Origin of the sequence: Streptomyces sp. MI02-7b (assembly GCF_033793585.1) — a bacterium.
Classification (GTDB): domain Bacteria; phylum Actinomycetota; class Actinomycetes; order Streptomycetales; family Streptomycetaceae; genus Actinacidiphila.
On the sequence record NZ_JARAWX010000010.1, the window covers coordinates 57,101 to 114,154 of the forward strand.

Genomic DNA, 57,054 nt, shown 5'->3' on the forward strand with positions numbered 1-57,054 from the left:
CTCCGAGCGCGACCCGCGCGCGGCGGGCATCCTCCCGTCGACGAAGGGCGCGCTGTGACCAAGCCGGCCATCCTGTTCATCCTGCTGGGCCTGTTCCTGGCCGGCGGTGTCTACTCGTTCTGGAAGCAGAAGATGCCCAAGGGCGTCATCGTGCTGCTCGGCATCGGCTCGGCCATGTCCCTGGTGTCCGGCCTGCTGCGGCTGTAGGGGGTTCGCGCACATGAGCAAGGCCGCCAGGAAGGTCGTGGTCCTCGACTACGGCTTCGGCAACGTCCGTTCCGCCGAGCGTGCGCTGGCGCGGGTGGGCGCGGACGTCGAGATCACCGCCGACTTCGACAAGGCCCTGAACGCCGACGGGCTGCTCGTGCCCGGCGTCGGGGCGTTCGCCGCGTGCATGGCCGGGCTGAAGTCGGTACGCGGCGAATGGGCCATCGGCCGGCGGCTTGCCGGCGGCCGTCCGGTGATGGGTATCTGCGTCGGCATGCAGATCCTGTTCGCGCGGGGCGTCGAGCACGGCGTGACCACCGAGGGCTGCGACGAATGGCCCGGTACGGTGGAGCCGCTGCGGGCGCCGATCGTGCCGCACATGGGCTGGAACACCGTCAAGGCGCCCGAGGACTCACGGCTGTTCGCGGGACTCGACGCCGACGCGCGCTACTACTTCGTGCACTCCTACGCGGTGCGCTCCTGGGAGCTGGAGTCCGGCAACCCCGGCATCCGGCCCCCCAAGGTCACCTGGGCGACGCACGGCGAGCCCTTCGTCGCCGCGGTGGAGAACGGCCCGCTGTGGGCCACCCAGTTCCACCCCGAGAAGTCCGGCGACGCCGGCGCCCAGCTGCTGGCCAACTGGCTCGACACCTTCAAGGACTAGGACCCCACGCCGTCATGAGCACGACGCACCGCCTCGAACTCCTCCCCGCCGTCGACGTCCGCGACGGCCAGGCAGTCCGCCTGGTCCACGGCGAGTCGGGCTCCGAGACGTCCTACGGCGACCCGATGGCCGCCGCCCTCGCCTGGCAGCGGGCCGGCGCCGAGTGGCTGCACCTGGTCGACCTGGACGCCGCCTTCGGTACCGGCGACAACCGTGCGCGGATCGCCGAGGTCGCGCGCTCCATGGACATCAAGGTCGAGCTCTCCGGCGGCATCCGCGACGACGAGACCCTGGCCGCGGCGCTCGCCACCGGCTGCACCCGGGTCAACCTCGGCACCGCCGCGCTGGAGACCCCGGAGTGGGTCGCCAAGGTCATCGCCGAGCACGGCGACAAGATCGCGGTCGGCCTCGACGTCCGCGGCACCACCCTGCGCGGTCGCGGCTGGACCCGCGACGGCGGCGACCTCTACGAGACGCTGGCCCGCCTCGACTCGGAGGGCTGCGCCCGGTACGTCGTCACCGACATCAACAAGGACGGCACCCTGCAGGGCCCCAACCTGGAGCTGCTGAAGAACGTGTGCGCGGCCACCGACCGGCCGGTCGTCGCCTCCGGCGGCGTCTCCTCCCTGGACGACCTGCGGGCCATCGCCTCACTGGTGCCCCAGGGGGTTGAGGGCGCCATTGTCGGAAAGGCGCTCTATGCGCAGGCGTTCACCCTGGAAGAGGCCTTGGAGGCTGTGTCCCGATGACCGAGACCCCCGGCGTACGGCGAGTGCACAGCGACAGCCCCTGGGAGGAGCAGTTCGGTTTCGCACGCGCCGTGGCGGCGGGGGACCGCGTCCATGTCGCGGGCACGATGCCGTTCGAGGGCACCGTGCTGTACGGCGAGGGCGATCCGTACGAGCAGGCGAAGGTCGCGTTCACCAAGGCCCTCGCCGCACTGGAGGCGTTCGGCCTGGACGCCGACTCCGTCGTCCGCACCCGCATGTACCTCACCCACACCCATGACGTGGAGGAGGTCGGCCGGGCGCACAAGGAGTTCTTCGACCGTGCCCGTCCGGCCGCGACGTTCGTCGTGGTCTCGGGGTTCATGGACCCGCGGGTCCTGGTCGAAGTGGAACTCGAAGCATTCCGAGCATCCTGAGGAGCCTGAGCGCAATGACCCTGGCGGTCCGAGTCATCCCCTGCCTGGACGTGGACGACGGCCGGGTCGTCAAGGGTGTCAACTTCCGTGACCTCCGGGACGCCGGGGACCCCGTCGAGATGGCCAAGCTGTACGACGCCGAGGGCGCCGACGAGCTGACCTTCCTCGACATCACCGCCTCCTCCGGCAACCGGGAGACCACCTACGACGTGGTGCGGCGCACCGCCGAGCAGGTTTTCATCCCGCTCACCGTGGGCGGCGGCGTACGGTCCGCCGAGGACGTCGACAAGCTGCTGCGCGCCGGCGCCGACAAGGTGGGCGTCAACACTGCGGCCATCGCCCGGCCCGAGCTGATCCGCGAGATCGCCGAACGCTTCGGCCGCCAGGTCCTCGTCCTGTCGGTGGACGCCCGCCGCACGGACGCCGGCACCCCCTCCGGCTTCGAGGTCACCACGCACGGCGGCCGCCAGGGCACCGGCATCGACGCCGTGGAGTGGGCGCACCGCGCGGCCGAACTCGGCGCGGGCGAGATCCTGCTCAACTCCATGGACGCCGACGGCACCAAGGACGGCTACGACACGGAGATGATCGCCGCGGTGCGCAAGCTCGTCACCGTCCCCGTCATCGCCTCCGGCGGTGCCGGCGGCCTCGCCCACTTCGCCCCGGCCGTCGCCGCCGGCGCGGACGCCGTCCTGGCCGCCTCCGTCTTCCACTTCGGCGACCTGCGCATCGGCGAGGTCAAGCAGACGCTGCGCGAGGCCGGCCACCCGGTGCGCTGACGGCGCCGCGCGCCGCTCGCCGCTCGCCGTGGCGCGCGGCGCCGCCGCTGAAATCCCCTGTGCTGTGGGCCGGGATGCGCAGGACCAGTTGCGCAAATTCTATTGCGCAACTTTTCTTTCGTATCTAGGCTCCCGGGTATGGCAGAGGACACGCCCCCCGGCGGCGGCACCGCGGACGACCCGCAAAGGATCACCGACCTCGACGCGCTGAAGGTCTTCACGCACCCGCTGCGGATCAAGCTCTACCGGGCGCTGTTCACCGCCCGCACCGCCACCGCCTCCCAACTGGCCGACCAGGTCGACGAGGCGGTCTCGCTGGTCAGTTACCACCTGCGCAAACTCGCCGCGCACGGCTTCATCACCGAGGCCACCGGCCAGAGCAGCGACGCCCGCGAGCGCTGGTGGAAGGTCACCACCGAGCGCGGATTCACCTTCCGCACCTCGGACTTCGCCGACCGTCCCGAGGGCGCGGCCGTGATGAGCGAGGTCACCCGCCAGTTGCTCGCCACCCGCTACGAGCGCTACGCCGCCTACCTCGACCAGCAGCACGCGTGGGACAGGCAGTGGTCGGACGTCTCCTTCAGTTCCGAGTACCTGCCCCGCCTGACCGTCGAGGAGACCCGCCAACTCGGCGCGGAGCTGGGCGAGCTGATGATGCGCTGGGTCGACCGGGCGCGCGCCGCCGAGGAGGCCGGTGACACCGAGGGCCGCGAGCACGTGGCGGTGCACCTGTACGGATTCCCCTACCGGCCGTGAGCGCAAAAGGCACCGAAGGCACCGAAGGCACCGAAGGAACTCGAGGAACCCAAGGCATCGAAGAAGGAGGCGACCGCATGGCGGCCCCCGGAATCTCCGCACCGCCCGTCATCCTGCCCCGCGTCCCCGCCCACCGGGACGGCAACGTCCTGCGCTGGCTGACCGCGTTCACGGCCTCGCTCGTGGGCGACGCCGTATGGTTCCTCGCCCTGTCCTGGGCCGCGACGCGCGCCGGCGACCCCGGGCGGGCCGGGCTGGTGCTCGCGGCCGGTGCGGTGCCGCGCGCCGTGCTGATGCTCGGCGGGGGAGTGATCGCCGACCGCTTCGGCCCGCGCCGCATCGTCATCGGCAGCGACCTGACGCGCTGCGTGGTGATGTTCGCGGCGGCCGCGCTGCTCGCCCTCACCACGCCGGGGCTGTGGGCACTCGCCGTGGTCGCGCTGCTCTTCGGCGCCGTGGACGCCGTCTTCCTTCCGGCCGTAGGCGCCCTGCCACCCCGCATCACCGGCCCCGACCAGCTCGGCCGGCTCAACGGGATGAAGGGCATCGCGATGCGCGTCGGCAACGTCGCCGGCGCCTCGCTCGGCGGCACCGCCGTCGCGACGGGCGGGCCGTCCGCCGCCTTCACCGTCGCGGGAGTCCTGTTCGCGGTCTCGCTCGTGCTGCTGGCCGCGGTCCGCCTGGCGCCGCTGCCGCCCGACGACCACGCCGGGAAGGACGCCTCCACACCCTGGAAGGACCTGGTCGAGGGCCTGCGCTACATACGCGGCCGCCGGGTGCTCGCCGCCCTGATGATCGTCATCGCGGTCGGCGAGCTCGGCTTCGCCGGCCCCCTCAACATCGGCCTCACGCTGCTCGTCGCCGACCGCGGCTGGGGCGCCGCGGGGCTCGGCTGGATCGTCAGCGGATTCGGGGCCGGCGCGGGGGCCGCCTCCCTGCTGCTGACCGTGCGCGGCCGGCTGCCGCGCGCCGGACTCGCCCAGTCGTGCTGCCTCGGCCTCGGAGCGGTCGCGGTCGGCGCGTTCGCCTTCGTGCCGGCACTGCCCGCGGCGGTCGCCGTCGCGGCCGTCGTCGGGCTCGTGGCGGGACTCAGCGGCGCGCTGTGCGGCGCCCTGCTGCAGACCGTGACCGACGGCCCCTACCTGGGCAGGGTCAGCTCCGTCGCCGCGCTGTTCTCCCTCGGCGTCGCGCCGCTCAGCTTCCCGCTCACCGGCGCCGCCATCGGGGCCTGGGGCGTCCGGCCGGTGTTCGTCGCGAGCGCGGCGGTCGCGGCCGCGGGGGCCGTCTGCGGACTCGCCGCGCCCACGCTGCGCCGGGCCGAACTCGCGCGCCGGAGCTCGGCCTAGGCCGGGCCTAGCCCGAGATGCCGAGCCGCGCCTCGTACAGCCGGCCCACGGCGTCCTTGTCGCCCTCGGTCTCCACGTGGGCCGCCTCCTGCCGCCCGAAGGCGAACAGCAGCAGCTCCGCCGGCTCGCCGGTGACCGTCACGACCGGGGTGCCGCGGTGGGCCACCGCGGTCTGTCCGTCCGGCCTGCGCAGTACGACGCCGACCGGGGCCTTGCGGCCCAGCAGCCGGGCGGAGCGCTCCAGACGGGACCAGAGCAGATCGGCGAAGACGGGGTCCAGCTGGCGAGGCGCCCAGTCGTGCTGGGCGCGGCGCACGTCCTCGGAATGGACGTAGAACTCGACGGTGTTGGCGGCTTCGTCGATCTGCTTGAGGGCGAACGGCGACAGCCGCGGCGGCCCCGTGCGGATGAGCTGGACGAGTTCCTCGTACGGCTTCGCCACGAACTCCTTGCGGATCCGCTCCGACCGGGCCGCGAGCTGCGGGATGACCAGGCCGGCCGAGGCGTCACTGCGCCGCTCCCGGACGACGACATGGGCGGCGAGGTCGCGGGTCGTCCAGCCCTTGCAGAGGGTGGGCGCGTCGGAGCCGGCGCTCTCCAGCAGGTCGGCGAGGAGCAGACGTTCACGCTGGGCATGAGTCGACATGCCGTCAGCCTACGTCGGCTCCTCGCCCACCGGCAGCACCTACGAGAGCGGTTTGGTCAGCTTCTCGCCATCGGGCTTGTTGCTGAGCGTCAGGGAGCAGGAGACCGTGTTCTTGCCCTGCACCTGGTACCCGGCCAGCTTCGGGTAGAGCGCGTAGTAGTAGAACGTGCGGTTGTCCGTGATGTGGTCCAGGCGCTTGCCGGCGTCCGCCTCGCAGAGCTGGAGCACCTTCTTCTTCAGCGCGGCCTCGGTCGCGAAGGTGCCGGTGATCTTCTCGTGGGCGATGACCTCGGCGTCGTGCGGGCCGGTGCAGGGGACCGGCGTGACCTCGGTGACGCCGCTGTCCAGACCGGGGTCGTTGAAGCACTGGCCGATGTCGAGCACGACGTACCTGCGGAACGTCTCCGCGGGCGACGGCGAGGCGGTCGTGTCGTCCGTGGGCTCCGACGACGTCGACGCGGAGGCCGTCGGGCTGCTGGAGGACGACGCCGCGTCCTTGTCGTCGTCGCCGCCCAGCGCCACCGCGAGACCGCCGACGATCACCGCGACCAGTACGACCGCGCCGATGACGATCGCCGCGATCTTGGCTCCGCCACCGCTGCGCGGGGGAGGCTGCGGGGGCGGATAGCCGCCGTAACCACCCTGCTGCGGCTGCTGCTGGTAAGGCGCCTGCGGGGGCTGGTACGGCTGCGGCTGGTACGGCTGGGGCTGGTACTGCGGCGGACCGAAACCCCCGGGGGGCGGCCCGAAACCGCCGCCCTGGCCGGAGCGCGGGTCGTCGGGAGGGGGCTGCGGAGGAAAACTCATGGACGAAGCATGCCCCATACGGGTGATCGTCGTGTGTGCGGGAGTCGAAGTACCGCCCCCGCCGGACGCGGCAGAATGGAGGGCATGGAATCCCCGCTCGACCCCGCCCTCGCCGCCCGCCTCAAGCGCACGGCCGACGGGCTCGTGCCCGCCGTCGCCCAGCAGTACGACACGGGCGAGGTCCTCATGCTCGGATGGATGGACGACGAGGCGCTGCACCGCACCCTGACCACCGGCCGCTGCACCTACTGGAGCCGCAGCCGCCAGGAGTACTGGGTCAAGGGCGACACGTCCGGGCACGTCCAGCACGTCAAGTCCGTGGCCCTGGACTGCGACGGCGACACGATCCTCGTGAAGGTCGACCAGATCGGTGCGGCCTGCCACACCGGCGACCGCACGTGCTTCGACGCGGACGTATTGGCCCTTTCCCAGGGGCTCGGTTCGCCTCCAGGTCGCTAGAGCCCCTGTCGGGGGTCCCTCCCGTCCTCGCGACCTGCGCGTGCTCTCTCTTTCGGCTCACTCGCCCATCGGCGGACGCGGGGGTGCGGATGGGCCGGGCCGAGGGGCGGCGGGCACTAGGCTGCGGGTCATGACCACGGGCACCGTCACTCCCGATCTCGGGACGTTCCGCAAATTGGCGCTGGACCGCCGGGTGATTCCGGTCAGCAGGAGGCTGCTGGCCGACGGGGACACGCCGGTCGGCCTGTACCGGAAGCTGGCGGGGGAGCGGCCCGGGACGTTCCTGCTGGAGTCGGCGGAGAACGGGCGCTCGTGGTCGCGGTATTCGTTCGTCGGGGTGCGCAGCGCGGCGACGCTGACCGAGCGGGACGGGCAGGCGCACTGGCTGGGGACACCGCCGGTGGCGGTGCCTCAGGGAGGCGATCCGCTGGAGGCGTTGCGGGCGACGACGGAGGCGCTGCACACGCCCCGGGACCTGCACGACGACGCGGGGCTGCCGCCGTTCACCGGCGGGATGGTCGGGTACCTGGGGTACGACGTCGTACGCCGTCTGGAGCGCGTCGGCGACCACGCGCGGGACGACCTGGGGCTGCCCGAGCTCACGATGCTGCTGACCTCGGACCTCGCGGTGCTCGACCACTGGGACGGCTCGGTGCTGCTGATCGCCAACGCGATCAACCACAACGACCTGGACACCGGCGTGGACGAGGCCTACGCGGACGCCGTGGCGCGGCTCGACGCGATGACCGCGGACCTGGCCCGGCCGGTGGACTCCGCGCCGGTGGAACTGCCGCCGTCACGGCTGCCGGAGGAGATCACGGCGCGCTTCGGGGGCGCCGCGTACCACGGGGCCGTGGAGCGGACGAAGGAGTACATCAGGGCCGGCGACGCGTTCCAGGTGGTGCCGTCGCAGCGCTTCGAGACGCCGTGCCCGGCGAGCGCGCTGGACGTGTACCGGGTGCTGCGGGCCACCAACCCGTCCCCGTACATGTACCTGTTGCGGTTCGAGGGCTTCGACGTGGTGGGGTCGAGCCCCGAGGCACTGGTGAAGGTGGAGGACGGCCGCGCCACGGTGCACCCGATCGCGGGCACGCGGCCGCGCGGTGCGACGCCCCGCGAGGACCAGGCGCTCGCCGACGAGTTGCTGGCCGACCCCAAGGAGCGGGCGGAGCACCTGATGCTGGTGGATCTGGGCCGCAACGACCTGGGCCGGGTGTGCGAGCCGGGCAGCGTGGAGGTCGTCGACTTCATGTCGATCGAGCGCTACAGCCACGTGATGCACATCGTCTCGACCGTCACCGGCACCCTGGGGGCCGGCCGCACCGCGTTCGACGTGCTGACGGCCTGCTTCCCGGCGGGGACGCTGTCGGGGGCGCCGAAGCCCCGGGCGATGCAGATCATCGACGAACTGGAGCCGACCCGGCGCGGGCTGTATGGCGGCTGCGTGGGCTACCTGGACTTCGCGGGCGACTCGGACACCGCCATCGCCATCCGCACCGCGCTGCTCCGCGACGGCACGGCCTACATCCAGGCGGGCGCCGGCATCGTCGCCGACTCCGACCCGGTCTCGGAGGACACCGAGTGCCGGAACAAGGCGGCGGCGGTGCTGCGCGCCGTCGCCACGGCGAACCGGATGAGCGCGGGGGCGTAGCCCCGCGTACGCGGGCCGCGGGGCGAGGGGGGATAGTGGTCGGATGACCAGCGCCGTACCCCAGCCCCGTAGCACCGCCGACGCCGAAGGGACGGCGGTGACCCGCGGGCCGCGCCGCGCGGGCGGCCGTCGCAGCATGGCCGTCGCCCTGTCGGGCGGAGTGCTCGGCGCCGCGCTCGTACTGCTGGCCGCGGGCAAGACCTGGCAGCACGGCTTCGCCGGGACCGCCGGGGCCGGGGTGGCGGTGCACGCCAGCGGGGGTCAGGTGACGGCGGTGCCGGGCGCGCTGGCGCTGGTGGGGCTGGCCGCCCTGGTGGCGGTCTTCGCCGTGCGCGGCGCGGCCCGCAGGGTCGTCAGCGGCCTGCTCGCGCTGTGCGGGGCGGGCGCCCTGCTCGCGGCGCTGTTCGCCGTCGGGGACGCTTCCTCCCTGGACGCCGCCGCGGCCGCCGCCAGCGGGCTGACCCGGGCCACGGCGACCGGCACCGCCACCACGGCCTGGCCGGCCGTGTCCGCGGCGGGCGGTGCGCTGCTGCTCCTCGCCGGGGCGACGGCCGTCCTGCGCGCCGGGTCCTGGCCCGGGATGTCGAGCCGGTACGAGCGGGACACCGCCGGGACGGCCCGTCGCCCCACCGCCCGTCCCGCCCGCGCCGCGGACGGCGAGGAACGCCCCGAGGACATGTGGAAGGCACTGGACCGCGGCGAGGACCCCACCGACGCGCCCTGACGCGCCGGGCCACCCCCCGCGCGCGGAGCGTGAGCGGAACAGGGGAGAATGGGCCGCGACGCGTGCCATCGCGCGGCGAACGACCAAACGAACCTTCTGTAGAACGACTTGGGAGCACTCATGGCGGGCAACAGCCACGGACACACCCCTGCCGCCTGGACCGGCGTGATCATCGCCTTCATCGGCTTCTGCGTCGCGGGTGCTTTCGTCGTCCTGGCGGAGCCGATCGGCATGTTCGCGGGCCTGGCCGTGGCCGCGGTGGGCGGTCTCGTCGGCCTCGGCATGCGCGCGGCCGGTCTGGGCAAGCCGGTGGCGCACAAGGCCGCGCGCGGCTGACCCGCCGCACCACGGCACCGGAGCCGCCCGCTGGCAGCGCGCCGCGGGCGGCTCCGCCGTATCCGCCGCGACCCCGGGTGTCGCCCGGCGGCCCGGCGCGGGACAATCGGCGGGTGACCGAGACCGTCAGCACGCCGAAGGCGAGTGCCCTCGCCGCCCCGCTGGGCCTGCTGGGCGGCGTCGTCGCCGCCTTCGCCTACGTCGGTACCGTCGACCCCAACCAGCCCGGGCACTACCCCGTCTGCCCGCTGCTGCACTACACGGGCGTGTACTGCCCCGGCTGCGGCGGGCTGCGCAGCGCGTACGCGGTGGCGCACGGCGACCTCGGGGCGGCGTTCGGCCTCAACGCCCTCGCCGTCGCGATGTACCTGCTCTTCGCCGCCGCGATGGTGGTCTGGCTCTTGCGGGCGCTGCGCGGGCGGCCGTTCTCGGTGAGCCTGCGACCGGCGCACTGGTGGGCGGTGGGGGCGGTCGTGGTGGTCTTCACCGTTGTCCGGAACCTGCCGTTCGGGGCCGCGCTGGCCCCCTGACGGCGCCTGCCGGAAGGTGTCCGATCTGTCCGACTGGTGGTCGTCGGTTCCGCCGGATGCGGGTCCGAAGGCCCCCGGCGGTTACCATCGCAGTGCTGGTGGAACATCTCACTGGCTTGATCGTTTCGCTTTCGGAAGGGGTCCTCTCGCGTGAGTGTGCTCGACGAGATCATCGACGGCGTCCGCGAAGACCTCGCCGAGCGGCAGGCCCGGGTCTCGCTCGACGAGCTCAAGCAGCGCGCCGCGAAGGCGCGCGACGCGAAGGACGGCGTGGCCGCCCTGCGCGGCGAAGGCGTCACCGTCATCTGCGAGGTCAAGCGGTCCAGCCCCTCCAAGGGCGCCCTCGCCGCCATCGCCGACCCGGCCGGCCTCGCCGCGGACTACGAGGCGGGCGGCGCGGCCGTCATCTCGGTGCTGACCGAGCAGCGCCGCTTCGGCGGCTCGCTGGCCGACCTGGAGGCCGTCCGGGCCAAGGTCGACATCCCCGTGCTGCGCAAGGACTTCATCGTCACCGCGTACCAGCTCTGGGAGGCCCGTGCCTACGGCGCCGACCTCGCGCTGCTGATCGTGGCCGCGCTGGAGCAGGACGCGCTGGTCTCCCTGATCGAGCGGGCCGAGTCCATCGGGCTCACCCCGCTGGTCGAGGTGCACGACGAGGACGAGGTCGCCCGCGCCGTCGACGCCGGCGCCCGGATCATCGGCGTCAACGCGCGCAACCTGAAGACGCTCGAGGTCGACCGGGGCACCTTCGCCCGGGTCGCGCCGGAGATCCCGGACCACATCGTCAAGGTCGCCGAGTCCGGCGTCCGCGGCCCGCACGACCTCATCGCCTACGCCAACGACGGCGCCGACGCCGTGCTGGTGGGCGAGTCCCTGGTCACCGGCCGCGACCCGCGGACCGCGGTCGCCGACCTCGTCGCCGCCGGGGCCCACCCCGCGCTGCGCCACGGACGGGGCTGACCCCCGCCATGCACACCTACGCGCGACTGGCCCGGGGCTGCCGTCCCCGTGGCTGCCGCGCGCCCGCGCGGCGCATTCTCGGGCGCCGCGTGCGGTACCACATCGGCTGCGAGCCGGGGCAGATCAACGGTCGCCGATGGCGCCGGCCGCCGTGCGCGCCGCCCGGACGGGGTCCCGTCCCGGCCTGTGACGCGCGCGGCCGCGAACGCTGACGGCGCCGAGGGCGTCGTAGCGTGACCATCGGTACGCCCTGAGACCCTGGGGGCGCGAGCGCGCCCCCCAAGGAGCCGAGAACGCCATGTCCGTTGACTTCTTCATTCCCGACCCCGAGGGCCGGGTGCCCAGCGCCGAGGGCTACTTCGGCCGGTTCGGCGGCAAGTTCATCCCGGAGGCGCTGGTCGCCGCCGTGGACGAGGTCGCCGTCGAGTACGACAAGGCCAAGGCCGACCCTGCCTTCGCCGCGGAACTGAACGACCTGCTGGTGCACTACACCGGCCGCCCGAGCCCGCTCACCGAGGTGGCGCGGTTCGCCGAGCACGCCGGTGGTGCTCGGATCTTCCTCAAGCGCGAGGACCTCAACCACACCGGCTCACACAAGATCAACAACGTGCTGGGCCAGGCGCTGCTCACCAGGCGCATGGGCAAGACCCGGGTGATCGCGGAGACCGGCGCCGGCCAGCACGGCGTGGCCACGGCGACGGCGTGCGCGCTGTTCGGCCTGGAGTGCGTGATCTACATGGGTGAGATCGACACCGAGCGCCAGGCGCTGAACGTCGCCCGCATGCGCATGCTGGGCGCCGAGGTCGTCTCCGTGAAGTCCGGCAGCCGCACGCTGAAGGACGCGATCAACGAGGCGTTCCGCGACTGGGTCGCCAACGTGGACCGCACGCACTACCTGTTCGGCACCGTCGCCGGCCCGCACCCCTTCCCGGCCATGGTGCGCGACTTCCACCGCGTCATCGGCGTGGAGGCGCGCCGCCAGATCCTGGAGCGGACCGGCCGGCTGCCCGACGCGGTCGCCGCCTGCGTGGGCGGGGGTTCCAACGCCATCGGTCTGTTCCACGCCTTCATCCCCGACGAGTCCGTGCGCCTGGTGGGCCTGGAGGCGGCCGGCCACGGCGTGGACTCCGGCGAGCACGCCGCGACGCTCACCGTGGGCGAGCCCGGCATCCTGCACGGCTCGCGCTCCTACGTCCTCCAGGACGACGAGGGCCAGATCACCGAGCCCTACTCGATCTCGGCGGGCCTGGACTACCCCGGCATCGGCCCCGAGCACGCCTACCTGAAGGAGACCGGGCGCGCGGAGTACCGCCCGGTCACCGACGACGAGGCGATGCAGGCGCTGCGCCTGCTGTCGCAGACCGAGGGCATCATCCCGGCCATCGAGAGCGCCCACGCCCTGGCCGGAGTGCTGCAGCTCGGCCAGGAGGTCGGCGAGGACGGGCTGCTCCTGGTGAACCTCTCCGGGCGCGGCGACAAGGACATGGACACCGCGGCCCGCTACTTCGGGCTGTACGACGGGGCAGAGAACGAGGGGGCCGCGAAGTGAGCGGGCAGATCGAACTGCTGGACCGGGCCCTGGCCGCCGCCAAGGCCGAGGGGCGGGCCGCCCTGGTCGCCTACCTCCCGGCGGGCTTCCCGACCGTCGACGGCGGCATCGAGGCCGTCAAGGCGGCCCTGGAGGGCGGTGCCGACATCGTCGAGGTCGGCCTGCCGCACAGCGACCCGGTGCTGGACGGACCGGTCATCCAGACTGCCGACGACATCGCGCTGCGCGGCGGCGTGCGGATCAAGGACGTGCTGCGCACGGTGCGCGAGGCGCACGCGGCGACCGGCAAGCCGGTCCTGGTCATGACGTACTGGAACCCGGTCGACCGCTACGGCGCCGAGCGCTTCGCCGCGGAGCTCGCCGAGGCGGGCGGCGCCGGCTGCATCCTGCCCGACCTGCCGGTGGAGGAGTCCGAGGGCTGGCGCAAGGCCGCCGAGCAGCACGGGCTGGCCACCGTCTTCGTGGTGGCGCCGAGCAGCCGGGACGAGCGGCTGGCGAAGATCACGGCGGCGGGCACCGGCTTCGTCTACGCGGCCTCGCTGATGGGCGTCACCGGAACCCGTGCGAGCGTCGGCGCCGAGGCGGCCGAACTGGTGCGGCGCACCCGTGCGCAGACCGGGCTGCCGGTCTGCGTCGGCCTCGGCGTCTCCGACGCGGAGCAGGCGGCCGAGGTCGCCGGGTTCGCCGACGGTGTGATCGTCGGCTCGGCCTTCGTGAAGAGGCTGCTGGACGCGCCGGACCTGGAGCAGGGCCTCGCGGCGGTGCGCGAGCTGGCCGCGGACCTGGCCAAGGGCGTCCGCCGCTGAGCGGTGGTGTCGCCCGAACGGGCGAATTACGGCCGGGGGCGCGCGCAGGTGCGCCCCCGGTTCGTTGTCCCGGGGTGTGAGCGAGAAGAACCGTGAAGGAAAGCGCAGCGCCCGCGAGCGGCTGCAGGAGCAGCGGGTGCAGGACCAACGCCGCCAGAAGCGCAAGAGGACGGCGATCGTCGCCGGGTCCGTCGTCGGGGTCCTGGTGATCGGCGCCGTCATCGGCATCCTGGTGGCCAACAGCGGCGGTGATTCCGAGGGGGCCGCCGCGGTCTCCCCCGCAGGCGCGACGGGCGAGAACAAGCTCGTGATCCCCACCGGCGCGAGCGACGCCCCGTCCACGCTGACCGTGTACGAGGACTTCCGCTGCCCGGCCTGCGGCGCCTTCGAGCAGGGCTACCGGGACACCATCCACGCGCTGGAGGACAAGGGCCAGCTGAAGGTGGACTACCACCTGGTCCGGATCATCGACGGCAACCTGGGCGGCACCGGCTCGCTCAACGCGGCCAACGCCGCGGCCTGCGCGCAGGACCAGAACAAGTTCCGCGACTACCACGACGTGCTGTACCGGAACCAGCCGCCGGAGCAGGACGACAAGTTCGCGAGCAAGCCCTACCTGCTGCAGCTCGCCGGCCAGGTGCCGGGGCTGACGACCCCGGCGTTCACCGCCTGTGTGAACAAGGGCACGTACGACGACTGGGTGAACAAGAACAACAGCGCCTTCAACTCCTCGGGCTACAACTCCACCCCCACCGTGCTGCTCAACGGGAAGAACATCTACGGCGCCCAGGCCGCGCCGCTGACCCCCCAGAAGCTGCAGCAGATGGTCACCGACGCCAACAAGGGCAAGAAGGCGGGCACCGCGACCCCGAGCGTGACCCCGCCCAGCGCTCCGGCGAGCGGCTCCGCGGCCGCTTCCGCGTCCGCGTCGGCCTCCGCCCCGGCCTCCTCCGCCCCGGCGAGCGCGCCCGCGAGCCCGCCGGCGACCCCCTCGGCGAGCGGCTGACGCGCCCGCGGGAGAGCGGCCCGTTATTCAGCCGTTGCCGGGCGGGTGCCCGCCGCACCCGCCCGGCACGGTAGCGTCGGCACTGCCATGGAATTCATCGCCTTCATTCCCAGCCCGTCGCGCGGGGTGCTCCACCTCGGACCCGTGCCGCTGCGCGGCTATGCCTTCTGCATCATCATCGGTGTCTTCGTAGCCGTCTGGCTCGGTGGCAGGCGATGGGCCGCCCGCGGCGGACAGAAGACCACGATCGCGGACATCGCCGTCTGGGCGGTGCCGTTCGGTCTGGTCGGTGGCCGTCTCTACCACGTGATCACCAGTTACGAGCTCTACTTCGGTGAGGGCAAGCACTGGGTGAACGCGTTCAAGATCTGGGAGGGCGGCCTCGGTATCTGGGGCGCTATCGCCCTCGGCGCCCTCGGCGCGTGGATCGGATGCCGGCGCCGTGGCATCTCGCTGCCCGCGTACGCCGACGCCGTCGCCCCGGGCATCGCCTTGGCCCAGGCCATCGGCCGCTGGGGCAACTGGTTCAACCAGGAGCTCTACGGCCGGCCGACCGATCTGCCCTGGGCGCTGAAGATCGACGCCGCCCACCGGCCGGCGAACACCCTGGACGCCGCCACGTACCACCCGACGTTCCTGTACGAGTCCCTGTGGTGCATCGGCGTGGCCCTGCTGGTGATCTGGGCCGACCGCCGCTTCAAGCTCGGTCACGGCCGCGCCTTCGCGCTGTACGTCGCGACGTACACCGTCGGCCGCTTCTGGATCGAGTACCTGCGCGTCGACGACGCCCACCACATCCTGGGCCTGCGCCTCAACGACTGGACGTCGATCATCGTCTTCGCCGGGGCGGTCGCCTACATGATCGTCTCCGCCCGGCTGCGTCCGGGGCGCGAGGAGAGCGTCGAGCCGGTGCCCGTCGCCGCGGCGGAGGGTGACGCCGGCACGGCGAAGCCGGCGAAGTCCGCGGAGAAGGACGAAGCGGCCGGCAAGGCGGACACGGCTGACAAGACTGACAAGACTGATGAGGCCGCCGCGGCTGAAGCGGCCGGCAAGCCGGGCAAGCCCGGCAAGGCCGCCGAGGACGAAGCGGCCGCCGAGGGGGAAGAGGCGGAAGAGGAGGCCGGGGCCACGGCCCGGGCCGAATCCGCCAAGAAGGGCTGATCCCGGCACATTCCGACGCCGGGCCGCGGCGCCGCCAGGGGCATGACCCCGGGCGGCGCCGCACTCGTTTCCGCAGGTAGGGGAGGCTTTCCTTGCTGGAAACGCAGGGAATCCGGGCGTACGGTCGAGGCGTTCCCAGGGGAGGACGCGGGCGGTCGCCACCCGCGGGAAGGAGTACCCGGACCATGTCGGCAGCCGTGGAGCGCAGCGAACTGGAGCAAGACGCCCCGTACCACGTCCCGCACCACACGCACCGGGACGTGAGCGGAGGCTGGCTGCGGCCCGCGGTGTTCGGCGCGATGGACGGCCTGGTCTCCAACCTCGCGCTCATGACCGGCGTCGCCGGAGGCAATGTCGCGCCGTCCACCATCGTGATCACCGGGCTGGCCGGTCTGACCGCCGGCGCGTTCTCGATGGCGGCGGGCGAGTACACCTCCGTGGCCTCCCAGCGCGAGCTGGTCGAGGCGGAGCTGGACATAGAGCGCAGGGAGCTGCGCCGTCACCCGAAGGACGAGCTGCGGGAGCTCGCCGAGCTGTACATCGCGCGTGGCGTGGAGCCGGAGCTGGCCCACGAGGTGGCGCGCCAGATGTCCCGGGACCCGGAGCAGGCGCTGGAGATCCACGCCCGCGAGGAGCTGGGCGTCGACCCGTCCGACCTCCCGTCGCCCCTGCTGGCGGCGGGTTCGTCCTTCCTGTCCTTCGGTCTCGGCGCGCTGCTCCCGGTGCTGCCCTACCTGCTGGGTGCCACCGTGGTGTGGCCCGCGGCGGTCGTCGCCCTGATCGGACTGTTCCTCTGCGGTGCGGCTGTGGCGCGTGTGACGGCGCGCAGCTGGTGGTTCGGCGGTTTGCGGCAACTTGTCTTGGGCGGAGCGGCTGCCGGGGTTACCTTCGTTCTGGGCGCGCTTTTCGGTACCGCCGTCGGTTGAGCCGGGTACAGGCCACGAGCCACTTGTTACCCGCTCGTTTCAGCGCGGCCAACACAGGGCATCAGTCTGTGGCGCCGCGGGCAGTGTCGCCTGCGTCTCACGTGAGCGATGCTGGCCCCGAACTGCCTGCTCGTAGCGCTGTTAAGTCCACATGATGGAATCCGCTATCCACTTTTCGGTCATCAAGCCATCATGTAACCTGCTCGAAATCGCAGAGGGCCAACGTCGTCCCTAGCGCGCATGCATATGCCAGATGACGACGACGGGAGAGCCGACCAGATGCGTCCTGTTCTGCACCGGCCTACAGACCCCCGCCCCGCCGGCTCCGGTTCCGGCCGGGCCCACATGGACGGGCGTCCCGCCCCCCAGGGGATGTACGACCCCCGTAACGAGCACGACGCATGCGGCGTCGGTTTCGTGGCGACCCTCACCGGTGAGGCGGACCACGCGCTCGTCGAGCAGGCCCTGACCGTGTTGCGCAATCTGGAGCACCGCGGGGCCACCGGCTCCGAGCCGGACTCCGGTGACGGCGCGGGCATCCTGATGCAGATCCCGGACGCGTTCCTGAGGGCTGTCGCCGGTTTCGAGCTCCCCGCCGCCGGACAGTACGCCGTCGGCGTGGCCTTCCTGCCCGTCGAGGACGAGGACCGCCGCAAGGCCGTCGAGTCCATCGAGCGGATCGCCGCCGAGGAGGGCCTCACCGTCCTCGGCTGGCGCGAGGTGCCGACCGACGCCGCGAGCCTGGGCGCCACCGCCCGCTCGACGATGCCGTACTTCTCGCAGCTCTTCGTGACCGACGTGCAGGGCGAGCACGGGCAGCGGAGGGCCGGGATCGACCTGGACCGCCCCGCCTTCGTGCTGCGCAAGCGCGCCGAGCGCGAGGCGGACGTCTACTTCCCGTCGCTGTCCGCCCGCACGATCGTCTACAAGGGCATGCTGACCACCGGCCAGCTGGAGCCCTTCTTCCCCGACCTGTCCGACCCGCGCCTCGCCACCGCGATCGCCCTGGTCCACTCGCGCTTCTCCACCAACACCTTCCCGAGCTGGCCGCTGGCGCACCCGTACCGCTTCGTCGCCCACAACGGTGAGATCAACACCGTCAAGGGCAACCGCAACTGGATGCGCGCCCGCGAGTCGCAGCTGGCCTCGGAGCTGTTCAGCGGGGACCTGGAGCGGATCTTCCCGGTCTGCACCCCGGACGCCTCCGACACCGCGACCTTCGACGAGGTGCTGGAGCTGCTGCACCTCGGCGGCCGCTCGCTGCCGCACAGCGTGCTGATGATGATCCCCGAGGCGTGGGAGAACCACGACTCGATGGACCCGGCCCGCCGTGCCTTCTACCGCTACCACTCCACCTTGATGGAGCCCTGGGACGGCCCGGCCTGCGTGACCTTCACCGACGGCTCCGTCGTCGGCGCGGTCCTGGACCGCAACGGCCTGCGCCCCGGCCGCTACTGGGTCACCGACGACGGCCTGGTCGTGCTCGCCTCGGAGTCCGGCGTCCTGGACGACATCGCCCCGGAGCGGATCGTCCGCAAGGGCCGGCTGCAGCCCGGCCGGATGTTCCTGGTCGACACCGTCGAGCACCGGATCATCGAGGACGACGAGATCAAGTCGCAGCTCGCCGCCGAGCACCCCTACGGGGAGTGGCTGGACGCCGGGCTGATCCACCTCGACGACCTGCCCGAGCGCGAGCACATCGTGCACACGCACGCCTCGGTCACCCGCCGCCAGCAGACCTTCGGCTACACCGAGGAGGAGCTGCGCATCATCCTGGCGCCGATGGCCAAGACCGGCGGCGAGCCGCTGGGCTCCATGGGCACCGACTCGCCGATCGCGGCGCTGTCGGAGCGGCCCCGGCTGCTCTTCGACTACTTCACCCAGCTCTTCGCGCAGGTCACCAACCCGCCGCTGGACGCCATCCGCGAGGAACTGGTCACCTCGCTGATCAGCGTCGTCGGCCCGTCCGGCAACCTGCTGGAGCCGTCGCCGGCCTCCTGTCGCAACATCACCATGCCGTTCCCGGTGATCGACAACGACGAGCTGGCCAAGCTCATCCACATCAACGCCGACGGCGACCTGCCGGGCCTGAAGGCCGCGACCCTGTCGGGCCTGTACCGGGTCTCCGGCGGCGGCGACGCGCTGGCCGCCCGGCTCACCGAGATCTGCGCCGAGGCCGACGCCGCCATAGAGGCCGGCGCCCGCTTCATCGTGCTGTCCGACCGGCACTCCGACGCCGAGCACGCGCCGATCCCGTCGCTTCTGCTCACCTCGGCCGTCCACCACCACCTCATCCGCACCAAGCAGCGCACCCAGGTGGGCCTGCTGGTCGAGGCCGGCGACGTCCGCGAGGTCCACCACGTCGCGCTGCTGATCGGCTACGGCGCCGCCGCGGTCAACCCGTACCTGGCGATGGAGTCGGTTGAGGACCTGCTGCGCGCGGGCACCTTCATCTCCGGCCTGGAGCCCGAGACGGCCATCAAGAACCTGATCAAGGCGCTGGGCAAGGGCGTGCTGAAGGTGATGTCCAAGATGGGCATCTCCACCGTCGCCTCCTACCGCGGCGCGCAGGTCTTCGAGGCGATCGGCCTGGACGGCGAGTTCACCGACACCTACTTCCACGGCACCACCAGCAAGATCGGCGGCGCCGGGATCGACGTGATCGCCCAGGAGGTCGCGGCCCGCCACGCCAAGGCGTACCCCGCCTCCGGCATCGCGTCGGCGCACCGCCGGCTGGAGATCGGCGGCGAGTACCAGTGGCGCCGCGAGGGCGAGCCGCACCTGTTCGACCCCGAGACGGTCTTCCGGCTGCAGCACGCCACCCGCTCGCGCCGCTACGACATCTTCCAGCAGTACACGAACCGGGTGAACGAGCAGTCCGAGCGGCTGATGACGCTGCGCGGTCTGTTCCGCTTCAAGGACGAGGAGCGGCAGCCCGTCCCGGTCGACGAGGTCGAGCCGGTCTCCGAGATCGTCAAGCGCTTCTCCACCGGCGCGATGTCGTACGGCTCCATCTCGCGCGAGGCGCACGAGACGCTCGCCATCGCCATGAACCAGCTGGGCGGCAAGTCCAACACCGGTGAGGGCGGGGAGGACCCGGACCGCCTGTACGACCCGGAGCGCCGCTCGGCGATCAAGCAGGTTGCCTCCGGCCGCTTCGGCGTGACCTCGGAGTACCTGGTCAACGCCGACGACATCCAGATCAAGATGGCCCAGGGCGCCAAGCCCGGCGAGGGCGGCCAGCTGCCCGGCCACAAGGTCTACCCGTGGATCGGCAGGACCCGGCACAGCACTCCCGGTGTCGGCCTGATCTCGCCGCCGCCGCACCACGACATCTACTCCATCGAGGACCTGGCGCAGCTGATCCACGACCTCAAGAACGCCAACCCGGCCGCGCGCATCCACGTGAAGCTGGTGTCCGAGGTCGGAGTCGGCACGGTCGCGGCGGGCGTCTCCAAGGCCCACGCCGACGTCGTGCTGATCTCCGGCCACGACGGCGGCACCGGCGCCTCCCCGCTGACCTCCCTGAAGCACGCGGGCGGCCCGTGGGAGCTGGGCCTGGCCGAGACGCAGCAGACGCTGCTGCTCAACGGCCTGCGCGACCGGATCGTCGTGCAGACCGACGGCCAGCTCAAGACCGGCCGCGACGTGGTCATCGCCGCCCTGCTGGGCGCCGAGGAGTTCGGCTTCGCGACCGCGCCCCTGGTGGTCTCCGGCTGCGTGATGATGCGCGTCTGCCACCTGGACACCTGCCCGGTCGGCATCGCGACCCAGAACCCGGTGCTGCGCGACCGCTTCTCCGGCAAGGCCGAGTACGTGGTGAACTTCTTCGAGTTCATCGCGCAGGAGGTCCGCGAGCTCCTGGCGGAACTGGGCTTCCGCTCGATCGAGGAGGCCGTCGGCCACGCCGAGCTGATCGACACCACCGCGGCCGTCGACCACTGGAAGGCACAGGGCATGGACCTGGCCCCGCTCTTCCACGTGCCCGAGCTGCCCGAGGGTGCCGCGCTGCACCGCACCACCGAGCAGGACCACGGCCTGGACAAGGCGCTGGACCAGGAGCTCATCGAGCTGGCCGGCGACGCGCTGCACACCGGTGACCCGGTGCGCGCCCAGGTCAAGATCCGCAACGTCAACCGCACGGTCGGCACCATGCTCGGCCACGAGGTGACGAAGAAGTACGGTGGCGCGGGCCTGCCCGACGACACCATCGACGTCACCCTGACCGGCTCGGCCGGCCAGTCGTTCGGCGCCTTCCTCCCCAAGGGGATCACCCTGCGCCTGGAGGGCGACGCCAACGACTACGTCGGCAAGGGCCTGTCCGGCGGCCGGATCGTCGTCCGCCCGGACCGGGGCGCCGACCACCTGGCCGAGTACTCGACGATCGCGGGCAACACCATCGCGTACGGCGCCACCGGCGGTGAGCTGTTCCTGCGCGGCACCACCGGCGAGCGCTTCTGCGTCCGCAACTCCGGTGCCACCGTGGTGTCCGAGGGTGTGGGCGACCACGGCTGCGAGTACATGACCGGCGGCCGGGCGGTCGTGCTCGGCCCGACGGGCCGCAACTTCGCGGCCGGCATGTCCGGCGGCATCGCGTACGTCCTCGACCTCGACCCCGGATGCGTCAACACCGGCATGGTGAACGTCGAGGACCTGGACGCGGACGACATCAAGTGGCTGCACGACGTGGTGCGCCGCCACCACGAGGAGACCGGCTCGACGGTGGCCGAGAAGCTCCTCGCCGACTGGGGGAACACCCTGACCCGCTTCGGCAAGGTCATGCCGAGGGACTACAAGGCAGTGCTCGCCGCCAAGAACGCCGCCGAGCAGGCCGGACTCTCCGAGTCCGAGACCACCGCGAAGATGATGGAGGCGGCAAATGGCTGACCCGAAGGGCTTCCTCACCACGCCCCGCGAGACCGCTCCGACCCGGCCGGTCGAGGAGCGCAAGCGGGACTGGAACGAGGTCTACGTTCCCGGCGGGCTGCTGCCGATCATCACCCAGCAGGCCGGACGCTGCATGGACTGCGGCATCCCCTTCTGCCACAACGGGTGTCCGCTGGGGAACCTGATCCCGGAGTGGAACGACTACGCCTTCCGCGAGGACTGGAAGGCCGCCAGCGAGCGCCTGCACGCGACCAACAACTTCCCGGAGTTCACCGGCCGCCTCTGCCCGGCGCCCTGTGAGTCCGCCTGCGTGCTGGGCATCAACCAGCCCGCGGTGACCATCAAGAACGTCGAGGTCACCATCATCGACAAGGCCTGGGACAGCGGCGACGTCACGCCGCAGCCCCCGGACCGGCTGTCGGGCAAGACCGTCGCCGTCATCGGCTCGGGCCCGGCGGGCCTGGCCGCCGCCCAGCAGCTCACCCGGGCCGGCCACACGGTCGCGGTGTACGAGCGCGCCGACCGTATCGGCGGCCTGCTGCGCTACGGCATCCCCGAGTTCAAGATGGAGAAGCGGCACATCAACCGCCGCATCGAGCAGATGCGCGCGGAGGGCACCAAGTTCCGCACCGGTGTGGAGATCGGCCGCGACCTCGACGGCGCCAAGCTGCGCAAGCGGTACGACGCGGTCGTCATCGCCGCCGGCGCCACCCAGTGGCGCGACCTGCCGGCCGAGGGGCGCGACCTGCGCGGCATCTACCAGGCCATGGAGTACCTGCCGCTGTCGAACAAGGTGCAGGAGGGCGACTTCGTCACTCCGCCGATCACCGCGGCGGGCAAGCACGTGGTCGTCATCGGCGGCGGCGACACCGGCGCGGACTGCGTCGGCACCGCCCACCGCCAGGGCGCGCTGTCGGTCACCCAGCTGGAGATCATGCCGCGGCCGTCCGACGACCGTCCGGCGCACCAGCCCTGGCCGACCATGCCGATGACGTACAAGGTCACCTCGGCGCACGAGGAGGGCGGCGAGCGGGTCTACGCCGTCAACACCGTGAAGTTCGAGGGCGATGAGGACGGCAACGTCAAGGCGCTGCACCTGGTCGAGGTCGTCTTCCAGGACGGGAAGTTCGTCCCGCAGCCGGGCACCGAGAAGGTCATCCCGGCCGACCTGGTGACCCTGGCCATGGGCTTCACCGGCACCGACCAGAAGAACGGCCTGGTCGAGCAGTTGGGCCTGGAGATGGACGCCCGCGGCAACGTGGCCCGCGACAAGGACTTCGCCACCAACGTCGAGGGCGTCTTCGTCGCCGGTGACGCCGGCCGCGGACAGTCGCTGATCGTGTGGGCCATCGCCGAGGGCCGCTCCGCGGCCAGCGCGGTGGACCGCTTCCTGACCGGCGCCAGCACGCTGCCCGCCCCGATCCGCCCGACCGACCGGCCGCTGACGGTCTGAGCCCGCGAGGAAGAAGAGAGCTGTCCCGTACAACGGCGTACGGAACGGAAGGCGGCGCCTGCCCTCACCACCCGGCCGAGGGCAGGCGCCGCACTTGCATACCGGCGAAGCCGGCCTGCGCGTCCTCGGTGTACGCGCCCACGCTGCCGCTCGTGTAGGGCCGTTCGGCGTCGGTGAACGAGGTCAGGAAGCGCCCGGCCACCGTGACGGTGAGCGTGGCACCGCGCTGCTCCACCCCGACCTCGTACCACGGGCCCGGGGGGAACGGCGCCGGGCCGGTCGCCAGGAAGCGCTGGCCGCCGGGGTAGGCGGGGTCGCGCTTGCCCAGTTCCCAGCCGTTGGGCTTGAGGGTGACGTAGTAGAAGTGCTCGGGGTCGCTGTACCCCCACACCAGCCAGGGCACCTCCCACGGGTTGGGCGCGGGGGAGCGCAGCCGGCGCAGCGCCCGCATGTGCGCCGACCAGGTCATGTCGGTGTACCGCTCGGTGCTGACCACCAGCCCGGCGTGCGTCTCGTCGGGGCGGGTCGAGGGGGCGGGGGAGAGCGTCAGCGAGGTGTCGTCGCCGCGGTTGTCGCCGTACCCGTCGTACACCGACAGCCAGCGGCCGTGCACCGAGCCGTCCTCCCAGCCGGGGGCCGCCGCGCCGGGCCCGGTGCAGGCGTACACGACGCCGCCCACCACCAGCAGCAGCACCAGCGCGAGCCCGGCAGGCCGGCGGCCCCTCCGCCGCGGGAGGGGAAGGGGCCTGGACGCGAGGGACCGGGGCGCGGTGGTCATGCCCTGGAGTACGGCTCCGCGGCCCGGGGCGGCGCAGCCGCCGCGGCGAGTTCGCCGCGCAGGGCTCCACCGCGTACGTCCGTGCCGAACTCCCCGAAGTCCTCGGCCAGTTGGGCGAGGATGCGATCGGCCGCGAGCCCGTCGCCGAAGGGATTGCCGGCGGTCGCCATGCGGTGGTACTCCGCCGGGTCGTCCAGCAGCCGGGTCGCCGCGCCGAGGATCGCCTCGGGGTCGGTGCCGATGAGCCGGGCGGCGCCCGCCTCGACGGCCTCGGGCCGCTCGGTGGTGGTGCGCAGCACCAGGGCGGGCTTGCCGAGACCGGGTGCCTCCTCCTGAATGCCGCCGGAGTCGGTGAGCACCAGCTCGCAGTCGGCGAGGGTGGCCGCGAAGTCCGGGTAGCCCAGCGGCTCGACGACGTGGACCGCGTGGTGGCCGGTCAGTTCGGGGAGCAGGGCCTCGCGGACGGCCGGGCTCTTGTGCAGCGGCAGCAGGATCTCCACGTCACCGCGCTCGCCCAGGCGGCGCAGCGCCCTGCCCATCGCGCGCATGCGCTCGCCCTGGTTCTCCCTGCGGTGCAGCGTCAGCAGCACCCGGCGGCGGCCGGTGCCGGGGAAGGCGCTGCGGCCCACGCCCTCGCCGATCACCCACAGCAGGTTGTCGATGACGGTGTTGCCGGTGACGAACACCTGGGTGTCCGGGGTCCCTTCGGCGCGCAGGTGGCCGGCGGCCCGCGCGGTGGGCGCGAAGTGCCAGCGGGCGATGCGCCCGATGAGGCGCCGGTTGAGCTCCTCGGGGAAGGGGTTGTCGAGGACGCCGGTGCGCAGGCCCGCCTCGACGTGGGCGACGGGCACCCGCTCGTAGAAGGCGGCCAGTGCCCCGGCCAGCGCGGTGGTGGTGTCGCCCTGGACGACGACCAGATCCGGGCGGTCGCCCCGGATGACCTCGCCCAGGCCCTCCACCAGACGGGCGGTCAGTTCGGACAGCTGCTGGCGCTCACGCATCACGTCCAGGCCGGTCCTGGCCGGGACCCGGAGCAGGTCCAGCATCTGGTGGAGCATCTCGCGATGCTGCCCGGTGGTGACCACCAGCGGTTCGAAGAGGTCGGAGGCGGCCATCGCGCGGGCCACCGGGGCCAGCTTGATCACCTCCGGCCTGGTGCCGAGGACGAGCATCGCGCGGATGGTGCCCGGAACGTCGGGCGCATCGGCGGAGCGTGCGGACATGGATCCCCCTGGGACGGTGTGCGGTGTGCGGTGGGTCGGTGAGCGACGGGAACGAGCGGTGCGTGTCAGGTGCGGGCGGTCTTCAGCCAGGTGCGCTTCCCGGTGACCATCCGCCACAGGCCCCACCATCCGGCGGCGAACCAGACGTAGCCGTAGAGGATGAACACGTGCGCGACCAGGACCGAGCGCACCAGCCCGAGGGTGCGCTCGCGCTTGGCGTAGACGAACCCGTACACATAGGCCGCGGTGAAGGACAGCACGTACGGGCCGAGCAGCCACATCGGCGACACGAGCGCGTGGCCGGACCGCACGGACGCGGCGACGGTGCCGGCGAGGGCGATCAGGAAGGACAGCGGCAGCAGCGAGGTGAGCAGGATCAGCACCGGGCTGGACAGGTGGTACAGCAGGTCGAGGGCCGGGCGGGTGGCGACCTCGCGCAGGATCAGCGGAACGAGGTTCGCCGACTGCAGGTGGCCCTGGAACCAGCGGGAGCGCTGCCGCACCAGCCGGCGCACGTCGAGCACGGCCTGCTGGGAGACCGCGGCGGTGGTGCAGTACTGGTTGCGCCAGCCGCGGGCGATGAGCCGGACGCCCAGGTCGAGGTCCTCGGTGAGGCTGTCGCTCCACGGGCCGGCGCCGCCCAGCGAGTCCAGCGCGGACAGCCGCATGAACTGCCCGTTGCCGCCCATGCCCACGCTGCCGATGAAGCGCCGGGCACTCTGGAAGACGTCGCCGTAGACGACGAACTCCATGTCCTGGAGCCGGGCGAGCAGGCCCAGGTGGCGGTTGTACATCCGCACGCCGATCTGGACGGCGCCGGTGGCCGGGTCGTCGAAGTACGGGTCCACGGACTGCAGGGTGTGCGGGTCCAGCCGGCCGTCGGCGTCGACCACGCAGATGATCACGTCGTGCGGGTCGCGGTCGCCGAGCAGTCCCGAGGACCGCAGATGGCGTACGCCGGCGTTGAGCGCCGCGCCCTTGCCGCGCCGGGCGTCGGGCAGTTGGCGCCGGTAGAGACGGACCCGCTCGCTGCTCGTGGCGGCGGTGCGGACGACATCGGCCGTGCGGTCCTCGGAGGCGTCGTCGATGACCAGGGCCATGAAGCTGTCGGCGGGCAGTGAGGTGATGCGCGCCAGACTCTCGCCGATGACCTTCTCCTCGTTGAGGCAGGCCAGCAGGAAGACGTAGAAGCGGGGTGTGCCGGGGCGGCGAGACCTGCGGATCCGCCGTCTGGAGAGCAGGAAGAGCACGGTGTTGTAGGCACCGGCCATCACGATCAGCGCGGTCGCGGCCCAGAGCGGGATCCGGGAGATCATCCGCCGCCCCCGGGGAGCTGCGGGGCCGAGGGCCGGCCGGCGGGCCGTCCGAGCGGCCGGTGCAGCCACAGTCGTGCGGCGATCAGACCGAACGCGATCAGGCAGTACAGCAGGAAGCCCATTCCTGCTGCTATTTGTAAAACCCTGGCGAACGGAATGCCAGGAACGGTTCTCGTCGCCTCTGCCATACCGGCAAGAGGCAGCATTGTGCCCAGTGCGGGCCTTCCGTACATGAGTGAGTTCCCCCCAATGTGCTCCGGCTCCGAAGTCGAGCCGAAACTCCCTCAGGGAAGTTAGCAGATACTTTTAGAGGATCATCGTCCGCGGCGTCACCCGTGAGAGAGCCGGTCCGGAACGCCTTGCGTTTTCCCGGGTGAGGAGGGTGAAGCTGGAAGGTCATTCACCCTTCCGAGTGGGATTGGCCGCGGTAATGGAATGAACAATCGAACGAACTGTACATCCGATGATCCGGTTGACAGCGGGCATTGACGGTCTGAACAATCAGCGGCCTGTTCATTCGGTGCAATGGGGGGAAACATGCAATCCCGCATCGGGAGACCACGGAAGTCCCGGGTCTCCGTCGTCGTCATGCTCGTCGCGTCGCTCATGGGCGCCGCATTCCTGACCGTCCCGGCCGATGCCGCGGGCCGCGTCCCGGCAGCCGATCCCGGCGGCCGCCACCACCGGCACGGCGAGAGCCTCGGCGGCCGCTCGGGCGTCGGCAGTATCGACCTCGCCGCGTGGGCGAAGTCCCAGCTCGCCGCCGACCGCGACCGCCGCGCCGAGGGCCCGGCCCGGGAGGCCGCCGCGGAGCGGCCGGCCACCCGCGCCGCCCTGCTCGCGAAGCCGGCCGCCGTGGCCGCCGGCACCTCGGCACTCGTGCTCTACGACACCGCGGGGCCCTACGGACAGCTCGGTGAGCTGTACGCCATGGCCACCGCCAACCTCGCCGGCCACTTCGGCACGGTGACCGCCAAGCCGGTCCAGCAGTACACCGCCGGCATGGTGAACCAGTACACGGCGACCGTCTACCTCGGCTCCACGTACTACAGCGGCAGCGTCCCCGACGCCGTCCCGGCCGCGTTCTACCAGGACGTCGTCACCACCACCCACCCGGTGACCTGGGTCGGCGACAACATCTGGTCACTGGCGAACGCCACCGGGGTCACCCAGTTCCAGAACACCTACGGCTGGGACCCCAGCACGTCGTACTTCGACCCCGCCTCCGTCACGCAGGTGACGTACCGGAACCAGACCCTGACCCGGAAGGTCCCGGCCGGCCAGGACGGCGGCGTGCTGCGCCCCGCCATCCTGACCGGGCCCGGCTACCCGGCGGTGACCCCGCTGGCCCAGGCGGTCGACACGGCCACCGGCGCGTCCTTCCCGTGGGCGGTGCGCTCAGGCAACCTCACCTACGTCGGCGAGATCCCGTTCGCCTACGTCTCCGAGAGCGACCGCGTCATCGCCTTCGAGGACCTGCTCTTCGACGCCCTCGCGCCGAACACCCCCGAGCGGCACCGGGCACTGCTGCGGCTGGAGGACATCAGCCCCGACTCCGACCCGGCCGAACTGCGGGCGACGGCCGACTACCTCTACGCGCAGAGGATCCCGTACGGCATCAACGTCATCCCCGTCCACACCGACCCGCACGGCACCTACAACAACGGCCGTGCCGAGACCGTCACCCTGGTCCAGCGCCCGCAGGTGGTCTCCGCGCTGAAGTACATGCTGGCGCGCGGCGCCGTCCTGATGAACCACGGCTACACCCACCAGTACGGCACCGTCGCCAACCCCTACGACGGCGTCTCCGGTGACGACTTCGAGTTCTACCGGGCCCACGTCGACAGCGCCGACAACGTGGTCTACGACGGCCCGGTCGCCGAGGACTCCGCGCTGTGGGCGCAGACCCGGGTCACCCTGAGCCTGGCCCAGTTCCTCCTCGCCGGGCTGCCGACGCCGAAGTTGTGGACCACCCCGCACTACGCCGCCTCCGCCACCGACTACAAGGTCTTCGCGCAGAACTACACGGCCCGCCTGGAGCGTTCCCTGTACTTCTCCGGGACGCTGAGCGGTACCGCGGGGGATCCCAACCGCTTCATCGGCCAGTTCTTCCCCTACGTGGTGAAGGACGTGTACGGCACCACCGTGCTGCCCGAGAACATCGGCAACTACGAACCCCAGGCGTACAACAACCACCCGGCCCGGCTGCCCGCCGACCTGATCGCCTCGGCCAAGGCGAACCTCGCCGTGCGCGACGGCTTCGCCAGCTTCTTCTACCACCCCTACAACCCGGTCCAGCCGCTCCAGGAGACGGTCGACGGCATCCGCGCCCTCGGCTACACCTTCGTCAGCCCCGCGGCGCTCACGTGACCCTGATCCGGAGGACCGCCGCCGCCATCCTGGCGGCGGCGGTCCTCGCCGTCACCGCCGGATGCACCACCGTCCCCTCCTCGCCCGCGCCCGCGCCGGCCGGCGCGGGGGCCTCCCGGCTGCGGGGGATCGCCCTGCCGTCCTGGGCCGCCGAGGACTACGACAGCCCCGCCGCCGGCCGCTACCTGCGCGACATCGCGGCCACCGGGGCGGGCTGGGTGTCACTCACCCCCACCTGGTACCAGTCGGCACCGGGCGACGCGTCGATGCACACCACAGGGGAGACCGCGAGCGACGCCTCGCTGCGCCGGATCGTCCGCGAGGCCCATGCCGCCGGGCTCAAGGTGCTGCTCAAACCGCACGTCGACCTCCCCGGCGACCAGGACCGCGCGCGGATCCGGCCCGCCGACCGCGCCGCCTGGTTCGCCGCGTACACCCGCTTCATCACCCACTACGCGCGGCTGGCCGAGGACCTCGGGGTCGAGCAGGTCTGCGTCGGCACCGAACTGGCCGGCACCTCGCGGGACGGCGCCCCCTGGCGGGCGGTCATCCGCGCCGTCCGGCGGGACTACCGAGGACCGCTGGTCTACGCCGCCAACTACGACGAGTACGCGCACGTCTCCTTCTGGGACGACCTCGACCTGATCGGCGTCGACGCGTACTGGCCGCTCGCCGGTCACGCCACCACCGACGTCGGCCGGCTGCGTGCCGCCTGGCGGCCGATCGCCCGGGAGCTCGCCGCCTTCTCCGCCCGCCGGCACCGCCGCGTGCTGTTCACCGAGGCCGGCTACGTCAGCCAGCGCGGCACGACCACGGCCCCCTGGTCCTGGACGGTCAGCGCGCGCCCGGCCGACGACGAACAGGCCGCCGCCTACCAGGCGCTGCTCGGCGCCCTGGAGGGGGAGCGCTGGTGGGCCGGGGTGTGCTGGTGGATGTGGGACGACTGGCCGGACAGCGGCGAGACACCGCGGCGGCTGGCGTACACCCCGCACGGCAAACCCGCCGAGGAGGTGCTGCGCCGCTGGTGGCGCAGATGAACGAGACAAAAGGTGCGAATCGCTGGGATTGTGTTCCCATGACCGCTCTCGCGCCCCCCGACCACGAGGACACCACGGACTTCGCCGACGCCGACCGCGGCTTCCTCGGCGCCCTGACGCCCGGCCGCGTCACCGCCGACGACGGCCGGGTGGTCTGGGACAACGACGCCTACTCCTTCCTGCAGGGCCCCTGCCCCGACACCGCCCACCCGGGCCTGTGGCGGCAGAGCCGGCTCGCGGCGAAACAGGGTCTGTTCGAGGTCGTCGAGGGCGTCTACCAGGTCCGCGGCCTGGACCTGTCCAACATGACACTCGTGGAGGGCGACCGCGGGGTCGTGGTCATCGACCCGCTGCACTCCACCGAGGCCGCGGCCGCCGCCCTGGCGCTCTACCGCGAGCACCGGGGCGACCGCCCGGTCACCGCGCTCATCTACACCCACTGCCACGTCGACCACTTCGGCGGCGCCCGCGGCGTCCTCCCCTACGGCCACGACCCGGTCCCGGTCCTCGCCCCGGCCGGCTTCCTGGAGCACGCCGCCAGCGAGAACGTCTACGCCGGCACCGCGATGAACCGCCGCGCCGTCTACATGTACGGCTCGGAACTGCCCAAGGGCCCCGCGGGCCAGATCGGCTGCGGGCTCGGGCAGACCGTGTCCACCGGCGCCATCGCCCTGATCCGGCCGACCGTCTCCGTCACCCGCACCGGGCAGGACGAGACCCTCGACGGCGTCCGCATCGTCTTCCAGCTCACTCCCGGCACCGAGGCGCCCGCCGAGATGAACTTCGTGCTGCCGGGCAAGCGCGTGCTGTGCATGGCGGAGAACGCCACCCACACCATGCACAACATCCTGACCCTGCGCGGCGCCCAGGTCCGCGACGCCCGCCAGTGGGCCCAGTACCTCAACGAGTCGCTGGTGCTGTTCGGCAACTCCGTCGACGTCGTCATCGCCTCCCACCACTGGCCCACCTGGGGGCGGGAGAACATCCACCGGCTGCTGGCCCACCAGCGCGACCTGTACGCCTACCTCCACGACCAGACGCTGCGGCTGCTCAATCAGGGCATGACCGGCAGCGAGATCGCCGAGGAGCTGCGGCTGCCGCCCGCCCTGGAGCGCCTCCACGCCAACCGCGGCTACTACGGCTCCCTCTGCCACAACGTGAAGGCGGTCTACCAGCGCTACATGGGCTGGTTCGACGGCAACCCCGCCCACCTGTGGGAGCACCCGCCGGCCGAGGAGGCGCGCCGGTACGTCGACTGCCTCGGCGGGGTCGACGCCACCGTCGCCAAGGCGGGGGAGTACGCCGACGCGGGCGACCTGCGCTTCGCCGCGACCCTGCTCAACCACGCCGTCTTCGCCGACCCCGGGCACACCACGGCGCGCGGTGAACTGGCCGCCGTCTACGTCCGGCTGGGCCACGGCTGCGAGAACGGTCCCTGGCGGAACTTCTACCTGATGGGCGCCAAGGAACTGCGCGACGGCATCAGCCCCACTCCGACCGCGACCCCCGGCCCCGATCTCACCGCGGCCCTGACGGTCGATCAGTTGATCGACTCGCTCGCCATCCGCGTCAACGGCCCCCGGGCCTGGGACACCCACCTCACCATCGACTGGCGGCTCACCGACGAGCACCGCACCTGGCACCTCACCCTCTCCAACGGGGCGCTCACCCACTACTCCACCCAGGACGGCCGCCCCAACCGGCACGCCGACCTCACCCTCACCCTGACCCGGCCCGAACTGCAACGACTCCTGGCGGGCGGACGTTTCGACGGGATCGAGCACGAGGGCGACCTGAAGGTGGTGACCACCCTCGTCGGCCTGCTGGACGGCCCCGACCGGGACTTCGCCATCGTCACCCCCTGACCCGGGGACCCGCGGGCCGGCCCGCCGAGTGGCCAATTCCGGCGGCGCGGCCGGGGCACCGTGGGCATAGCCTGAACGTCATGGTCGAACACCGCTTTGCCGAAGTGAACGGTATCCGGCTCCACATCGCGGAGGAGGGCGAGGGACCCCTCGTCGTGCTGCTGCACGGCTTCCCCGAGTGCTGGTACTCCTGGCGCCACCAGTTCGGACCGCTCGCCGCCGCGGGCTACCGGGTGGTCGCGCCCGACCAGCGGGGCATCGGGCGCAGCGACCGCCCCGAGGCCGTCGACGCGTACACCGTGCTGGACCTGGTCGGCGACGTGATCGGGCTGATCCACGCCCTCGGAGAGGACACGGCCGTCGTCGTCGGCCACGACTGGGGCGCCCCCGTCGCCTGGCACACCGCGATGCTGCGCCCCGACGTCGTACGGGCCGTGGCCGGGCTGAGCGTCCCACCGACCCCGCGCAGCGGGGACACGCCCCCGCTGGTCGCCATGCAGGAGCGCTACGACGGGCGCTTCTACTGGAACTACTTCGCGCAACCCGGAGTCGCCGACGCCGAGTTCGCCGCCGACCCGGACTCCACCTTCCGCCGCTTCCTGTACGGCGCCTCCGGCGACAACCCGGCCAACGACCCGGTCCCCGCCGAGCCGCTGGTCCCGCCGGGAGGCGGGTTCCTCGACCTCGTCGGAGATCCGGAGAAACTGCCGGCCTGGCTCACCGAGGAGGACGTCGCCACCTTCGCCGCCGAGTACGGGCCCCAGGGCTTCACCGGCGGACTCAACTGGTACCGCAACCTCGACCGCAACTGGCGGCTGACCGCGCCCTGGAGCGGTGCGACCCTCCAGGTCCCGGGCCTCTACGTCACCGGCGACCGCGATGTCGTCCACGCCCTCCCCGGCGCCTCCGACCTCCTCGCGGTGCTGCCGCAGCTCTACCCGACGCTGCGCGAGCCCGTCGTGCTCCCCGGTTGCGGCCACTGGACGCAGCAGGAGCGCCCGGCCGAGGTCAACACGGCGCTGCTGGACTTCCTGCGCGAGACGGCACCGGCCCGCGCCTGACCGGCACGCCGCACCCCGCCGGGGCACCGGCTCAGGTGTCGCACTCCAGCACGGTGCGGCACAGCCCGCACCGTGCCTTCACCCGGCCGCGCACCGGGACCCGGATGCGCTGGTGGCAGGTGGGGCAGGGGAAGGACACCCGCATCGGCGCCTCGCCCTCGAAGGCGTAACCGGCCACCGGGTGCGCGGCTCCGCGGCGGCGGTCGTGGGCGTAGCGCCGGCGGTTCGCCCAGCCGCAGCCCAGCAGCGGCGCGTTCCGCAGGTCGTCGCGGGCCAGCCCGAGGCCGTCCCGGTAGGCGTCGCGGGCCCGCGGGCCGGTCAGCCAGGGCTCGATGTCGTCGCCGAAGGCCAGTGCGCGCTTGGCCAGGACGTACCCGAACTCCTCCGGGGTGAGGTAGCCCAGCTTCGACGCCGCCATCGTCACCCGGTCGCCGAACAGCGCCGGCTCCTCCCTGTAGGAGTCCAGCAGCAGCCAGCCCGCGCCGAGGTAGGCGGTCGCGGTGTCCGTGAGGATCTCGTTGTCCCGCGTCCCGGGGAACTCCAGGCCGAGCCGGTGCAGGTACACGTGCATGACCTCGTGCGCCAGCGCCGCGCCCACGTCGCGCCGGTCCTCGCGGAAGCGGTCGTGCAGCTCCACGAAGTACTCCGGGCCGGAGGCCAGTTCCACGTTGCCCGCGTGCGTCATGTCGCGGAAGCTCACCACCATGCGGGCCTCGGGCAGCCGGAAGTGCCGCACGATGACCCCGGCCACCCGCTGCGCGCCCAGGTGCAGGTCCTCGTCCGGCGGGAACTCCACGGCCTCGGGCCGGACGCTCGCCGCGAACCGGCTCACGGTGTCGTACGACAGCCTGCGGTAGAGCGCGGTCAGGGCGGACCGCACCTTCTCCAGGTGCGGAAAGCCGTGCTCGATCGGGCTGGACGACGGCTCGCCCACGGCGCCTCCCCCAAGCGGTGCGACGCTACGAGCCTACGCGTCCAGCCACGCCGTTGTCGCCGTGCGATCCGGTCCCGTACCGGACGCCGAACCGGCCACCGGCATCCCCAGCGCCGCCAGCCGCTCCGCCGCGCCCGGCGCCTCTCCGCCGGCCGGCTGGTAGGCGCTCACCAGCAGCCGCCCGCCCGGCTCCACCAGCTCGGCGAGCAGCCGGCGCAGCAGTCCGCCGAGCCTCGCCGGCGGCACGCAGTCCACGAGGACGTGCACGAAGGTGAAGCGTCGGCCGCCGGCCGGCCGCCAGTCCAGCGCGTTGCCCACGGCTATCCGGTCCGCCCACTGCGGCAGCCGCCGCCGTGCCAGCTCCGCCAGCCCCGGCGCGATGTCCAGCCCGTACGGCTCGATCGCCCGGCCGCGTTCGGCGGCCCACGTCCGCACCGACTCCATCAGCAGCCCGTTGGCGCAGCCGATGTCGAGGAAGGCGCCGTCCCGGTGCAGCGCGTCCACCACCATCGACCGGCGCGCCCGCCACTCCTGCGGGCCGCCGCCGAAGCCGGAGCCGCCCTCGGCGGTCGCCGCCCGCAGATAGGCGGGCTGGATCAGCCGCAGGTTGTCCGCGAACCACGAGGCGTCGTCCTGCTCCCGGAAGGAGCGCGCGGCGTCCAGCACCGCCCGCCGCTCGGTGCGGTCCGCCAGCCGCGCGGCGACCTCCTGCGGGGTCCCGGTGAACAGCTCCACCCGGGTGTGCGGCCGCCGGCCGCGGTAACGGTCGCCGTCCAGCCAGGCGTACAGCCGCAGCTCCGCGCCGTCGTAGGCGAAGGGGTGCACGCGCTGCCGCAGGAAGCCGGCGGTCATCAGCGGCACCCGCTCGGAGGTGTCGAGCACCCAGTCCTCGCCCGGCAGCACCCGCCCCGACGGCAGCCGCAGGCCCGCGCCGCCGTGGCCCTGCGCGGGGACCGCGCAGCGCCCGTCCGGCAGGAAGAGCACATACGTCACCCGGCGCACCGCCTCCGGATCCTGCGGATCGTGCTCCACCGGCTCGTACGCGTGCGCCCCCGCCACCATGCCGTCCGTCCCCCTCGGCCGAATCCGTTCGCCCCCGGCCGATCCCCCCGGACGCGTCGACGTACGGACACCGTACAAGTGACCGCCGACATCCGGCTGATGCGGGTGCCCGCGGGGCGGGCCGGAACCGTCCGGAACCCCGGTATGTCGCGGTGGCGCGGCCCCGCCGGGCGGTCGGCAACGCCCGCGGTGCGCATCGCGGCAGCGCGGCCGTCGCTGTGAGGCCTCGGGCCCGCGGGCGGCGCGGGCCGAGCGCTGCGATCACCACCCCGGATCGGCCTGACGTGGTGAACTGCCGAGCCTGGCACGCGGGGGAGGGGACCATCCGCGGGCCGTCCGCCTCCGCCTCCGCGTGGCGTGGGCCGAGCGCTGCGCTCGCCCCCCGGCGTGCGGACCGGCGTAGCCGCGGGGGCGGCTTGGGGTGCCCGCGCGCGCTCGGCCTCCGGCGCCCGCGAGGTGCTGCGGGGGTGACTCCCGGCGACGCGGATGCGGTACGGGCCGGGCGTGGGCCCGGACCGTGTCCGTGTGACCGCCTGCGTGGGCCGAGCGCTGCGCTCGCGCCCGGTGTGCGGGCAGGCCAAGGCGCGGGGAGGCTCCTTCGGGCGCCCGCGCGCCCGGCCTCCGGCGCCCGCGAGGTGCTGCGGGGGTGACTCCCGGGGACGCGGGTCACCCGCATGCGGCAGGGCCCGGCGCGGGGGTCTTCGGGTGCCCGCGCGCTCGGCCTCCGGCAGCCGCGAGGGCGCTGCGGGGGCGGCGGCCGGTCAGAGCGCTGCGGGGGCCGGGGGCGGGGGGAGTTGGCCGTAGCAGAGGCAGAAGGGGTGGCCTGCCGGGTCGGCGAAGACGCGGAAACCGCTGTGTTCGCCGCCGCTGTCGTGGAGGAAGGTCGCGCCCAGGGCGACGACCTCTCCCTGGGCCCGTTCGACGTCCGCGCGGGTGGGCACCTCGAAGTCGAGGTGGAACTGCTGCGGGTGCTCCGGGTCCGGCCACTGCGGCGGGCGGTGGAAGAGCACCTCCTGGAACGCGAAGCGCGTGCCGCCCGGTGCCGTCAGGGTCACCCAGGAAGGGTCGGAGCCGTCCAGGGCTCCGCCGAGGATGCCCTGGTAGAAGGCGCCCAGCGCCCGCGCGTCGGGACAGTCGATCACGGTGAGCTGCAAGGTGGCGATCATCCGGCGAGCCTGCCCGCTGTCATACCTGAGGTGCAAGGCCCGCGGCCGGGACCATACTTTCGGTGGATACCGACAGGGACGGCCGGGGGAGGCGCGGCACGCACCCGGCTCCGTACCCTGGGGACCGTCGACGTAGCCGCCAGCCGCGAAGGACCCGCCGCGATGCATGCCCTGCCCGTGCCCCTGATGCCCGCCGCCCTCGCCGCCGGGGTCGCCCTCCTCGTGTGCTGCGCGGCCGTCGTGTGCGGCCCGCTCACGGCGGTGTTCGCGGGACTGCTGGCGCTGGGCGTGTGGGGCGTGCGCTACGCGGTCCACCCTCGGTGAGCCCGTGGGCGGCCCCGTGACGACGGCCCACCGGCGGGTCAACGTGCTCGCCCTCGCCCTGCTCGTCGCGGCCGCCGCGGGGACCGCCTGGGCCGTCTGGCGCACCGGCTCGGGACGCGCCGACGCCGTCGTGCACGGCAGCACCTCCGCGCGCGCCGCCGACCCGGCGGGCCACACCCCCGTACGCCTCGACATAGCCCGCGCCCGGGTCCACGCCCGCGTCCTGGACCTCGGGCTCAACGACGACGGCAGCCTGCAGACGCCGGGCGCCGAGGAGGGCCGCCGCTGGGCCGGCTGGTACGACCGCAGCGCCGCGCCCGGCGACCCCGGCACCGCCGTGATGGTCGGCCACCACGACACCGGGAGCGGCCGCGGGGTCTTCCACGACCTCGGCGACCTGCGTCCCGCGGACACGGTCGTGGTCACCCGCCGCGACGGGAGCCGCGCCCGCTTCACGGTCACCCGGGTCGTCCGGGTCCCGGGCCGCTCCCGGCCCGCCGAGGCCTGGTCCACCGGCGCCGGAGGCCCTTCCCTGCGCCTGATCACCTGCACCCGCGGCCAGGGCGACAGCCTGATCGTCGACGCCGCCGCGGTCCGCTCCTCCTGACGCCCGGCACGGCCGCCGGACCGGGCGGGGGAACTCCCGTGCGGGTCGCACGGCCCATGAGGCAGCATGGCGGCATGCCTGCTCTCACCCGTGCCGAGGCCGAGACCCGCGCCCGGCTCCTCGACGTCCACACCTACGTCGTCGACCTGGACCTGACCCGCGGCGCCGACGTGTTCGGCTCCACCACCGTCATCGGGTTCACCGCCCTCGCCGACGGCGACACCTTCGTCGAGCTCAAGCCCGCCGCCCTGCACCGCGCCGTGCTCGACGGCCACGCCCTCGACCCCGCCGCCCTGGAGGACAACCGGCTGCCGCTCACCGGGCTCACGGAAGGCCCGCACGAGCTGCGGATCGAGGCCGACATGCGCTACTCGCGCACCGGGGAGGGCATGCACCGCTTCACCGACCCGGCGGACGGCGAGACCTACCTGTACACCCAGCTCTTCCTGGACGACGTGCAGCGCGTGGTCGCCGCCTTCGACCAGCCCGACCTCAAGGCCGTCTTCGAGGTCACCGTCACCGCGCCGCCCGCGTGGACCGTCCTCGGCAACGGAGTCGCCGAGCGCACCGGCGAGGCCGAGGGCCACTGGCGGATCGCGCCGACCCCGCGCATCAGCACCTACCTGCTCGCGGTCGCCGCGGGCCCCTGGCACTCGGTGCGCACCGAGCACGCCGGCCTGCCCTTCGGACTGCACTGCCGACGCTCGCTGGCGCCCCACCTCGACGCCGATGTCGAGGAGCTCTTCGACATCACCCGGCGCTGCTTCGACCGCTACCACGAACTGTTCGCGGAGCCCTATCCGTTCGACTCCTACGACCAGGCCTTCGTCCCGGAGTTCAACGCGGGCGCGATGGAGAACCCCGGCCTGGTCACCTTCCGCGACGAGATGGTCTTCCGGTCCGCCGTCACCGACGCCGAGCGGCAGACCCGCGGCATGGTCGTCGCCCACGAGATGGCCCACATGTGGTTCGGCGACCTCGTCACGCTGCGCTGGTGGGACGACATCTGGCTGAACGAGTCCTTCGCCGAGTACATGGGCTACCAGGTGCTCTCCGAGGCCACCCGCTTCACCGACACCTGGACCGACTTCGCGGTCGCCCGCAAGGGCTGGGGCTACGACGCCGACCAGCGCCCCTCCACCCATCCCGTCGCCCCGGACCCCGAGGCCGTCCCCGACACCGCGTCGGCGCTGCTCAACTTCGACGGCATCTCGTACGCCAAGGGCGCCTCCGCCCTGCGCCAGCTCGTGACGTGGCTCGGCCGCAAGGACTTCCTGGCCGGCATCAACGAGCACTTCTCCCGGCACCGGTTCGGCAACGCCGCCCTCGCCGACTTCATCGACTCCCTCGCCTCCGCCACCGACCGGGACGTGCACGCCTGGGCCGACCGCTGGCTGCGCACCACCGGCGTCGACACCCTCACCCCCGTCCCGGCCGAGGCCGACGGAGGCTGGCGGCCCGAGGTGGTCCGTGTGGGCGAGCGCCCGCACCGCATCGCGGTCGCCGCGTACGACCGCGACCCCGCGGACCCGGCGCGGCTCGTGCTGCGCGAACGCTTCGAGACCGATGTCCCCGCGGGCGCCGAGGCCGCCGCGACACGGCCCGGGCCGCGCCCGGACCTGGTGCTGCTCAACGACCGGGACCTGACGTACGCCAAGATCCGCTTCGACGCCCGGTCCTGGGACACCCTCGTCCAGGGCCTGAGCGGCCTGCCCGACCCGCTCGCGCGGGCCCTGGTGTGGAACGCCGCCCGTGACATGGTGCGCGACGGCGAACTGCCTCCGGCCGCCTACCTGGACGTGGCCCGCGCCCACCTGCCGCACGAGACCGACCTCGCCGTGGTGCAGGGCGTGCTCGGTTTCGCCCGCGTCCAGCTCGCCGACCGGTACCTGCCCGCCGGGCAGCGGCCCGGGGCCCTCGCCGTACTGGAGGCCCTCACCCGCGAGCTGCTCCGCCACGAGGACCCCGGCATGCGGCTCGCCGCCGCCCGCGAACTCATCACCGCCGTCACCGACCCGGCCGAGCTGCGCGGCTGGCTCACCGCCGGGACCCTGCCGGACGGGCCGCCGCTCGACCCCGAACTGCGCTGGCAGATCCTCACCCGGCTCAGCGTCCTGGGCGCCGCCGACCGCGCCGACATCGACGCGGAACTCGAGCGCGACCCCAGCGCCACCGGCCGGGAGGGCGCCGCCCGCTGCCGGGCCGCGCTGCCCGACGCGGAGGCCAAGCGGGAGGCCTGGACCTCGATGTTCGAGGACGACACGCTCTCCAACTACCTGTTCACCGCGACCGCCCAGGGCTTCTGGCAGCCCGAGCAGCTCGCCCTCCTCGGCGACTACGTGCCCCGCTACTACCCGGCCGCCGTCGCCCTCGCCGCCCGCCGGGGGCCCGCGCTGGCCGACGCCGCCGGCCGCTGGGCCTTCCCCCTCCCGGTCGTGGACGCCTCCGTCCTCGACCTCGGGGAGGCCTGCGTCCGCTCCGCCGGCCCCGCTCCCACCCCCGCCCTGCGGCGCAGGCTCGTCGACCAGCTCGACGACCTGGCCCGCGCCCTGCGCGTGCGGGGCGCGTGACCGCTCACTCCCGGGGCGAGGGCGCGCCTGACGTGCCCTCGCCCCCGCGCCCGCGTGCGCGCAAACTGCGGGTCCGATGAGGGGTACTTCGAGGTCGGGGCAGCATCCCCGCGCGGGCGGCGTCGTTACGCAGTCCGGACCGCGCGGACGGGTCGCGCGGCGGTGATCGCTGTGTTCTCGGAGGGTGCCAGGCCGTGTCACCTCAGCTCGCCGGCGGCAGGGGAGGGCCGGGCCGGCTGCGACCGTTGCTCGGGGTGGTGCTGGACGCGCTCGCGGAGGGTGCCGCGCGGCGCGCGGGACCCCTGCCCGCGGGCGGGCCGGAGGCGGTCGCCGCGCGGGTCGCGCAGACCCTGGGAGAGGCGCTGCCCGAGCACGGGACCGGGGTGCAGGAGGCGCTGCGGACGCTGGTGCGGCTGACCGCGGAAGGCGCGGCGGACCCGGCGGAACCGTTCTGCGCCGCACATCTGCACTGCCCGCCGCTGGCCGTGGCCGCGGCCGCCGACCTGGCCGCGAGCGCGCTGAACCCCTCGATGGACTCCTGGGACCAGGCCCCCGCGGCGACCGCCCTGGAGGCGGCGGTGACGGCGGCGCTGGCCCGCCTCGTCCACCCCGGGGCGGCGGCGCCCGACGCGCTGATCACCACCGGCGGTACCGAGTCCAACCAGCTCGCCCTGCTGCTCGCCCGCGAACGCGCCCCCGGTGTGCGGATCGTGACCGGGGCCAACGTCCACCACAGTGTGCCGCGCGCCGCGTGGCTGCTCGGGATGCCGGAGCCGGTGGTCCTCGACACCCCCTCAGGGGTGCTCGACCCCGCGCGGGCACGCACCGCGCTCGCCGCGGTCCCGGGCCCGGCCCTGCTCGTCGCCACGGCCGGGACCACCGATACCGGGGTCGTCGACCCGCTAGCCGAACTCGCCCGCGCCGCAAGGGAGTACGGCGCCGCCCTGCACGTGGACGCGGCCTACGGCGGCCCCCTGCTGTTCAGCGACCGTGAGGCGCCGCGGCTCGCCGGGCTGGCCGAGGCCGACAGCGTCACCCTGGACCTGCACAAGCTCGGCTGGCAGCCGGTCGCCGCGGGTGTGCTCGCTGTGCGCGAGGGGGAGTCGCTGCGTCCGCTCGGGCACCAGGCGGACTACCTCAACGCCGCCGACGACACCGAGGCCGGCTTCCCCGATCTGCTCGGCCGCTCGCTGCGCACCACACGCCGCCCGGACGTGCTGAAGATCGCCGTGACGCTGCGCGCCCTCGGCAGGCAAGGCCTGGGCCGGCTCGTGGACACCGTCTGCGACCGGGCCCGCGAGCTGGCCGACCTGGTCGAGCGGCACCCGGACCTGACCCTGTACGCCCGCCCCGCGATCAGCACCGTGCTGCTGCGCCCCGCCGGGGCCGGCGACGACGCGGTCGCCGCGATCCGGCGACGGCTGATGCTCGACGGCCGGGCGGTCCTCGGCCGGGCCCGCGCCGGCGGACGGCTGTGGCTCAAGGCGACCCTCCTCAACCCGGCGCAGGCCGCCGGCGACCTCGAGGCACTCCTCGCGCTCGTGTGCGCGACCCATCAGGAAGGCAGCACGCCCGATGACCGTGGCTGACAACACCGAGTACGCCGAAGACACCACGTACACCGCGTACGCCGAAGCGGCCGCCTCGCACGCCGAGCAGTCCTACGACCTGCTCGGCATCGGCATCGGGCCGTTCAACCTCTCCCTGGCCGCGCTCGCCGACGGCGTCCCGTCCCTCAGCGCCGCCTTCTACGACCAGGAGCAAGCCTTCCGCTGGCACCCCGGGCTGCTGATCGAGGGCGCCACCCTCCAAGTGCCGTTCCTGGCCGACCTGGTGAGCCTCGCCGACCCCTCCAGCCGCTGGAGCTTCCTGAACTGGCTGAAAGCCCGTGAGCGGCTGTTCCCGTTCTACTTCGCCGAGCGCTTCCATGTGCACCGCGCCGAGTACGACGCCTACTGCCGCTGGGTCGCCGAGTCCCTGACCAGCACCCACTTCGGCCGCCGGGTCGACAGCGTCCGCTGGAACCCGGGCCGCGGCCTGTTCGAGGTCGGCCACACCCGGCTCGATTCCGAGGGGCAGGCCGTGGGGCGCGGCGTCCGCCACGCCCGCAACCTGGTCCTCGGCATCGGCTCGGAACCGTACGTCCCCGAGGCGCTGCGCCCGCTGATCGAGGCCCCGGCGGTGCAGGTCGTGCACTCCGCGGACTACCTGGCGCACCGCGACCGGCTGCTGGCCGCCGGCCACGTCACCGTCGTCGGCGCCGGCCAGTCCGGCGCCGAGGTCTTCCTCGACCTGCTGCGCGGCCGCCCCGCCGGGAGCGAGCGGATCACGTGGATCGCGCGCAGCCCCGCCTTCGCGCCGATGGAGTACAGCAAGCTCGGCCTGGAGCAGTTCACCCCCGACTACGCGCGCTTCTTCCACGGCCTCGCCGAGCCGGTGCGCGACGGTCTGCTGCCCCGGCAGTGGCAACTGCACCGGGCCGTCGACCACGGCACCCTCGCCGCCGTCCACGACGAGCTGTACCGCCGCTCCCTCGGCGGCGGCTGGCCGGACGCGGTCCTCACCCCCGGTGTCACCGTGCGCACCGCCGGGCGGCTGGGCATGGGCGCGGTCGAACTCCACCTGGAGCACCAGGAGCAGGGCACCCGCACCCGGATGGTCACCAACGCCGTGGTGCTCGCCACCGGCTACCGCGAGCGGCCCACCGGCAGGCTGCTGGCGGCCCTGGACCCGTACATCCGCCACGACGGGGCGGGCCGGCCCCGGATCGACGAGCAGCACCGGATCGTGCTGGACCCGGCGGTGGGCGGATCGGTGTACGTGCAGAACGCCGACCGCCACTCGCACGGCGTCGGCGCCCCCGACCTGGGCCTGGCCGCATGGCGCTCGGCGGTCATCCTCAACTCCGTGACGGGCGAGGAGCCCTATCCGCTCCCCGCCCGCACGGCCTTCACGACCTACGGCCTGACCTCGGCCACGGCCCCGGTCAGCGAGATCCCTTCCGCACGGCCCGCAGGTATTCGCGGTTCATAGCGGCGATCGACGGCAGCGGGATGCCCTTGGGGCAGGCCGTGGCGCACTCACCGGTGTTGGTGCAGCCGCCGAAGCCCTGGTCGTCCATGGCGGCGACCATGTTGAGCACCCGGGTCTCCCGCTCCGGACCACCTTGCGGCAGCACATTGAGGTGGTTGACCTTGGCGGAGGTGAACAGCATCGCCGAGCCGTTGGGGCAGGCCGCCACGCACGCCCCGCAGCCGATGCACTCCGCGTGCTCGAAGGCGAGGTCGGCGGCCTCCTTGGGGACGGCCGTCGCGTGCGCCTCGGGCGCGCTGCCGGTCGGCACCGAGATGTACCCGCCGGCCTGGATCACCCGGTCGAAGGCCGAGCGGTCCACGACCAGGTCCTTGACCACCGGGAAGGCCGCGGCCCGCCACGGCTCGACGTCGACGGTGTCGCCGTCCTGGAAGTGCCGCATGTGCAGCTGGCAGGTGGTGGTCCGCTCCGGGCCGTGCGCCTGTCCGTTGATGACCATGCCGCAGGCACCGCAGATGCCCTCGCGGCAGTCGTGGTCGAAGGCGACGGGCTCGTCGCCCGCGAGGATGAGCTCCTCGTTGAGGACGTCGAGCATCTCCAGGAACGACATGTCGGGACTGATGTCCTCGACGCGGTAGGTGACCATGGCGCCGTCGTCCTGCGAGGACCGCTGGCGCCAGATGCGCAGGGTGAGGTTCACGCGTAGCTCCGCTGGGTGGGGTGTACGTAGTCGAAGGTCAGCGCCTCCTTGTGGAGCACCGGCGTGCCGCCGTCGCCGGGGTGCTCCCATGCGGCGGCGTACAAGAAGTTCTCGTCGTCGCGCAGCGCCTCGCCGTCGGGGGTCTGGCTCTCCTCGCGGAAGTGGCCGCCGCAGGACTCGGCGCGGTGCAGCGCGTCCAGGCACATCAGCTCGGCCAGCTCCAGGAAGTCCGCGACGCGGTTGGCCTTCTCCAGGGACTGGTTGAACTCCTCGCCGCTGCCGGGCACCTTGATGCGGCGCCAGAACTCCTCGCGCAGCGCGGGGATGCGCTCCAGCGCCTTGCGCAGGCCGCTCTCGGTGCGGGCCATGCCGCACTCGTCCCACATCAGCTCGCCGAGCTCGCGGTGGAAGGAGTCCGGGGTGCGGTCGCCGTCCACGGCCAGCAGCAGGTTCAGCCGGTCCTCGACCTCCGCGACGACCTCGGTGACCGCCGGGTGGTCGGGGCCGACCGCCTCGTGGGGGCCGCGTGCCAGGTAGTCGTTGATCGTGGCCGGCAGCACGAAGTAGCCGTCGGCCAGGCCCTGCATCAGGGCGCTGGCTCCGAGCCGGTTGGCGCCGTGGTCGGAGAAGTTGGCCTCGCCGATCGCGAACAGGCCGGGGATCGTGGTCTGCAGGTCGTAGTCCACCCACAGACCGCCCATCGTGTAGTGCACGGCGGGGTAGATCCGCATCGGCCGGGTGTACGGGTCCTCGGCGGTGATCCGCTCGTACATCTCGAAGAGGTTGCCGTACTTCTCCTCCACCCGGGCGCGCCCCATGCGGGCGATCGCGTCGGCGAAGTCCAGGTAGACGCCCTGGCCGCCGGGGCCGACGCCGCGGCCCTCGTCGCAGACGTTCTTTGCGGCGCGGGAGGCGATGTCGCGGGGCACCAGGTTGCCGAAGGAGGGGTAGATCCGTTCCAGGTAGTAGTCCCGCTCGTCCTCGGGGATCTCGTGGGGCGGGCGGTCGTCGCCCTTGGCCTTCGGCACCCAGATGCGGCCGTCGTTGCGCAGCGACTCGCTCATCAGCGTCAGCTTCGACTGGTGGTCGCCCGAGCGCGGGATGCAGGTCGGGTGGATCTGCGTGAAGCAGGGGTTGGCGAAGTACGCGCCCCGGCGGTGCGCCCGCCAGATGGCGGTGGCGTTGGAGCCCTTGGCGTTGGTCGACAGGTAGAAGACGTTGCCGTAGCCGCCGCTGGCCAGCACCACGGCGTCGCCCAGGTGCACCGAGATCTCGCCGCTGACCAGGTCGCGGGCGACGATGCCGCGGGCCCGGCCGTCCACCACGATCAGGTCCAGCATCTCGGTGCGGGCGTGCAGTTCCACCGTGCCCGCGTCGATCTGCCGGGACAGCGCCTGGTAGGCGCCGAGGAGGAGCTGCTGGCCCGTCTGGCCGCGGGCGTAGAAGGTGCGGGAGACCTGGACGCCGCCGAAGGAGCGGGTGTCCAGCAGGCCGCCGTACTCGCGGGCGAAGGGCACTCCCTGGGCCACGCACTGGTCGATGATCTGCAGCGACACCTCGGCGAGGCGGTGCACGTTGGACTCGCGGGCCCGGAAGTCGCCGCCCTTGACGGTGTCGTAGAACAGCCGGTGCACGCTGTCGCCGTCGTTGCGGTAGTTCTTCGCCGCGTTGATGCCGCCCTGGGCGGCGATCGAGTGCGCCCGGCGCGGGGAGTCCTGGTAGCAGAACTGCACGACGTGATAGCCCTGTTCGGCCAGCGTCGCCCCCGCGGATCCGCCCGCCAGGCCGGTGCCGACGACGATGACCTTGTGCTTGCGGCGGTTGGCCGGGTTGACGAGCTTCGCCTCGAACTTGCGGCGGCCCCAGCGCTCCTCGATGGGAGCGGCGGGCGCCTTGGTGTCGGCGATCGGCTCGCCCTCGCGGTACTGCATGGTCAGTCCACCAATCCGGTCATCACGGCGACGGGTACGACGATGAATCCCGCGGTCAGCACCAGCGCCAGCACGTTCGCGGTGGCCTTCAGGGCCCGGTCGCTGCGCTTGGTGACCGCGCCGAGGGTCTGCGCCGCGCTCCAGAAGCCGTGCCTGATGTGCAGGCCGAGGGCGAGCATCGCCACGATGTAGACGACGTTCACCCACCACAGCCGGAAGTCGGCCACCACGTTCTCGTAGGGGTGCTCCGCCTGGCCGCGGGGGTTCACCGTCAGCGTCGTCAGGTCGAGGATGTGCCACACGATGAACAGGGCGAGGATCACCCCGCCCCAGCGCATCGTCCGGGTCGCGTAGCCGGCGCGCGGCCGTGAGTGCGCGTACTTCGCCGGGCGCGCCTTGATGTCACGCCGGCTGAGCTGGTAGGCGGCCACGCCGTGCAGGACGACGGCGACCACCAGGCCCGTCCGCTGGATGTACAGGTACCAGCCGTTGTGCAGCGCGGGCTCGCCGATGGTGCGCAGCCACGCCGCGTACGCGTTGAAGTCCGTGGGGCCGAAGAAGATCTTCAGATTGCCCGCCATGTGCGCGACCAGGAACAGCAGCATGATCACGCCGGTGGCGGCCATGACCGCCTTCTTGCCCACGGTCGAGCCCCACAGCGCCCGCACCGCGGACGGTCGCACCGCTCTCGTCGCCAAAGCCATGCGGCTGACGCTAGGTCTCACCGTATTGAAAGGTCCAAGACACGTTCGGGCTCGTTTCGATAGGCCGGCCCTATCGTCGACTACCGTGGGCAGCGTGCAGCTCCAGCAACTCGTGTACTTCCTGGCCGTCGCCGACACCCGGCACTTCACCCGGGCCGCCGAACGCGTCCACGTGGCCCAGCCCTCGCTGTCCCAGCAGATCAAGGCCCTGGAGCGGGAACTCGGCGCGGAGCTGTTCAGCCGGGCCCGGGGCAACATCGCGCTCACCGACGCCGGGGAGGCGCTGCTGCCGATCGCCCGCCGCATCGTCGCGGACACCGAGGCCGCCACGCAGGAGGTGCAGGAACTGGTGCAGCTGCGCCGCGGGCGGGTCCGCCTCGGCGCCACGCCGAGCCTGTGCACCGGCCTGCTCCCCGACGTGCTGCGCGACTTCCACACCCGGTACCCGGGCATCCGGCTGGTCGTGGAGGAGGGCGGCTCCCGCGACCTGGTGCGGGAGCTGGCCTCCGGCAGCCTGGACCTGGCGCTGATCGTGCTGCCCCTGCAGAGCCACGACCCGGCGCTGGACGCCACCCCGCTGCTCCACGAGGACCTGGTCGTGGTCACCGCGGCCGACACGCCGCCGCCCTGGCCCGGCCCCGACGTCGAGGTGGCCGATCTGCGCGATCAGCCGCTGGTGATGTTCCGCCGCGGCTACGACCTGCGGGAACTGACCGTCGGCGCGTGCCGGGCCGCCGGCTTCGAGCCCCGCCTGGCGATCGAGGGCGGCGAGATGGACGCCGTCCTCGGCTTCGTCGAGGCGGGGCTCGGCCACGCCGTCGTGCCCAGCATGGTCGCCGGGCGCCGCCCGCGGCTGCGGACGACGCCCTTCGCGGCACCGGGCCTGCAGCGCACCGTCGCCCTCGCCCACCGCAAGGACGCCGAACCGCCGCGCGCCGCGCGCGAACTGCGCCGGGTGCTGCTGGAGCACGTACGGGACAGGGACCGCACATCCCGCCGCGCGCACCCGCCGGCCTGACGGATCAGAACACCGGCACGCCGTCGCGGGTCAGCTTCCAGTCCCCGTCGCCGAACCGTGCCGGGTCGATGGTGCCGGTCTCCTCGACGTAGGTGATGATCGTGTTCCGGATCTCCTCGGAGTTCGCCCACACCTGCGGCGCGGTCGCGACACCGGGGAAGTTGCCGCCGCCGTTGGCGCGGTAGTTGTTCACGGCGAACACGAAACGCGCGGACTCGTCGATCGGCGCGCCCTGGAAGGTCACCTTCGTCACGCGCGAGCCGGCCGGCCTGGCGATGTCGATCTCGTAGCTGACGCCGCTGACCACGTCGTAGTTGTAGTCCGGGGTGTTGCCGGCGTTGGTCAGCTTCGACACGTCGACCGGCGCGCCGGCCGGGGTCTGCACGAAGTAGTTCGCGGAGAACTCCAGGTACGCCTTGATCTGCGCACCGGTCAGGATGCGGGCCTCCAGCGTGTTCTCGAACACGTACAGGCCGGCCACGTCGCGCAGGGTGACCCGGCCCGCCGGGATGGCGGCCGTGCGGGAGAAGCACGCGGCCTGTGAAAGGACCGGCAGCGCGGCGTACTCGGTGCCCGCCAGCGCGGCCTTGACCGTCTCGGCCTGCACATGGTTGATGAAGTCGATGATCGGGGTGTCCTTGTACGGGGACTCGGTGGCCGACATGGCCACCGCGGAGTCGCCGATCACCTGGTTCACGTACTCCACGACCTTCGCGTGCTCGTCGCGCAGCAGCCCGACGATCTCCGGGTCCTCCTCGACCGTGTTGGAGTTGAGCACGGACGCACCGACCGTGACGACCTCCCAGGCGCCGTTGACCCTCTCCATCTCGAAGTCGAAGACGGTCAGCCGCTGGCCCCACTTCGCCGGCTCGGACAGCACCACGCCCTGGCCGGTCTGCTTGTTGGCCACCACGTACTCGGGGATCTCGTTGTGCGCGTGGCCCACGAGGATCGCGTCGATGCCCGGCACCTGCTCGGCCACCAGCGCCGCCGCGTTCTCCACGTACGGCAGCTGGTCACCCCAGGAGGAGGTGCCCGAAGTGCCGCTGTGCGCCGAGACGATGACCACGTCGGCGCCCATCGCGCGCAGCCGAGGCACGTACTTGGCCGCCTGCTCCTCCAGACCCGGGAAGGTCATCTTCCCCTGGACGTTGCCCTTGTCCCAGATCGCGATACCCGGGTTGGTCAGGCCCAGGACGGCCACCGTCACGTCCGGCGCGCCCTGCACCCGCATCCGGTGGAGGGAGTACGGCGCGAAGGCGGGCTGCCCGGTCCTGGCGTCCAGGGCGTTGGCGCCCAGCAGCGGGAACTTGCACTGGTCCTCGAACTCGCGCAGCAGCGGGATGCCGTAGTTGAACTCGTGGTTGCCGAGCGCCGCCGCGTCGTAGTCCATGGCGTTCATGGCCTGGGCCATGGGGTGCTTGGGGCCGTGCTTGGCGGTGATCGGGTCGACCCGGGCGTAGTAGTACGACAGCTGCGTGCCCTGGATGGTGTCGCCCGCGTCGATCAGCAGGACGTTGCGGCGGCCCTTGGCGGCGCGCTGCTGCTTGACCAGCGTGGAGATCTTCGCCAGGCCGACGTCGTTGTGCGGCTTGTCGTCGAACTCGGCGTCCGTGAAGTAGTCCCAGTTGAAGACGTTGCCGTGCAGGTCCGTGGTGCCGAGGACACTGAACGAGTAGCGCTCGGGCTCTTCCGGCTTGTGGCTCTTGGCCTGTGCGGGAGCCGCCGTGGCCAGCACGCCGGCCGCGCCGGTCAGCGCGATGCCCGCCCCCGTGGCGGCGGAGCGGTTGAGGAAGTCCCTGCGGTTGAGCGGCATACGTCGGCTCCCGTTGATTGACGAAACGATGGGCGGTTCTTTGCGGTAACGCGCGTAGATTCTGGCCCAGTCCCTCCACCTCGCAACACCCCCGCCACGTTGCGATCAGATGACTCGTCATCGACGTCCCGCCCTGGGACAGTGGGACGCATGACGAACGAAGCGCCCAGGACGTACCCGACCCCCGAGGTCCCGCACGTGGGCGTCCGGGGCGAGGCGACCCTCGAGGTCGAGCCCGAACTCGCCCGGATCGCCGTCACCGTCAGCGCCCGCGGCACGGACCGCCGCGGCACCCTGGACGACCTCGGCGGACGCAACGCCCAAGTGCTGGAACTGGTCAAGGGCTACGGCGAGGCGGTCGACAAGCTGGAGACCGGCGCCTTCGTGATCACCCCGGAGCTGCGCGAGCGCCGCCGGGGGGAGCGGATCCGGGCCTACCACGGCAGCGTTCGCATCGGCGCCACCCTCACCGACTTCACCGCCCTGGGCGAACTCACCACCCGCCTGGCCGACCTCGACCTCACCCGGGTCGACGGCCCCTGGTGGTCGCTGCGCCCGGACTCCCCGGCCTACCGGGCCGCCCGGCAGCTGGCCGTGCGCGACGCCGTGCAGCGCGCCCGCGAGTACGCCGAGGCGCTCGGCGCGCGGCTGCTCGCCCTGGTCGAACTGGCCGACGAGGGCATGCAGCAGACGCTGCCGTACCAGGGACGCCCGGCGATGCGGGCCGTCGCCTTCGCCGGTGCGCCGGGCGCCGCGGAGGACATGGCTCAGGCCCTTGACATGGAACCGGAGCAACAGAGCGTGTACGCCCAGGTCACCGCGCACTTCACCATGACGGCCCCGGACCTGTCGGCCTGACCTCGACAGGGGGCCGCGGGCTGCCGGACGACCGACGGCCGGGGCCATCGGCGGTTTTCACGGTGTTCACCGTATTCATGACGTTCATGGCATGCGCGCCGGTATCGCCCCGAATGCCGTGCACGTCTGTTCATCGGTTGTCGGCAAGCGTTAATCACGGCGACGTTGGACAGTCGCTTCCCGCGAGGTCTCTACTGTGAAGTAGGTCATAGGCTCGCCCCATGCGCCGAGCAAAAATCGTCTGCACCCTCGGGCCCGCCACCGACGGCTACGACCAGATCAAGGCTCTGGTCGAGGCCGGGATGGACGTCGCCCGCTTGAACATGAGCCATGGCTGCCTTGCCGATCACGAAGAGCGGTACCAGCGCGTGCGCAAGGCCTCCGACGAGAACGGCCGCAGCGTGGGAATCCTCGCGGACCTTCAAGGCCCGAAGATCCGGCTGGGACGTTTCGCCGAAGGACCCGTACTCCTTGAACGTGGTGACGAGTTCACGATCACCACCGAGGAGCTCCAGGGAGACCGGCTGATCTGCGGCACGACGTACGCGGGTCTCGCCGCCGACGTCACGCGCGGTGAGCGGATCCTCGTCGACGACGGCCGGGTCACCCTGGAGGTCACCGAGGTCGACGGCCCCCGCGTCCGCACCATGTGCATCGAGGGCGGGCTGATCTCCGACCACAAGGGACTGAACCTTCCCGGCGTCGCCGTGTCCGTGCCGGCCCTGTCCGAGAAGGACGTGACCGACCTGCGCTGGGCGCTGCGCACCGGCGTCGACGTCATCGCGCTCTCCTTCGTGCGCAGCGGCCGGGACGCCGAGGAAGTACTGCGGATCATGCGCGAGGAGGACCGGCGGGTCCCCGTCATCGCCAAGATCGAGAAGCCGCAGGCGGTGGAGAACCTGGAGGAGATCGTCGCCGCCTTCGACGGGATCATGGTTGCCCGCGGCGACCTCGGCGTCGAGATGCCGCTGGAGGCCGTCCCCCTGGTCCAGAAGCGCGCGGTCACCCTCGCCCGGCGCAATGCCAAGCCGGTGATCGTCGCGACCCAGATGCTGGAGTCGATGATCGAGTCCTCCCGGCCCACCCGCGCCGAGGCCTCCGACGTCGCCAACGCGGTCATGGACGGCGCGGACGCGGTGATGCTGTCCGGCGAGACCAGCGTTGGCAAGCACGCCGTCGAGACCGTGAAGACCATGAGCCGGATCGTCGCCTCGGCCGAGGAGGACATGCTCGCGGGCGGCCTTCCGCCGCTGACCGAGCAGAACAAGCCCCGCACCCAGGGCGGTGCCGTCGCCCGTGCCGCGGCCGAGATCGGCGACTTCCTGGACGCCAAGTACCTGGTGGCGTTCACCCAGTCCGGCGACACCGCCCGGCGGCTGTCCCGCTACCGCTCGCCGATCCCCGTGCTGGCGTTCACCCCCGAGCCGGCGACCCGCTCGCAGCTCAGCCTCACCTGGGGCGTGGAGACCTTCATCGGGCCCGTGGTGCAGACGACCGACCAGATGGTCGAGCAGGTCGACGAGCAGCTGCTGCGGATCGGCCGCTGCCAGAAGGGCGACACCGTGGTCATCACGGCCGGCTCGCCGCCCGGCGTGCCGGGCTCCACCAACCTCGTGCGCGTGCACCACATCGGGGAGGACGACTTCCCTTCGGCCCGCTGACGGCGGGCGGAAGGCCGCGTCCAGCCATCGGGCGTACAGCGCGCGTCAGGGGCGGAACCAGCAAGCTGGTTCCGCCCCTGACGCGCGCTGTACGCCCGATCCGACGGGCCGGACCGGTCAGGCGGCCTTGCCGGAGGCGGTGGCGCCCTCGGTCGCCGAGTCGGAGGGTGAGGACGTGTCCGTGGCCGTGGGCGACGGGGAGTCGGTCGGGCAGGCCGGCGACGAGGTGTCCGTGGGCGTGGGAGTCGCGGTGCCGGTGGGCGACGGGGAGTCGGTCGGGCAGGTGGGCGACGTGGGGTCCGTGGGCGTGTCCGTCGGGCCCGTGGTGGGACCACCAGTGGTCGGGTCGTCGGTCGGCGAGGTCGGCGACGTGGGCCCGGTCGGCGAGGTGCCACCCGTCGGCGTCGGGGTGCCGATCGTGCCGCTGGACGAGGCGGTGGGCCGCGGCGACTTGGTGGGCCGGGGCGAGCCGGAGTCGGACGCGTTCGGCGAGGCCGACGGAGACGGGGACCACGAGGGGAAGTGCGACGGCGACGGGGACGACGGCAGGGTCTCCGGAGTGTCGCTGCCCGCGCCGCCGATGTCCGGCAGGGAGACGATCCCGCCCTTGCGGAAGTGGGCGTACCACGCCAGCACGGTGTTCAGATACGCCTCGGAGTGGTTGTACCCGAGGATGGCCTGGTGGAGGTCGCTCTCCACCGACATGTCGCGGTTGCCCGCGCACAGGTAGCGGCCGGCGGCCAGTGCCGCGTCGAATATGTTGTTCGGGTTGCTGACCCCGTCACCGTTGCCGTCGGCGCCCCAGGTCTGCCAGGTCTGCGGGATGAACTGCATCGGGCCGACCGCGCGGTCGTGGACACTGTCCCCGTCCCACGTGCCGTGGTCGGTGTCCGTGATGTTCGCGAAGCCGTCGCCGTTCAGGACCGGGCCGAGGATCGGGGAGATGGTGGTGCCGTCGGCGTCCACGTTGCCGCCGCGCGCCTGGTTGGACTCCACCTGGCCGATCGCGGCCAGCAGCTCCCAGCGCATGTTGCAGCCCGGGTCGCTGGCGGCGAGCGCCACCTCCGCCCGGCGGTACGCCTCCAGCACCGTCGCCGGCAGCCCCGAGCCGTCGGTGGTCACGGCGCCCGTGCCGCCGGCGGTACCGGTGCTGGGCGTGGTGGTGCCGGGCGCGGGCGTGTTGAGCGGCGGGAGCGCGGTGAAGTAGTCCGGCGAGCCGCCGTCGATGGGATCGCCCGGCGGAGGCGTGACAGGGGCCCCCGAGCTCGCGTTGACGATCTGCGGGAACACCGCCGCGGACTGGGAGCCCGTCAGCGCCGCCATCGCCGCGGCGGCCACCGCGGTGCCCGCGACTCCCCTGCGGATTCGCCGTCCGTACCGCGCTCGCATATGAGCTGCCCCTCCCGAAACCGAGTTGTGCGTCTCCCTGCGCGACAACCCTGGTGACCCTACGGCAACTTCCTGAACGGATCTACCGTCGAAAGCGTCGCATACTGATCTGACAGACATGTTCGGGAAGAGGTCGCATGCCGTTCACGCTCAGCCATGCCTTGGCGGTCGTTCCCGGTCTGCGGCGGGACCGCCACGGCACGCCGCGCGGGCGCGGCCCGCTGGTCGCCGCGGCCCTGGTCGCCGGCTCCTTCGCCCCCGACGTCCCCTACTTCGCCGAGTCGCTGGTCTCCGGGGTGTACGGCTACGGCACCTTCACCCACGCGCCGCTGGGCCTGGTCACCGGGGACCCGCTCATCGCGGCCGCGCTGGCCGGCGGCTGGGTACTGCTGCGAGAACCGCTGGTGGCACTGCTGCCCGAGCGGTCCCGGGACCGGGTCGCGGCGATCACCGGATGCGGGGACCGGCGCCGGCCGACGCTCCGTTCCGCCGCCGCCTTCTGGGCCTCGGCCGCGGCCGGGGCCGCCACCCACGTGGTCTGGGACGCGTTCACCCATCACGACCGCTGGGGCGTCCGCCTGCTGCCGGTACTCGACCGGCAGCTGCACGGCACACCGCTGCACAAGTATGCCCAGTACGGCAGCTCGGCCGTGGCCCTGGCGGTACTGGCCGGCTACGCGGTCCGCGCGCTGCGCGCCGTGCCGGAACCGGATGCGGATTGGGATTCGGCCGAAAACCGAGGCCGTCCGCTGTCCCGGGTGCCGCGGCTCTCGCCGCGGGCCCGCGCCGTCGCCCTGACCGCCATCGGGGCCACGACGGTCGCCGCGGCCGCCGTGCGCGCCGGGCAGTGGTACCGGGCCACCGGCGACGCCGCCGGGATCATCCCGTCCGGGCTCTTCGGCGCCGGAGCCGGCCTGGCCCTGGCCGCCACGGCCTGCGCCGGTGCGGTACGCCTCGCGTACCGCACCGGGGAAGGCACGGCTCAGTGCGCCGCGGACTCCCAGTCCGTGCCGACGCCCACCGAGACGTCCAGCGGGGCCCGCAGGGGGTAAGCGGCGGCCATCTCACGGCGCACCAGCTCCTCCACGGCGGCCCGCTCGCCAGGGGCCACCTCCAGCACGATTTCGTCGTGCACCTGGAGCAGCATCCGGGACCGCAGCCCCTCCGCGGTCAGCGCCGCGGCCACCTTGAGCATCGCGATCTTGACGATGTCGGCGGCCGAGCCCTGGATCGGCGCGTTCAGCGCCATCCGCTCGGCCATCTCGCGGCGCTGCCGGTTGTCGCTGTTCAGGTCCGGCAGATAGCGGCGGCGGCCCATCAGCGTCTCGGTGTAGCCCGTCACCCGGGCCTCCTCCACCACGCGCTGCAGATAGTCCCGCACCCCGCCGAACCGCTCGAAGTACGTGTCCATCAGACCGCGCGCCTCGGCCGCCTCGATGCCCAGCTGCCCCGACAGCCCGAACGCCGACAGCCCGTACGCCAGCCCGTACGACATCGCCTTGATCTTCCGCCGCATCTCGGCGTCCACCTGCTCCGCGGGCACGGAGAACACGTAGGAGCCGACGGTGGTGTGCAGGTCCTCGCCCGAGTCGAACGCCGCGATCAGGCCCTCGTCCTCCGACAGGTGGGCCATCACGCGCAGTTCGATCTGGCTGTAGTCGGCGGTCAGCAGCGACTCGTAGCCCTCGCCCACCACGAAGCCGCGGCGGATCGCCCGGCCCTCGTCCGTGCGCACCGGCACGTTCTGCAGATTGGGGTCGGTCGACGACAGCCGGCCGGTCGCGGCCACCGTCTGGCTGAAGCTGGTGTGGATCCGCCCGTCGGGGGCGATGGTCTTGATCAGACCCTCCACCGTCACGCGCAGCTTGGCCTGCTCGCGGTGGCGCAGCATGATGACCGGCAGCTCGTGCTCGGTCTGCGCGGCCAGCCAGGCCAGGGCGTCGGCGTCGGTCGTCCAACCCGTCTTGGTCTTCTTGGTCTTGGGCAGGCCCAGCTCGCCGAACAGCACCTCCTGCAGCTGCTTGGGCGAGCCGAGGTTGAACTCGTGGCCGACCGCGGCGTGCGCCTCCTTCACCGCCAACTGCACCTCGCCGGCGAACCGCTGCTCCAGGCGCTCCAGATGCTCGCGGTCCGCGGCGATGCCCGCCCGCTCCATCCGCGCCAGCAGCGCGGAGGTCGGCAGCTCGACCTCGCTCAGCAGACGCAGCGCGCCGTCCTGCTCCAGCCGGCCGGTGAACGCCTCGCCCAGGTCGAGCACGGCGCGCGCCTGGACCATCAGCGCGTCCGCCTCGGCCTCGTCATCGGCGCCGAAGGCCAGCTGACCGTCCTCGCCGCCGGCCGGGGACAGCTCACGGCCCAGGTACTCCACCGAGAGCGCGTCCAGCGCGAACGAGCGGCGGCCGGGCTTGACCAGGTACGCGGCCAGCGCCGTGCACATGGTGATGCCCTCCACGCTCCAGCCGTGCTCGGCGAAGACCCTCATCAGGCCCTTCGCGTCGTGCACCACCTTCGGGCGCCGCGGGTCCGCCAGCCACGCCGCGAACGCCCGCTCGTCGTCCTCGTCCAGCACCGACGGGTCGAACCAGGCGGCCTGCCCGGCCGCGGCCGCCAGCGCGACCTCCGAGACGCTGCCCGCGCCCAGTGCCCAGGCGTCGACCGTGGCGATGCCCAGCGGCTCGCCCCCGTGCTCCGCCAGCCAGCCGGCCAGCTCGCCGGTGCCCAGCACCCGGCCGTCCACGGCGACGCCGCCGGCGATCTCCTGCTCCTCCTGCTGCGCCCCCGGGTCGGCCGCGAACAGCCGCTCCCGGAAGTTGGGGTGGCGGAACTCCAGGGCGTCCAGCACCACATTGAGGCCCTCGCGGTCGTACGGCCGGCGCTCCAGCCCCTCCGGACCGCAGGGCAGCGTCACGTCCCTGACCAGCTCGGTCAGCCGCCGGTTGAGCTTCACCGACTCCAGGTGGGCGCGCAGGTTCTCACCGGCCTTGCCCTTCACCTCGGCCGCGCGCTCCGCCAGTTCCGCGAACGAACCGAACTGGGTGATCCACTTGGCGGCGGTCTTCTCGCCGACACCCGGGATGCCCGGCAGGTTGTCCGACGGGTCGCCGCGCAGCGCCGCGAAGTCCGGGTACTGCGCCGGGGTCAGCCCGTACTTCTCCTCGACCTTCGCCGGGGTGAACCGCGTCAGCTCCGAGACGCCCTTGGTCGGGTAGAGCACCGTGACGTGGTCCGAGACCAGCTGGAAGGAGTCCCGGTCGCCGGTGACGATCAGGACCTCGTAACCCAGCGCCTCCGCCTGGGTGGCGAGCGTGGCGATCACGTCGTCCGCCTCGAAGCCCTCCAGGGCGAAGCGCTGCACGTTCATCGAGTCCAGCAGCTCGCCGATCAGCTCGACCTGGCTGCGGAACTCGTCCGGTGTGGCGGACCGGGTGGCCTTGTACTCCGGGAACTCCTCCAGCCGCCATGTGCGCCGCGAGACGTCGAAGGCCACCGCCAGATGCGTCGGCCGCTCGTCACGGAGCGTGTTGGCCAGCATCGAGGCGAAGCCGTACACGGCGTTCGTCGGCTGACCGGTGGTCGTGTTGAAGTTCTCCACCGGCAGCGCGTAGAACGCGCGGTACGCCAGCGAATGCCCGTCCAGCAGGAGCAACCGGGGCCGCTCGCCCCCTTGGGGTGCGGGTGCCGTGCCGGTCGCTGCGCTCGTCTTCTCTGCCTTTGCTGCCACGCAACCGATCCTCCCACGCCCGACTGACACTGCCGGTCCGCCGCCTCGTCGTGGCAGGATCGGAGCCATGGCAGGCAAAGCACCCGCAGGCGACCCCGTCCAGGACGCACCCGAGGTCAGCGCCCCGCAGCACGCCGCTGCCGGGCTCCCGGCCGTCGGCCACTCGCTGCGGATCGCGCAGCAGCAGATGGGCATGAGGCGTACCGCTCTCACCCTCCTCAAGGTCAACCAGAAGGACGGCTTCGACTGTCCCGGCTGCGCCTGGCCCGAGCCGGGACACCGGCACACCGCGGAGTTCTGCGAGAACGGCGCCAAGGCCGTCGCGGAGGAGGCCACCCTCCGCCGGGTCACCCCGGACTTCTTCGCCGAGCACTCGGTCACCGACCTGTCCGGCCGCAGCGGCTACTGGCTCGGCCAGCAGGGCCGGCTGACCCAGCCCATGTACCTGCCCGACGGCGCCGACCACTACGAGCCCGTCCCCTGGGAGCGGGCCTTCGAGATCGTCGCCGACGAGCTGACCGCGCTGAGCGGCCCCGACGAGGCCGTCTTCTACACCTCCGGGCGCACCAGCAACGAGGCCGCCTTCCTCTACCAGCTCTTCGCCCGCGAGTTCGGCACCAACAACCTGCCGGACTGCTCCAACATGTGCCACGAGTCGTCGGGCTCCGCCCTGGTGGAGACCATAGGCATCGGCAAGGGCAGCGTCCTCCTGGAGGACCTCTACCGCGCCGACCTGATCATCGTCGCCGGGCAGAACCCCGGCACCAACCACCCCCGCATGCTCTCCGCACTGGAGAAGGCGAAGGCCGGCGGCACCCGGATCGTCACGGTCAACCCGCTGCCCGAGGCCGGACTGCAGCGCTTCAAGAACCCGCAGACCCCCAAGGGGCTGGCCGGCGGCGGCACCGCCCTGGCCGACCTCTTCCTGCAGATCCGCCTCGGCGGCGACCAGGCGCTCTTCCGCGCCCTGAACAAGGCCCTGCTGGAGGCCGAGGACGCCCGGAACACCGGGGACACGGAGCCCGGCACCGTCCTCGACCGCGCCTTCATCGACGAGCACACCCAGGGCTTCGAGGAGTTCGCCGCCGCCGCCCGCGCCACCGACGCCGCCGA

The 57,054-nt window shown here is 72.6% G+C and carries 50 protein-coding genes (2 of these 50 only partly in view); 35 read left to right on the forward strand and 15 right to left on the reverse strand.

The annotated features are described in order from the left end of the window. The 8 genes from hisB to PV364_RS18245 all read left to right on the forward strand — a co-directional run. On the forward strand, positions 1-58 hold the 3' end of the coding sequence (hisB, locus tag PV364_RS18210) for an imidazoleglycerol-phosphate dehydratase HisB (RefSeq protein ID WP_319661088.1). The gene continues 536 nt to the left of window position 1, outside the view; only the last 58 of its 594 coding nucleotides appear in the window; its start codon lies off the left edge, out of view; it ends in the stop codon at positions 56-58. Then, a complete protein-coding gene (locus tag PV364_RS18215) occupies positions 55-207 on the forward strand; it encodes a hypothetical protein (protein ID WP_319661089.1) in 153 nt (50 codons plus the stop codon). The genes hisB and PV364_RS18215 overlap by 4 nt, the downstream gene beginning before the upstream one ends. Before the next feature lie 13 nt (positions 208-220). Next, complete coding sequence (gene hisH / locus PV364_RS18220; RefSeq protein WP_319661090.1) at positions 221-871, forward strand: imidazole glycerol phosphate synthase subunit HisH; 651 nt, start codon at positions 221-223, stop codon at positions 869-871. Between the two features lie 14 nt (positions 872-885). Continuing rightward, a complete protein-coding gene (gene priA, locus PV364_RS18225) occupies positions 886-1,620 on the forward strand; it encodes a bifunctional 1-(5-phosphoribosyl)-5-((5-phosphoribosylamino)methylideneamino)imidazole-4-carboxamide isomerase/phosphoribosylanthranilate isomerase PriA (RefSeq protein WP_319661091.1) in 735 nt (244 codons plus the stop codon). Continuing rightward, on the forward strand, positions 1,617-2,015 hold the full coding sequence (locus tag PV364_RS18230; protein WP_319661092.1) for a RidA family protein: 399 nt from the start codon (positions 1,617-1,619) through the stop codon (positions 2,013-2,015). Before priA ends, PV364_RS18230 begins: the two co-directional genes overlap by 4 nt. 14 nt (positions 2,016-2,029) lie before the next feature. Continuing rightward, the gene (gene hisF / locus PV364_RS18235) at positions 2,030-2,794 is read left to right on the forward strand and encodes an imidazole glycerol phosphate synthase subunit HisF (RefSeq protein WP_319661093.1); all 765 of its coding nucleotides are present in this window, start codon (positions 2,030-2,032) and stop codon (positions 2,792-2,794) included. 138 nt (positions 2,795-2,932) lie between these two features. Beyond that, the gene (locus tag PV364_RS18240) at positions 2,933-3,550 is read left to right on the forward strand and encodes a helix-turn-helix domain-containing protein (protein ID WP_319661095.1); all 618 of its coding nucleotides are present in this window, start codon (positions 2,933-2,935) and stop codon (positions 3,548-3,550) included. 77 nt (positions 3,551-3,627) lie between these two features. Next, positions 3,628-4,896, forward strand: a complete 1,269-nt coding sequence (locus tag PV364_RS18245; RefSeq protein ID WP_319661096.1) for an MFS transporter — start codon at positions 3,628-3,630, stop codon at positions 4,894-4,896. A 7-nt stretch (positions 4,897-4,903) separates the two neighbouring features. Here PV364_RS18245 and PV364_RS18250 read toward each other — a convergent pair whose 3' ends face one another. Next, positions 4,904-5,542: a TIGR03085 family metal-binding protein gene (locus PV364_RS18250; RefSeq protein ID WP_319661097.1), complete on the reverse strand. Its 639-nt coding sequence runs from the start codon at positions 5,540-5,542 to the stop codon at positions 4,904-4,906. A 39-nt stretch (positions 5,543-5,581) separates the two neighbouring features. Continuing rightward, positions 5,582-6,349 (reverse strand): hypothetical protein, encoded by a 768-nt coding sequence (locus PV364_RS18255; protein WP_319661098.1) that lies wholly within the window; start codon positions 6,347-6,349, stop codon positions 5,582-5,584. A gap of 84 nt (positions 6,350-6,433) precedes the next feature. On the opposite strand from PV364_RS18255, the gene hisI reads away from it, so the two are divergent. The 13 genes from hisI to PV364_RS18320 all read left to right on the forward strand — a co-directional run bounded on the left by hisI (position 6,434) and on the right by PV364_RS18320 (position 22,797). Further along, entirely contained in the window at positions 6,434-6,808 is a 375-nt protein-coding gene (gene hisI, locus PV364_RS18260) for a phosphoribosyl-AMP cyclohydrolase (protein WP_319661099.1), read from the forward strand. Positions 6,809-6,938: 130 nt separating this feature from the next. Continuing rightward, positions 6,939-8,459 (forward strand): anthranilate synthase component I, encoded by a 1,521-nt coding sequence (locus tag PV364_RS18265; RefSeq protein WP_319661100.1) that lies wholly within the window; start codon positions 6,939-6,941, stop codon positions 8,457-8,459. A 43-nt stretch (positions 8,460-8,502) separates the two neighbouring features. Further along, on the forward strand, positions 8,503-9,183 hold the full coding sequence (locus PV364_RS18270; protein ID WP_319661101.1) for a TIGR02234 family membrane protein: 681 nt from the start codon (positions 8,503-8,505) through the stop codon (positions 9,181-9,183). Between the two features lie 120 nt (positions 9,184-9,303). Next, a complete protein-coding gene (locus PV364_RS18275) occupies positions 9,304-9,519 on the forward strand; it encodes an HGxxPAAW family protein (protein WP_319661102.1) in 216 nt (71 codons plus the stop codon). Beyond that, positions 9,516-10,049 (forward strand): DUF2752 domain-containing protein, encoded by a 534-nt coding sequence (locus PV364_RS18280; RefSeq protein ID WP_401974835.1) that lies wholly within the window; start codon positions 9,516-9,518, stop codon positions 10,047-10,049. The genes PV364_RS18275 and PV364_RS18280 overlap by 4 nt, the downstream gene beginning before the upstream one ends. Positions 10,050-10,199: 150 nt before the next feature. Further along, on the forward strand, positions 10,200-11,009 hold the full coding sequence (gene trpC, locus PV364_RS18285) for an indole-3-glycerol phosphate synthase TrpC (protein WP_319661104.1): 810 nt from the start codon (positions 10,200-10,202) through the stop codon (positions 11,007-11,009). 298 nt (positions 11,010-11,307) lie between these two features. Then, a complete protein-coding gene (gene trpB, locus PV364_RS18290) occupies positions 11,308-12,558 on the forward strand; it encodes a tryptophan synthase subunit beta (protein WP_319661105.1) in 1,251 nt (416 codons plus the stop codon). Continuing rightward, positions 12,555-13,364 carry a tryptophan synthase subunit alpha gene (gene trpA, locus PV364_RS18295; RefSeq protein ID WP_319661106.1) on the forward strand — a complete coding sequence of 270 codons (810 nt, stop codon included), beginning with the start codon at positions 12,555-12,557 and terminating at the stop codon, positions 13,362-13,364. Before trpB ends, trpA begins: the two co-directional genes overlap by 4 nt. A gap of 76 nt (positions 13,365-13,440) precedes the next feature. Continuing rightward, entirely contained in the window at positions 13,441-14,370 is a 930-nt protein-coding gene (locus PV364_RS18300; RefSeq protein ID WP_319661107.1) for a DsbA family protein, read from the forward strand. Between the two features lie 87 nt (positions 14,371-14,457). Beyond that, positions 14,458-15,531 (forward strand): prolipoprotein diacylglyceryl transferase, encoded by a 1,074-nt coding sequence (gene lgt / locus PV364_RS18305; RefSeq protein WP_319661108.1) that lies wholly within the window; start codon positions 14,458-14,460, stop codon positions 15,529-15,531. Between the two features lie 185 nt (positions 15,532-15,716). Beyond that, positions 15,717-16,457, forward strand: coding sequence for a VIT1/CCC1 transporter family protein (locus PV364_RS18310; protein WP_319661109.1), 741 nt, complete (start codon positions 15,717-15,719; stop codon positions 16,455-16,457). Positions 16,458-16,802: 345 nt separating this feature from the next. Beyond that, positions 16,803-21,344, forward strand: a complete 4,542-nt coding sequence (gltB, locus tag PV364_RS18315) for a glutamate synthase large subunit (RefSeq protein ID WP_319661111.1) — start codon at positions 16,803-16,805, stop codon at positions 21,342-21,344. Next, positions 21,337-22,797 carry a glutamate synthase subunit beta gene (locus PV364_RS18320; RefSeq protein WP_319661112.1) on the forward strand — a complete coding sequence of 487 codons (1,461 nt, stop codon included), beginning with the start codon at positions 21,337-21,339 and terminating at the stop codon, positions 22,795-22,797. Before gltB ends, PV364_RS18320 begins: the two co-directional genes overlap by 8 nt. 64 nt (positions 22,798-22,861) lie before the next feature. Here PV364_RS18320 and PV364_RS18325 read toward each other — a convergent pair whose 3' ends face one another. The 4 genes from PV364_RS18325 to PV364_RS18340 form a co-directional block, all read right to left on the reverse strand. Then, positions 22,862-23,575 carry a calcium-binding protein gene (locus PV364_RS18325; protein ID WP_319661113.1) on the reverse strand — a complete coding sequence of 238 codons (714 nt, stop codon included), beginning with the start codon at positions 23,573-23,575 and terminating at the stop codon, positions 22,862-22,864. Beyond that, positions 23,572-24,798, reverse strand: coding sequence for a non-hydrolyzing UDP-N-acetylglucosamine 2-epimerase (gene wecB, locus PV364_RS18330; RefSeq protein WP_319661114.1), 1,227 nt, complete (start codon positions 24,796-24,798; stop codon positions 23,572-23,574). Before wecB ends, PV364_RS18325 begins: the two co-directional genes overlap by 4 nt. A gap of 65 nt (positions 24,799-24,863) precedes the next feature. After that, positions 24,864-26,114, reverse strand: a complete 1,251-nt coding sequence (locus tag PV364_RS18335) for a glycosyltransferase family 2 protein (RefSeq protein WP_319661115.1) — start codon at positions 26,112-26,114, stop codon at positions 24,864-24,866. Continuing rightward, on the reverse strand, positions 26,111-26,236 hold the full coding sequence (locus tag PV364_RS18340; protein ID WP_319661116.1) for a hypothetical protein: 126 nt from the start codon (positions 26,234-26,236) through the stop codon (positions 26,111-26,113). The genes PV364_RS18335 and PV364_RS18340 overlap by 4 nt, the downstream gene beginning before the upstream one ends. A 415-nt stretch (positions 26,237-26,651) precedes the next feature. Between PV364_RS18340 and PV364_RS18345 the strand changes: the two genes are divergently transcribed. The 4 genes from PV364_RS18345 to PV364_RS18360 all read left to right on the forward strand — a co-directional run bounded on the left by PV364_RS18345 (position 26,652) and on the right by PV364_RS18360 (position 32,447). Next, complete coding sequence (locus tag PV364_RS18345) at positions 26,652-28,484, forward strand: polysaccharide deacetylase family protein (RefSeq protein ID WP_319661117.1); 1,833 nt, start codon at positions 26,652-26,654, stop codon at positions 28,482-28,484. Continuing rightward, a complete protein-coding gene (locus PV364_RS18350) occupies positions 28,481-29,521 on the forward strand; it encodes a glycoside hydrolase family 113 (RefSeq protein ID WP_319661118.1) in 1,041 nt (346 codons plus the stop codon). Before PV364_RS18345 ends, PV364_RS18350 begins: the two co-directional genes overlap by 4 nt. A gap of 38 nt (positions 29,522-29,559) precedes the next feature. Beyond that, a complete protein-coding gene (locus PV364_RS18355) occupies positions 29,560-31,386 on the forward strand; it encodes an alkyl/aryl-sulfatase (protein ID WP_319661119.1) in 1,827 nt (608 codons plus the stop codon). An 80-nt stretch (positions 31,387-31,466) separates the two neighbouring features. Continuing rightward, positions 31,467-32,447 carry an alpha/beta hydrolase gene (locus PV364_RS18360; protein ID WP_319661121.1) on the forward strand — a complete coding sequence of 327 codons (981 nt, stop codon included), beginning with the start codon at positions 31,467-31,469 and terminating at the stop codon, positions 32,445-32,447. 31 nt (positions 32,448-32,478) lie between these two features. On the opposite strand, the gene PV364_RS18365 is transcribed toward PV364_RS18360, so the two are convergent. The 3 genes from PV364_RS18365 to PV364_RS18375 form a co-directional block, all read right to left on the reverse strand. Continuing rightward, positions 32,479-33,381 (reverse strand): hypothetical protein, encoded by a 903-nt coding sequence (locus tag PV364_RS18365; RefSeq protein WP_319661122.1) that lies wholly within the window; start codon positions 33,379-33,381, stop codon positions 32,479-32,481. A gap of 33 nt (positions 33,382-33,414) precedes the next feature. Continuing rightward, complete coding sequence (locus PV364_RS18370) at positions 33,415-34,443, reverse strand: class I SAM-dependent methyltransferase (protein WP_319661123.1); 1,029 nt, start codon at positions 34,441-34,443, stop codon at positions 33,415-33,417. A 761-nt stretch (positions 34,444-35,204) separates the two neighbouring features. Then, positions 35,205-35,609 (reverse strand): VOC family protein, encoded by a 405-nt coding sequence (locus PV364_RS18375; protein WP_319661124.1) that lies wholly within the window; start codon positions 35,607-35,609, stop codon positions 35,205-35,207. Between the two features lie 162 nt (positions 35,610-35,771). Between PV364_RS18375 and PV364_RS18380 the strand changes: the two genes are divergently transcribed. From PV364_RS18380 to PV364_RS18400, 5 genes are all read left to right on the forward strand, one after another. Beyond that, positions 35,772-35,933 carry a hypothetical protein gene (locus tag PV364_RS18380; protein ID WP_319661125.1) on the forward strand — a complete coding sequence of 54 codons (162 nt, stop codon included), beginning with the start codon at positions 35,772-35,774 and terminating at the stop codon, positions 35,931-35,933. A gap of 16 nt (positions 35,934-35,949) precedes the next feature. Next, positions 35,950-36,540, forward strand: a complete 591-nt coding sequence (locus PV364_RS18385; protein WP_319661126.1) for a sortase domain-bontaining protein — start codon at positions 35,950-35,952, stop codon at positions 36,538-36,540. Between the two features lie 74 nt (positions 36,541-36,614). Further along, positions 36,615-39,110: an aminopeptidase N gene (gene pepN, locus PV364_RS18390; RefSeq protein ID WP_319661127.1), complete on the forward strand. Its 2,496-nt coding sequence runs from the start codon at positions 36,615-36,617 to the stop codon at positions 39,108-39,110. 194 nt (positions 39,111-39,304) lie between these two features. Next, complete coding sequence (locus PV364_RS18395; RefSeq protein WP_319661128.1) at positions 39,305-40,699, forward strand: pyridoxal phosphate-dependent decarboxylase family protein; 1,395 nt, start codon at positions 39,305-39,307, stop codon at positions 40,697-40,699. After that, positions 40,686-42,143 (forward strand): lysine N(6)-hydroxylase/L-ornithine N(5)-oxygenase family protein, encoded by a 1,458-nt coding sequence (locus tag PV364_RS18400; protein WP_319661129.1) that lies wholly within the window; start codon positions 40,686-40,688, stop codon positions 42,141-42,143. Before PV364_RS18395 ends, PV364_RS18400 begins: the two co-directional genes overlap by 14 nt. Here PV364_RS18400 and PV364_RS18405 read toward each other — a convergent pair. From PV364_RS18405 to PV364_RS18415, 3 genes are read right to left on the reverse strand one after another with little or no spacing between them, the layout of a single operon-like run. Next, on the reverse strand, positions 42,097-42,843 hold the full coding sequence (locus tag PV364_RS18405) for a succinate dehydrogenase/fumarate reductase iron-sulfur subunit (protein ID WP_319661130.1): 747 nt from the start codon (positions 42,841-42,843) through the stop codon (positions 42,097-42,099). The two genes, PV364_RS18400 and PV364_RS18405, sit on opposite strands and share 47 nt — an antisense overlap. Then, on the reverse strand, positions 42,840-44,774 hold the full coding sequence (locus PV364_RS18410) for a fumarate reductase/succinate dehydrogenase flavoprotein subunit (RefSeq protein WP_319661131.1): 1,935 nt from the start codon (positions 44,772-44,774) through the stop codon (positions 42,840-42,842). The genes PV364_RS18405 and PV364_RS18410 overlap by 4 nt, the downstream gene beginning before the upstream one ends. A 2-nt stretch (positions 44,775-44,776) precedes the next feature. Continuing rightward, entirely contained in the window at positions 44,777-45,478 is a 702-nt protein-coding gene (locus PV364_RS18415) for a succinate dehydrogenase cytochrome b subunit (RefSeq protein WP_319661132.1), read from the reverse strand. A 94-nt stretch (positions 45,479-45,572) separates the two neighbouring features. Here PV364_RS18415 and PV364_RS18420 point away from each other — a divergent pair, with 94 nt between their 5' ends. Further along, positions 45,573-46,496 (forward strand): LysR family transcriptional regulator, encoded by a 924-nt coding sequence (locus tag PV364_RS18420; RefSeq protein WP_319661312.1) that lies wholly within the window; start codon positions 45,573-45,575, stop codon positions 46,494-46,496. A gap of 4 nt (positions 46,497-46,500) precedes the next feature. Here the strand turns inward: PV364_RS18420 and PV364_RS18425 are convergent, their stop codons facing one another. Further along, entirely contained in the window at positions 46,501-48,312 is a 1,812-nt protein-coding gene (locus tag PV364_RS18425; protein WP_319661133.1) for a bifunctional metallophosphatase/5'-nucleotidase, read from the reverse strand. A gap of 150 nt (positions 48,313-48,462) precedes the next feature. Between PV364_RS18425 and PV364_RS18430 the strand changes: the two genes are divergently transcribed. Then, a complete protein-coding gene (locus PV364_RS18430; RefSeq protein WP_319661134.1) occupies positions 48,463-49,170 on the forward strand; it encodes an SIMPL domain-containing protein in 708 nt (235 codons plus the stop codon). A gap of 221 nt (positions 49,171-49,391) precedes the next feature. Then, positions 49,392-50,831: a pyruvate kinase gene (pyk, locus tag PV364_RS18435; protein WP_319661135.1), complete on the forward strand. Its 1,440-nt coding sequence runs from the start codon at positions 49,392-49,394 to the stop codon at positions 50,829-50,831. A gap of 117 nt (positions 50,832-50,948) precedes the next feature. On the opposite strand, the gene PV364_RS18440 is transcribed toward pyk, so the two are convergent. Beyond that, a complete protein-coding gene (locus tag PV364_RS18440; protein WP_319661136.1) occupies positions 50,949-52,220 on the reverse strand; it encodes a lytic transglycosylase domain-containing protein in 1,272 nt (423 codons plus the stop codon). Between the two features lie 137 nt (positions 52,221-52,357). Here PV364_RS18440 and PV364_RS18445 point away from each other — a divergent pair, with 137 nt between their 5' ends. Continuing rightward, on the forward strand, positions 52,358-53,272 hold the full coding sequence (locus PV364_RS18445; protein ID WP_319661137.1) for a DUF4184 family protein: 915 nt from the start codon (positions 52,358-52,360) through the stop codon (positions 53,270-53,272). On the opposite strand, the gene polA is transcribed toward PV364_RS18445, so the two are convergent. Next, complete coding sequence (gene polA, locus PV364_RS18450; RefSeq protein WP_319661138.1) at positions 53,203-55,941, reverse strand: DNA polymerase I; 2,739 nt, start codon at positions 55,939-55,941, stop codon at positions 53,203-53,205. The genes PV364_RS18445 and polA overlap by 70 nt on opposite strands. 67 nt (positions 55,942-56,008) lie before the next feature. Between polA and PV364_RS18455 the strand changes: the two genes are divergently transcribed. Then, on the forward strand, positions 56,009-57,054 hold the 5' end (the start) of the coding sequence (locus PV364_RS18455; protein WP_319661139.1) for an FdhF/YdeP family oxidoreductase. The gene runs 1,279 nt beyond the window's last position; only the first 1,046 of its 2,325 coding nucleotides appear in the window; its start codon is at positions 56,009-56,011; its stop codon lies off the right edge, out of view.

Excerpts from the sequence above, each read along its gene's own strand:
- PV364_RS18265 (WP_319661100.1), top strand. The coding sequence starts at position 6,939 with ATGACCACGGGCACCGTCACTCCCGATCTCGGGACGTTCCGCAAATTG.
- lgt (WP_319661108.1), top strand. The coding sequence starts at position 14,458 with ATGGAATTCATCGCCTTCATTCCCAGCCCGTCGCGCGGGGTGCTCCAC.
- PV364_RS18415 (WP_319661132.1), bottom strand. The coding sequence starts at position 45,478 with ATGGCTTTGGCGACGAGAGCGGTGCGACCGTCCGCGGTGCGGGCGCTG.
- PV364_RS18345 (WP_319661117.1), top strand. The coding sequence starts at position 26,652 with ATGCAATCCCGCATCGGGAGACCACGGAAGTCCCGGGTCTCCGTCGTC.
- PV364_RS18240 (WP_319661095.1), top strand. The coding sequence starts at position 2,933 with ATGGCAGAGGACACGCCCCCCGGCGGCGGCACCGCGGACGACCCGCAA.
- PV364_RS18430 (WP_319661134.1), top strand. The coding sequence starts at position 48,463 with ATGACGAACGAAGCGCCCAGGACGTACCCGACCCCCGAGGTCCCGCAC.
- PV364_RS18230 (WP_319661092.1), top strand. The coding sequence starts at position 1,617 with ATGACCGAGACCCCCGGCGTACGGCGAGTGCACAGCGACAGCCCCTGG.
- hisF (WP_319661093.1), top strand. The coding sequence starts at position 2,030 with ATGACCCTGGCGGTCCGAGTCATCCCCTGCCTGGACGTGGACGACGGC.
- PV364_RS18325 (WP_319661113.1), bottom strand. The coding sequence starts at position 23,575 with ATGACCACCGCGCCCCGGTCCCTCGCGTCCAGGCCCCTTCCCCTCCCG.
- PV364_RS18355 (WP_319661119.1), top strand. The coding sequence starts at position 29,560 with ATGACCGCTCTCGCGCCCCCCGACCACGAGGACACCACGGACTTCGCC.
- priA (WP_319661091.1), top strand. The coding sequence starts at position 886 with ATGAGCACGACGCACCGCCTCGAACTCCTCCCCGCCGTCGACGTCCGC.
- PV364_RS18340 (WP_319661116.1), bottom strand. The coding sequence starts at position 26,236 with ATGGGCTTCCTGCTGTACTGCCTGATCGCGTTCGGTCTGATCGCCGCA.
- PV364_RS18445 (WP_319661137.1), top strand. The coding sequence starts at position 52,358 with ATGCCGTTCACGCTCAGCCATGCCTTGGCGGTCGTTCCCGGTCTGCGG.
- PV364_RS18245 (WP_319661096.1), top strand. The coding sequence starts at position 3,628 with ATGGCGGCCCCCGGAATCTCCGCACCGCCCGTCATCCTGCCCCGCGTC.
- gltB (WP_319661111.1), top strand. The coding sequence starts at position 16,803 with ATGGACGGGCGTCCCGCCCCCCAGGGGATGTACGACCCCCGTAACGAG.
- hisH (WP_319661090.1), top strand. The coding sequence starts at position 221 with ATGAGCAAGGCCGCCAGGAAGGTCGTGGTCCTCGACTACGGCTTCGGC.
- PV364_RS18335 (WP_319661115.1), bottom strand. The coding sequence starts at position 26,114 with ATGATCTCCCGGATCCCGCTCTGGGCCGCGACCGCGCTGATCGTGATG.
- PV364_RS18310 (WP_319661109.1), top strand. The coding sequence starts at position 15,717 with ATGTCGGCAGCCGTGGAGCGCAGCGAACTGGAGCAAGACGCCCCGTAC.
- PV364_RS18425 (WP_319661133.1), bottom strand. The coding sequence starts at position 48,312 with ATGCCGCTCAACCGCAGGGACTTCCTCAACCGCTCCGCCGCCACGGGG.
- PV364_RS18400 (WP_319661129.1), top strand. The coding sequence starts at position 40,686 with ATGACCGTGGCTGACAACACCGAGTACGCCGAAGACACCACGTACACC.
- pepN (WP_319661127.1), top strand. The coding sequence starts at position 36,615 with ATGCCTGCTCTCACCCGTGCCGAGGCCGAGACCCGCGCCCGGCTCCTC.
- PV364_RS18250 (WP_319661097.1), bottom strand. The coding sequence starts at position 5,542 with ATGTCGACTCATGCCCAGCGTGAACGTCTGCTCCTCGCCGACCTGCTG.
- PV364_RS18270 (WP_319661101.1), top strand. The coding sequence starts at position 8,503 with ATGACCAGCGCCGTACCCCAGCCCCGTAGCACCGCCGACGCCGAAGGG.
- PV364_RS18255 (WP_319661098.1), bottom strand. The coding sequence starts at position 6,349 with ATGAGTTTTCCTCCGCAGCCCCCTCCCGACGACCCGCGCTCCGGCCAG.
- PV364_RS18440 (WP_319661136.1), bottom strand. The coding sequence starts at position 52,220 with ATGCGAGCGCGGTACGGACGGCGAATCCGCAGGGGAGTCGCGGGCACC.
- wecB (WP_319661114.1), bottom strand. The coding sequence starts at position 24,798 with ATGTCCGCACGCTCCGCCGATGCGCCCGACGTTCCGGGCACCATCCGC.
- PV364_RS18375 (WP_319661124.1), bottom strand. The coding sequence starts at position 35,609 with ATGATCGCCACCTTGCAGCTCACCGTGATCGACTGTCCCGACGCGCGG.
- PV364_RS18275 (WP_319661102.1), top strand. The coding sequence starts at position 9,304 with ATGGCGGGCAACAGCCACGGACACACCCCTGCCGCCTGGACCGGCGTG.
- PV364_RS18320 (WP_319661112.1), top strand. The coding sequence starts at position 21,337 with ATGGCTGACCCGAAGGGCTTCCTCACCACGCCCCGCGAGACCGCTCCG.
- hisI (WP_319661099.1), top strand. The coding sequence starts at position 6,434 with ATGGAATCCCCGCTCGACCCCGCCCTCGCCGCCCGCCTCAAGCGCACG.
- trpB (WP_319661105.1), top strand. The coding sequence starts at position 11,308 with ATGTCCGTTGACTTCTTCATTCCCGACCCCGAGGGCCGGGTGCCCAGC.
- PV364_RS18370 (WP_319661123.1), bottom strand. The coding sequence starts at position 34,443 with ATGGTGGCGGGGGCGCACGCGTACGAGCCGGTGGAGCACGATCCGCAG.
- PV364_RS18410 (WP_319661131.1), bottom strand. The coding sequence starts at position 44,774 with ATGCAGTACCGCGAGGGCGAGCCGATCGCCGACACCAAGGCGCCCGCC.
- pyk (WP_319661135.1), top strand. The coding sequence starts at position 49,392 with ATGCGCCGAGCAAAAATCGTCTGCACCCTCGGGCCCGCCACCGACGGC.
- PV364_RS18360 (WP_319661121.1), top strand. The coding sequence starts at position 31,467 with ATGGTCGAACACCGCTTTGCCGAAGTGAACGGTATCCGGCTCCACATC.
- PV364_RS18380 (WP_319661125.1), top strand. The coding sequence starts at position 35,772 with ATGCATGCCCTGCCCGTGCCCCTGATGCCCGCCGCCCTCGCCGCCGGG.